The organism is Bacillus sp. JJ1533 (assembly GCF_036965045.1).
Classification (GTDB): Bacteria; Bacillota; Bacilli; order Bacillales; family Bacillaceae_L; genus Ferdinandcohnia.
Genome location: NZ_JBALOV010000023.1, coordinates 57,948 through 115,618, shown reverse-complemented (window position 1 = coordinate 115,618; position 57,671 = coordinate 57,948). Strand labels below are relative to the sequence as shown.

Annotated in this window: 49 protein-coding genes, 2 riboswitches and 2 other annotated features (1 of these 53 only partly in view); of the genes, 14 read left to right on the top strand and 35 right to left on the bottom strand. The window is 39.5% G+C overall.

Annotated features, from left to right (window positions below; translation table 11 throughout):
• Positions 1–105 precede the first annotated feature (105 nt).
• Positions 106–1,551, bottom strand: a complete 1,446-nt coding sequence (gene nagE / locus V7138_RS11850) for an N-acetylglucosamine-specific PTS transporter subunit IIBC (RefSeq protein ID WP_335397455.1) — start codon at positions 1,549–1,551, stop codon at positions 106–108.
• Between the two features lie 287 nt (positions 1,552–1,838).
• Between nagE and V7138_RS11845 the strand changes: the two genes are divergently transcribed.
• Entirely contained in the window at positions 1,839–1,988 is a 150-nt protein-coding gene (locus tag V7138_RS11845; RefSeq protein ID WP_335397453.1) for a hypothetical protein, read from the top strand.
• A gap of 73 nt (positions 1,989–2,061) precedes the next feature.
• On the opposite strand, the gene kynB is transcribed toward V7138_RS11845, so the two are convergent.
• On the bottom strand, positions 2,062–2,682 hold the full coding sequence (gene kynB, locus V7138_RS11840) for an arylformamidase (RefSeq protein ID WP_335397450.1): 621 nt from the start codon (positions 2,680–2,682) through the stop codon (positions 2,062–2,064).
• A gap of 170 nt (positions 2,683–2,852) precedes the next feature.
• Between kynB and V7138_RS11835 the strand changes: the two genes are divergently transcribed.
• Positions 2,853–3,368 carry a DUF3231 family protein gene (locus tag V7138_RS11835; protein ID WP_335397448.1) on the top strand — a complete coding sequence of 172 codons (516 nt, stop codon included), beginning with the start codon at positions 2,853–2,855 and terminating at the stop codon, positions 3,366–3,368.
• A 173-nt stretch (positions 3,369–3,541) separates the two neighbouring features.
• Positions 3,542–4,375: a CAP domain-containing protein gene (locus tag V7138_RS11830; RefSeq protein ID WP_335397445.1), complete on the top strand. Its 834-nt coding sequence runs from the start codon at positions 3,542–3,544 to the stop codon at positions 4,373–4,375.
• A gap of 40 nt (positions 4,376–4,415) precedes the next feature.
• On the opposite strand, the gene tyrS is transcribed toward V7138_RS11830, so the two are convergent.
• The 3 genes from tyrS to V7138_RS11815 all read right to left on the bottom strand — a co-directional run bounded on the left by tyrS (position 4,416) and on the right by V7138_RS11815 (position 7,801).
• Positions 4,416–5,660: a tyrosine--tRNA ligase gene (gene tyrS, locus V7138_RS11825; protein ID WP_335397442.1), complete on the bottom strand. Its 1,245-nt coding sequence runs from the start codon at positions 5,658–5,660 to the stop codon at positions 4,416–4,418.
• A gap of 148 nt (positions 5,661–5,808) precedes the next feature.
• Positions 5,809–6,030, bottom strand: a binding site (T-box leader).
• A gap of 108 nt (positions 6,031–6,138) precedes the next feature.
• Positions 6,139–6,561 (bottom strand): GreA/GreB family elongation factor, encoded by a 423-nt coding sequence (locus tag V7138_RS11820; protein WP_335397439.1) that lies wholly within the window; start codon positions 6,559–6,561, stop codon positions 6,139–6,141.
• Positions 6,562–6,949: 388 nt separating this feature from the next.
• Positions 6,950–7,801 carry a VOC family protein gene (locus tag V7138_RS11815; RefSeq protein WP_335397436.1) on the bottom strand — a complete coding sequence of 284 codons (852 nt, stop codon included), beginning with the start codon at positions 7,799–7,801 and terminating at the stop codon, positions 6,950–6,952.
• Between the two features lie 133 nt (positions 7,802–7,934).
• Between V7138_RS11815 and V7138_RS11810 the strand changes: the two genes are divergently transcribed.
• Together V7138_RS11810 and liaG are read left to right on the top strand one after the other, a co-directional pair.
• On the top strand, positions 7,935–8,252 hold the full coding sequence (locus V7138_RS11810; protein ID WP_335397434.1) for a winged helix-turn-helix transcriptional regulator: 318 nt from the start codon (positions 7,935–7,937) through the stop codon (positions 8,250–8,252).
• A 160-nt stretch (positions 8,253–8,412) separates the two neighbouring features.
• Positions 8,413–9,264 (top strand): LiaG family protein, encoded by an 852-nt coding sequence (liaG, locus tag V7138_RS11805; protein WP_335397432.1) that lies wholly within the window; start codon positions 8,413–8,415, stop codon positions 9,262–9,264.
• 51 nt (positions 9,265–9,315) lie between these two features.
• Here the strand turns inward: liaG and V7138_RS11800 are convergent, their stop codons facing one another.
• Positions 9,316–10,203 (bottom strand): polysaccharide deacetylase family protein, encoded by an 888-nt coding sequence (locus tag V7138_RS11800; protein WP_335397429.1) that lies wholly within the window; start codon positions 10,201–10,203, stop codon positions 9,316–9,318.
• A 152-nt stretch (positions 10,204–10,355) separates the two neighbouring features.
• Here V7138_RS11800 and V7138_RS11795 point away from each other — a divergent pair, with 152 nt between their 5' ends.
• Complete coding sequence (locus V7138_RS11795) at positions 10,356–11,105, top strand: metallophosphoesterase family protein (RefSeq protein WP_438824349.1); 750 nt, start codon at positions 10,356–10,358, stop codon at positions 11,103–11,105.
• 149 nt (positions 11,106–11,254) lie between these two features.
• Entirely contained in the window at positions 11,255–11,422 is a 168-nt protein-coding gene (locus V7138_RS11790) for a hypothetical protein (protein ID WP_335397427.1), read from the top strand.
• Positions 11,423–11,462: 40 nt separating this feature from the next.
• Here the strand turns inward: V7138_RS11790 and V7138_RS11785 are convergent, their stop codons facing one another.
• From V7138_RS11785 to V7138_RS11725, 13 genes are all read right to left on the bottom strand, one after another.
• Positions 11,463–12,296 (bottom strand): energy-coupling factor transporter transmembrane component T family protein, encoded by an 834-nt coding sequence (locus tag V7138_RS11785; RefSeq protein WP_335397424.1) that lies wholly within the window; start codon positions 12,294–12,296, stop codon positions 11,463–11,465.
• Positions 12,287–13,999 carry an ABC transporter ATP-binding protein gene (locus V7138_RS11780; protein WP_335397421.1) on the bottom strand — a complete coding sequence of 571 codons (1,713 nt, stop codon included), beginning with the start codon at positions 13,997–13,999 and terminating at the stop codon, positions 12,287–12,289. Before V7138_RS11780 ends, V7138_RS11785 begins: the two co-directional genes overlap by 10 nt.
• A 40-nt stretch (positions 14,000–14,039) precedes the next feature.
• Positions 14,040–14,591 (bottom strand): ECF-type riboflavin transporter substrate-binding protein, encoded by a 552-nt coding sequence (locus V7138_RS11775; protein WP_335397419.1) that lies wholly within the window; start codon positions 14,589–14,591, stop codon positions 14,040–14,042.
• A gap of 36 nt (positions 14,592–14,627) precedes the next feature.
• Positions 14,628–15,488, bottom strand: coding sequence for an SAM hydrolase/SAM-dependent halogenase family protein (locus V7138_RS11770; protein WP_335397416.1), 861 nt, complete (start codon positions 15,486–15,488; stop codon positions 14,628–14,630).
• Between the two features lie 80 nt (positions 15,489–15,568).
• Positions 15,569–15,840, bottom strand: a binding site (T-box leader).
• Positions 15,841–15,920: 80 nt separating this feature from the next.
• Entirely contained in the window at positions 15,921–17,111 is a 1,191-nt protein-coding gene (locus V7138_RS11765; protein ID WP_335397413.1) for a trans-sulfuration enzyme family protein, read from the bottom strand.
• 158 nt (positions 17,112–17,269) lie between these two features.
• On the bottom strand, positions 17,270–18,724 hold the full coding sequence (gene cls, locus V7138_RS11760) for a cardiolipin synthase (protein ID WP_438824348.1): 1,455 nt from the start codon (positions 18,722–18,724) through the stop codon (positions 17,270–17,272).
• A gap of 226 nt (positions 18,725–18,950) precedes the next feature.
• Positions 18,951–19,808 (bottom strand): MBL fold metallo-hydrolase, encoded by an 858-nt coding sequence (locus V7138_RS11755; protein WP_335397408.1) that lies wholly within the window; start codon positions 19,806–19,808, stop codon positions 18,951–18,953.
• Between the two features lie 150 nt (positions 19,809–19,958).
• Positions 19,959–20,450: a DUF1189 family protein gene (locus V7138_RS11750; protein WP_335397405.1), complete on the bottom strand. Its 492-nt coding sequence runs from the start codon at positions 20,448–20,450 to the stop codon at positions 19,959–19,961.
• A 77-nt stretch (positions 20,451–20,527) separates the two neighbouring features.
• A complete protein-coding gene (locus V7138_RS11745; protein WP_438824354.1) occupies positions 20,528–20,983 on the bottom strand; it encodes a flavin reductase family protein in 456 nt (151 codons plus the stop codon).
• A 163-nt stretch (positions 20,984–21,146) separates the two neighbouring features.
• Positions 21,147–21,998: a 2OG-Fe(II) oxygenase gene (locus V7138_RS11740; protein WP_335397399.1), complete on the bottom strand. Its 852-nt coding sequence runs from the start codon at positions 21,996–21,998 to the stop codon at positions 21,147–21,149.
• A 225-nt stretch (positions 21,999–22,223) separates the two neighbouring features.
• Positions 22,224–22,460: an indolepyruvate ferredoxin oxidoreductase subunit alpha gene (locus V7138_RS11735; RefSeq protein ID WP_335397396.1), complete on the bottom strand. Its 237-nt coding sequence runs from the start codon at positions 22,458–22,460 to the stop codon at positions 22,224–22,226.
• 334 nt (positions 22,461–22,794) lie between these two features.
• Positions 22,795–23,562 carry a MerR family transcriptional regulator gene (locus V7138_RS11730; RefSeq protein WP_335397393.1) on the bottom strand — a complete coding sequence of 256 codons (768 nt, stop codon included), beginning with the start codon at positions 23,560–23,562 and terminating at the stop codon, positions 22,795–22,797.
• Positions 23,563–23,684: 122 nt separating this feature from the next.
• Positions 23,685–26,768: an efflux RND transporter permease subunit gene (locus V7138_RS11725; RefSeq protein ID WP_335397390.1), complete on the bottom strand. Its 3,084-nt coding sequence runs from the start codon at positions 26,766–26,768 to the stop codon at positions 23,685–23,687.
• A 98-nt stretch (positions 26,769–26,866) separates the two neighbouring features.
• Here V7138_RS11725 and V7138_RS11720 point away from each other — a divergent pair, with 98 nt between their 5' ends.
• The 7 genes from V7138_RS11720 to V7138_RS11695 all read left to right on the top strand — a co-directional run bounded on the left by V7138_RS11720 (position 26,867) and on the right by V7138_RS11695 (position 33,652).
• Entirely contained in the window at positions 26,867–27,697 is an 831-nt protein-coding gene (locus V7138_RS11720) for a TetR/AcrR family transcriptional regulator (protein WP_335397387.1), read from the top strand.
• Between the two features lie 226 nt (positions 27,698–27,923).
• Positions 27,924–28,029: riboswitch (SAM riboswitch) on the top strand.
• Positions 28,030–28,180: 151 nt separating this feature from the next.
• Complete coding sequence (locus V7138_RS11715) at positions 28,181–29,212, top strand: methionine ABC transporter ATP-binding protein (RefSeq protein ID WP_335397384.1); 1,032 nt, start codon at positions 28,181–28,183, stop codon at positions 29,210–29,212.
• Positions 29,202–29,852, top strand: a complete 651-nt coding sequence (locus V7138_RS11710; RefSeq protein ID WP_335397381.1) for a methionine ABC transporter permease — start codon at positions 29,202–29,204, stop codon at positions 29,850–29,852. Before V7138_RS11715 ends, V7138_RS11710 begins: the two co-directional genes overlap by 11 nt.
• Positions 29,853–29,873: 21 nt before the next feature.
• Entirely contained in the window at positions 29,874–30,713 is an 840-nt protein-coding gene (locus V7138_RS11705; RefSeq protein WP_335397378.1) for a MetQ/NlpA family ABC transporter substrate-binding protein, read from the top strand.
• Positions 30,714–30,773: 60 nt separating this feature from the next.
• Entirely contained in the window at positions 30,774–31,979 is a 1,206-nt protein-coding gene (locus tag V7138_RS11700) for a M20 family metallopeptidase (protein ID WP_335397375.1), read from the top strand.
• A complete protein-coding gene (locus tag V7138_RS25300; protein ID WP_438824353.1) occupies positions 31,927–32,166 on the top strand; it encodes a DUF3994 domain-containing protein in 240 nt (79 codons plus the stop codon). Before V7138_RS11700 ends, V7138_RS25300 begins: the two co-directional genes overlap by 53 nt.
• A 70-nt stretch (positions 32,167–32,236) precedes the next feature.
• Positions 32,237–32,314, top strand: a riboswitch (ZMP/ZTP riboswitch).
• Positions 32,315–32,452: 138 nt separating this feature from the next.
• Entirely contained in the window at positions 32,453–33,652 is a 1,200-nt protein-coding gene (locus tag V7138_RS11695) for a phosphoglycerate dehydrogenase (RefSeq protein ID WP_335397372.1), read from the top strand.
• A 581-nt stretch (positions 33,653–34,233) separates the two neighbouring features.
• Here the strand turns inward: V7138_RS11695 and V7138_RS11690 are convergent.
• From V7138_RS11690 to V7138_RS11615, 16 genes are all read right to left on the bottom strand, one after another.
• A complete protein-coding gene (locus tag V7138_RS11690; protein WP_335397369.1) occupies positions 34,234–34,737 on the bottom strand; it encodes a carbonic anhydrase in 504 nt (167 codons plus the stop codon).
• Positions 34,738–34,750: 13 nt separating this feature from the next.
• On the bottom strand, positions 34,751–35,116 hold the full coding sequence (locus tag V7138_RS11685) for a DUF2294 domain-containing protein (RefSeq protein WP_335397366.1): 366 nt from the start codon (positions 35,114–35,116) through the stop codon (positions 34,751–34,753).
• A 36-nt stretch (positions 35,117–35,152) separates the two neighbouring features.
• Positions 35,153–37,759 carry a DUF2309 domain-containing protein gene (locus tag V7138_RS11680; protein ID WP_335397363.1) on the bottom strand — a complete coding sequence of 869 codons (2,607 nt, stop codon included), beginning with the start codon at positions 37,757–37,759 and terminating at the stop codon, positions 35,153–35,155.
• Positions 37,740–39,281 (bottom strand): NADH dehydrogenase subunit 5, encoded by a 1,542-nt coding sequence (locus tag V7138_RS11675; protein WP_335397360.1) that lies wholly within the window; start codon positions 39,279–39,281, stop codon positions 37,740–37,742. Before V7138_RS11675 ends, V7138_RS11680 begins: the two co-directional genes overlap by 20 nt.
• A gap of 420 nt (positions 39,282–39,701) precedes the next feature.
• Positions 39,702–40,934 carry an MFS transporter gene (locus V7138_RS11670; protein WP_335397357.1) on the bottom strand — a complete coding sequence of 411 codons (1,233 nt, stop codon included), beginning with the start codon at positions 40,932–40,934 and terminating at the stop codon, positions 39,702–39,704.
• Positions 40,931–41,983, bottom strand: coding sequence for an ROK family transcriptional regulator (locus V7138_RS11665; protein ID WP_335397354.1), 1,053 nt, complete (start codon positions 41,981–41,983; stop codon positions 40,931–40,933). Before V7138_RS11665 ends, V7138_RS11670 begins: the two co-directional genes overlap by 4 nt.
• A gap of 154 nt (positions 41,984–42,137) precedes the next feature.
• Positions 42,138–42,869, bottom strand: coding sequence for an exonuclease domain-containing protein (locus V7138_RS11660; protein WP_335397351.1), 732 nt, complete (start codon positions 42,867–42,869; stop codon positions 42,138–42,140).
• The gene (locus V7138_RS11655) at positions 42,859–43,851 is read right to left on the bottom strand and encodes a DUF294 nucleotidyltransferase-like domain-containing protein (protein WP_335397348.1); all 993 of its coding nucleotides are present in this window, start codon (positions 43,849–43,851) and stop codon (positions 42,859–42,861) included. The genes V7138_RS11660 and V7138_RS11655 overlap by 11 nt, the downstream gene beginning before the upstream one ends.
• An 89-nt stretch (positions 43,852–43,940) precedes the next feature.
• The gene (locus V7138_RS11650; RefSeq protein WP_335397345.1) at positions 43,941–45,242 is read right to left on the bottom strand and encodes an ammonium transporter; all 1,302 of its coding nucleotides are present in this window, start codon (positions 45,240–45,242) and stop codon (positions 43,941–43,943) included.
• A 61-nt stretch (positions 45,243–45,303) separates the two neighbouring features.
• Entirely contained in the window at positions 45,304–47,154 is a 1,851-nt protein-coding gene (asnB, locus tag V7138_RS11645; protein ID WP_335397342.1) for an asparagine synthase (glutamine-hydrolyzing), read from the bottom strand.
• A 321-nt stretch (positions 47,155–47,475) separates the two neighbouring features.
• Positions 47,476–48,801 (bottom strand): type I glutamate--ammonia ligase, encoded by a 1,326-nt coding sequence (glnA, locus tag V7138_RS11640; RefSeq protein ID WP_335397339.1) that lies wholly within the window; start codon positions 48,799–48,801, stop codon positions 47,476–47,478.
• 24 nt (positions 48,802–48,825) lie between these two features.
• Positions 48,826–49,701: a diaminopimelate epimerase gene (gene dapF / locus V7138_RS11635; protein ID WP_335397336.1), complete on the bottom strand. Its 876-nt coding sequence runs from the start codon at positions 49,699–49,701 to the stop codon at positions 48,826–48,828.
• Positions 49,702–49,715: 14 nt separating this feature from the next.
• Complete coding sequence (locus V7138_RS11630; RefSeq protein WP_335397333.1) at positions 49,716–50,957, bottom strand: LL-diaminopimelate aminotransferase; 1,242 nt, start codon at positions 50,955–50,957, stop codon at positions 49,716–49,718.
• Between the two features lie 18 nt (positions 50,958–50,975).
• Positions 50,976–52,454, bottom strand: a complete 1,479-nt coding sequence (locus tag V7138_RS11625; RefSeq protein ID WP_335397329.1) for a glutamate synthase subunit beta — start codon at positions 52,452–52,454, stop codon at positions 50,976–50,978.
• A 16-nt stretch (positions 52,455–52,470) separates the two neighbouring features.
• Positions 52,471–56,964: a glutamate synthase large subunit gene (gltB, locus tag V7138_RS11620; RefSeq protein ID WP_335397326.1), complete on the bottom strand. Its 4,494-nt coding sequence runs from the start codon at positions 56,962–56,964 to the stop codon at positions 52,471–52,473.
• A 328-nt stretch (positions 56,965–57,292) separates the two neighbouring features.
• On the bottom strand, positions 57,293–57,671 hold the end of the coding sequence (locus V7138_RS11615) for an AraC family transcriptional regulator (RefSeq protein WP_335397324.1). 416 nt of this gene lie beyond the right edge of the window; only the last 379 of its 795 coding nucleotides appear in the window; its start codon lies off the right edge, out of view; its stop codon occupies positions 57,293–57,295.

Genomic DNA, 57,671 nt, shown 5'->3' with positions numbered 1-57,671 from the left:
AGTATTGGTTATTTTTCCTTACTTTTCCCATCTTGTCATAAAATTATTGTGTTTTCTTTGTAAATAAAAGAAGGACCATCCTTATTGGATAGCCCTATAACATTTTTACTTTTCTTTACGAATTTTATGGACCTCGTCTGCAACGAATTGTACATTTGTTCCTACAATAACTTGGATACTGTTTTTACCCACAATATTGATTCCTGGAACACCTGTAGCTTTTATTTTTTGCTGATCCACTTTATCCATATCTTTTACTTCTAAACGTAGGCGAGTGACACAATTATCAACTGATGTAACGTTCTCGTCTCCACCTAAGCCTTCATAAATTTGAGCTGCCATGCTTGCGAATCTTGTTTTTCCGTCTGCTTGAATAGCTTGACCTTCTTCTACATCATCTTCCCTACCAGGAGTCTTAATATTGAACTTCGTAATTAAGAAACGGAAGATTAAATAGTATAGAACAAAGAATACAAGACCCTGTAGCAATAGCATATATGGCATATTTGCTAAAGGTAATCGTGAACTTAATACAAAGTCAACTAAACCTGCACTGAATCCAAAACCTGCAGTCCAGTGGAAAGTTGATGCAATAAATAATGAAATACCAGTTAATGCCGCGTGAACTACATATAATGCTGGTGCAACAAACATGAATGCAAATTCAAGAGGTTCAGTAACACCTGTAAAGAACGATGCAAAACCTGCTGCCAACATTAAAGAAGCAACTTGTTTTTTACGAGCTGTTTTCGCTGTGTGATACATTGCAAGCGCAGCTGCTGGTAGACCAAACATCATAACTGGGAAATATCCTGCTTGATACATACCTGTAATTCCTTTTTCTCCATTTCCTGACCAGAAGTTACCGATATCGTTAATTCCCGCAACGTCAAACCAAAATACGGAGTTTAAAGCATGGTGTAATCCTGTTGGAATTAATAATCTGTTAAAGAATCCGTAAAGTCCTGCACCAATAGATCCTAATTCACTGATACCCTTACCGAATGAAACTAATCCTGTATAAACCACTGGCCATACAAAGAAAAGAATTGCAGATGCTACGATCATCGCTACAGATGTCATAATTGGTACCAATCGTTTTCCACTAAAGAATGCTAGTGCATCCGGTAATTGTACTTCACTGAAACGATTGTACATCGCTGCAGCAACTAATCCTGAGAGGATACCAATAAATTGGTTGCCAATCTTACCGAAAGCCGCATTTACCTCACCTGGATCAACCCCTTGCAGCATTGCAACAGTGTTTGTACCAAGTAAAGTTGTAATAACCAGGTAAGCAACTAGACCACTTAGTGCTGCTGAACCGTCTTTATCCTTTGACATCCCTAAAGCAACACCGACTGCAAATAGAATTGACATGTTGTCAATAATAGAAGATCCTGCTTTAATTAAAAATGCTGCTACTGCATTGTCTGCTCCCCAACCAGTAGGGTCAATCCAGTATCCGATACCCATCAAAATAGCCGCTGCTGGTAATACCGCAACAGGTAACATCAATGAGCGACCAATTTTTTGAAGATACTTCATCATGATGATATTCCTCCTATGTTTTGTGTCATCCTCTATTTTTTGGTACACCTACAAAAATAAAAATGATTTCAAAACAGGTAACGCTTACATGGTAGTGTAACAAAAAATAGGTAGAATTATTACTGCAACTCATTTTAACACCTAGGGGTTTAGTTGTCTATACCACTTCCATGGAACTTTTTACAAAAAATCAACACTTTTATCTATTACAATATAACTAAAGGCGTATAGATGAAGGGCCATCCTTATATTACACTATGGATAAGCCATTGAATAGGAGGTATTCCATGAAACAAGGTGATAAGGTTGTTTATAAAAATGATTTGTACGAAGTTCTGTATGATTATGAAAATGGAATGTATGAGATCAAGCAAATGGAATTACTCTTTAAGGTAGAACTCGTAAATAAAAATGATCTCACACCTGTTGCTTGTTAATAACGTATTTCCTCCTTTCCTAGAGGATAAAAAAATCCATTGTTCTTAAGGCAATGGATTTTTCTTCGTTCCCCTATATTCTTTTCAAAACTGCTCGTACAGGACTTCCATCCGCTCCCTCAATTGCAAGCGGGAGAGCAATTAATTCATAATCACCAGGTTCCACATCATCTAAGACAATCCCCTCAAGAATATATATGCCATGCTTATGTAAATGATGATGGGCCTGTAAATCTTTACTATCCAACTGATCGACAGATGGGGTATCCACGCCAATTAATTGAATTCCTTTTCCAGCTAAAAAGGAAGCGACTTCTGGTTTTAAGCTGGAAATTGAGGTTGGAAATTGGTTTCGATTATTCCATGAATTTGTACGTATTAATAATCGTTTTATCCCATCTAAGTCAATTCCTTTTAAATCCTCAACCCCAATTTCCTTTTTTCCTGATACTTCAACCACTCGAGCCTTTCCCACATAGAGGTCAAGCTCGAGTTCATGCACCTTTCCCCCATTATTGTCAAAATGGTATGGCGCATCAATATGCGTTCCAATATGAGTACTGGTTTTGATTTTTCCTACATTTACTGTTGATCCTTCTTCAATTGACCATGACAACGCGTATTCAAATGGAGTATCACCCGGCCATTCCTTTGTTGCGAGTCCTAAAGGCTGAGAAATATCAATGATTTTCATGTTATTCACCTCTGCAATAATGTTGTCCTCCTTTTTAGTATACGGTTTTTGACCTGCGTTTTTGTTATATTATTCATCACATAAAACAATATCTCTGAGGAGATTCTAGAAATGTCTTCTTAATAAAAGAAGGTGATGTTATGAAAAAGCAACCATTGAGGAGGTTTATGATGGGAATATTAAGTGGAAATCCAAAGGAAGAGCCAATGCATTATGGTGAAGTTTTTGGTGTATGGTCTCACTTGTTAACAGCAAAAGGAATGGTTTCTGCTTACCAAACCTTACTTAATCATACCGGTGACGATGATTTAAAGAAAATCATAGAAGACATCATTGAAAATGGGCTTAAACTGGAAATTGAAGAAGTTGAAACAGTTTTAAAAGAAAATGGGATAGGGTTACCTCCTGCACCTCCAGAGCGACCTAACGCATGTCTTGAAAATATCCCTCCAGGGGCTCGTTTTTTAGATCCTGAAATTGCAGCAAAGGTGTCAGCTGATATAGCTGCAGGTTTAGTCGCATGCAGTACCATCATCGGACAATGTATTCGAGAGGATATTGCTACAATGTATGGACAGTTTCATATGAAGAAAGCACAATTTGGAGCAAGAATGCTACGCCTTAACAAAGAAAAAGGATGGCTTGTTCCTCCTCCACTTCATATCAATAAAGCTGAAGGATGCTAGAAAAAACCTCTCAAGGCAGATTCATTAGGAATCTGCCTTTTTTATGGTGAATTTTAACATTTTAATTATTATCTGCGCTTTGCTTACCCCCTCACTTTAATTACCACCAATACTTTATATAAGGAAGAAGCAAAATATAAAAGTAAATCGAATACGCAAAGGAGGAACTTAGATTGCAAAGATTTACAAAAACGGGTTTAGCGATTCTGGGGTCTGCGATGCTTTTATTATCTGCATGTAACAACAACAACAACAATGCAGCAGATGATACGAACCGTTCAGCAAACGTGGAAAATGTGAATAACGGCTATCTCATCAAACAAGACCGTCCTTATCGCACAACAACGTCGAGCGATAAGTATCCACATACAACAAGCGTTCAAAATGCACAGGGCGAGCAAAAATATTATCGGTTCATCAATAAAAAAATTGTAGTCGGTACACCAAACGGTACAAACGTAGTACCTAATGGGAACTACCATTTCACAGGTGGACCAAATAATGCAGTACCAGCACCAAATAATGTTGCGCCTGCACCGAATTATCCAACAGGGCAAACAACACCAACTGAGCAAAATCGCCAACCTGCGGCTCAACAGCCTGCTCCAGCTCCGGCACCTACAGCAGGCGTTAGTAATTTTGAAAGACAGGTAATCGATCTTACAAATGCACAGCGTAAGAAAAACGGTTTACCTGCCCTTCAAGCGGACACTGCATTAAGCAAAGTTGCGAAAACAAAAGCCAACGACATGCAACAAAAAAATTATTTTTCCCATACGAGCCCAACTTACGGGTCTCCATTTGATATGATGAGGGATTTTGGGGTATCGTACAAAACTGCTGGTGAGAACATTGCGAAAGGGCAAACCTCTCCTGAAGCTGTGGTGAACGCTTGGATGAACAGTGAAGGACATCGAAAAAACATCCTGAATCCGAACTTCACTCATATAGGAGTTGGACACCAAGCAAGCGGAAACTACTGGTCACAAATGTTTATTGGAAAATAAAAGAATGGGGCAGACATACTAGGATGTCGCCCCATTTTTATTACTTCTTAATTTTAACAAATTTACGTTTTCCGACTTGTAGAATCATATCGTTTGTTATTTCTACTTCTAATTGAATATCCACAACTTTTTCACCATTCAGTTTAACGCCACCATTTTGGATCATTTTTCGTGCTTCTCCTTTGGATTTTTGTAATTCCAATTGAACAAGCAAGTCTATGATGGAAATGGAGTTTTCTCCTGACCAAGAGACCTCTGGGATGTCTTCTGGGATTACTCCTTTTTGAAAGACTGTTTTAAAATGATTTTCGGCCTGCTGTGCTGCTTCTTCACCATGATACATTCTCACAATGGTTCTTCCAAGGAGCATTTTTGCATCACGTGGATGTAGTGACCCATTTTCTAAGTTGGCTTTAATCTCACTTTTTTCTTCAATTGATAAATCTGTTACTAGATCAAAGTATTTCGCCATCATTTCATCTTGGATGGACATTGTTTTTCCATACATATCATTTGGTGCCTCATCCACACCAATGTAATTACCCTTTGACTTAGACATCTTTTCAACGCCATCAAGTCCTTCTAAAAGTGGTAGAAGTATAACGACCTGCTTTTCTTTCCCAAAATGTTCTTGTAAATGTCTTCCCATTAATACATTGAAGTGCTGGTCATTTCCACCTAATTCAATATCGCTTTCTAGCTCAACCGAATCATAACCCTGCATTAATGGATAGAAAAACTCATGAAGCGAAATTGGCTTTCCAGTAGCTAAACGCTCAGAAAAATCATTTCTTTCAAGCAAACGAGCAACTGTAATGCTTGCCGCCAAATTGATAACATCCTCGAAGTTTAAGGCAGATAGCCATTTGGAGTTGTAATGAAGCTCCACCTTTTCCATGTCTAACACTTTTCCAAACTGCTCAAAGTATGTTTTCGCATTATGCTTAACTTCTTCGTCTGTCAGTTGTTTTCGGGCAACAGATTTACCGGTAGGATCCCCGATTTTTCCTGTGAAGTCACCAATAAGAAGCTGGATGACATGTCCATTTTCTTGGAATTGTTTCAATTTGTTTAACACCACTGTATGACCCAAATGAACATCAGGTGCTGACGGATCTAGACCTAGTTTTACTTTTAGCGGTTGGTTTGTCACAATTGATTTTGCGATTTTTTGTTTGAGTTCATGTGCAGGAACGATTTCTTGTACCCCATTTGAATAAATGGCAAATTGTCTTTCTAGTTCTATTTTTTGTTCATTGGTTAACTGTTCAATAAAGTTCTCCATTCTGGTTTTCCTCCTAGTTTGTGAATTATTTAGTATGTCTTTTACTTACTTTTAGGCTGCTCAACGACAATTCCACCCAGCCCTTACCTAGTTTTGTCCCCGAGACAGGACTCCTCCCTAAAAAAACAGTAAAAAACCACGCCCCTAAAAAAGGGACGTGGTTGCACGCGGTACCACCCTTGTTTGAAGATATATGTATCTTCCGCTTCATTCGAATAACGGTTCGTCCGTTCTTTGCTAATTGCCGTTGGGGTTCACAAAGAAAGCTCAAGGAGGTAATTCGCATTTTACCTTTGTTCCGGTTTTCACCAACCACCGGCTCTCTGCTTCAGGGAGATAAGCTGCTACTAATTCCTGTCATCACTTATTATTTCAATGTATAGAGGATATTTTATCGGATTGTTACATAATTAACAAGTAAAAATCCGCTTCCTTTTTCTACATAAAAAACAGCCAAGTGATGTAAGCGCTTTAATAACTATTGCTGCAAAATTAAATTCCCGGCAAACGTTATGCTCTGAACTGTGACTGGAAGCCCACCTGCTGGTGTGTTCAGAATTACATTGTCACCCACTTTACGCAACAATAATTGCCTTCCGACAGGCGAAAGAAATGATATACACCCTGCATCCGGGTCTGTTTGTTTTGGTAAACAAATAGAATAATCCTCTGTATCATTTTCTCCATCAAACAAGACGGTTACCTTTGTTCCGATAAAAACCATCGGAATTGCTTCAGTACCTTCATTTTTCAGGTAACTTTCAACTTTACGAATATATGAATTAAAAAAATCCTGGTCCCTTTCCTTAAGTGGTGTGGAGGATAAATAGAGACTTTTTAATTCTTGAAAATTTGTGTCGATAAATTGGAGTTGCTCGGCAAAATACTCCTTATGGCTCATAGTAGATATCCTCCTTACTAGGATCAAACACCTTGCAAAATTTCATCTTTACCTTCATATTTTATTTCCCCTTCCTCATTTTGAGTATAAAAATGTAGACCTTCCTCAAGCAGAGAAAGGCCTACCATACATTTCCAATTATATCATATTTTTATCAACAAAATCTAGCTATCTCCTAATCTGTTTATTCGACAAAACTTGCGGGTTATGGGATATCATTTATCGTTTTTCCGACCGGTGATATACCGTTTATTCCGTTTCCGAAATATCTTTTATCAATTGGCGGCGCGGCGATATACGTATTTCTAGTTTGCGGAAAATCATTTATCGTTTTGCGCAAATACCACAAAAAAGCAGCTACCCTAAGATAGCTGCTTATCTAATTCACTTATGCAACAACAAGTCTAATTTTATTGTCAGAAGGATCCTTTGTAACAATAAATCCGTCCTCTTCTTGAACATATGCACCGATTTGCTTTAGGTTTTCGACAGTTGTTTGTAAGGCAGTTTCGTTTGGTAGTACGAGTGTGAACCACTTAATTCCTGCACTATTTTCTGATGGTGCAGGTGCACCTACGCCATTCCATGTGTTAAGTCCGATATGGTGGTGGTAGCCGCCTGTAGAAATGAATAATGCCATTCCTCCATAACGAGTGACAACATCAAACCCAAGTCCTTTTGTATAGAATTCTTCCGTCTTTGCCAACTCAGATACATGCATGTGAATATGCCCCATTACTGTTCCTTCAGGAAGTCCGGTCCATTTTTCACCATTCGCAGCAGCGAGTACGCCTTGGCCATCAAGTGGTTCAGTCACCATTTTTACTTCGCCATTATTCCATTCCCATTCTGTGTCTGGACGATCTGAATAAATTTCAATTCCATTTCCATCTGGATCATCTAAATAGAGTGCTTCACTTACGGCGTGATCAGAAGCGCCAATAGGAACATTATTTTGGACCAAATGAAAAAGTACTTTTCCTAAATCCGCTCGTGTTGGTAAAAGTAATGCAAAATGGTAAAGCCCTGTTCGGCGTGGCTCTTTTGGTGTAATGTTTTCTGGCTGTTCAATGGATAAGAGTGGTGTTTTACCATCCGCAGTTAAAAGTGCCTTTTTTTCAGACTGCTCTAATACTTTAAACCCGATTGTATTTTGATAAAACGTTAACGAACGCTGTAAATCGGTTACCTTTAAGTCTACAAGACCTACAAATGTATACGGTGGGCGTTGATATTTCATTTTTTATGTGCCTCCTAATTTTTATTAGTTACTTACTTTATGTAAGTAATTATATTTTTGTAATTAAATTATGTCAAGTATGTTTATTATTTCTTACAATGCGCTATAATATATTCATAGGGGTGAAGGAAATATGGATACAAATGTAATTTGTCCTAAATTCGAAAAAGCTATGAATTTAATTGGCCAAAGGTGGACTGGACTTCTCATATACCAACTACTTAATGGTCCGCAGCGTTTTTGTACGCTAGAATCTTCTATTGGAATTAGTGGAAGAGTTCTTTCGGAAAGACTTAAGGACTTAGAGAATCAAGGTATTGTAAAACGACATGTATACCCAGAAACCCCTGTACGTATTGAGTATTCATTAACCGAAAAAGGGGTAGCCCTTAAACCTTTAATGGACGAAATCCAAAAATGGTCGCAGGACTGGGTTGAATTAAATAAATAATTTTATAAACATCATAGTAAAGCAGATTGTCGCTTATGCAATCTGCTTTTTTCTTTCATAAGCCTCAAGTCTTATTTAGAAATATATCGGTGGTGCGTTACGCCATATCCTCTCTTCTTTTATGATAAGGATAGAATAAATGATAAAGGCAGGTAAAAAAATGAAGAAAATACTCATTATATTTTTCGTTCTTATTGGGGCTTATTTATTGATTACAAATCTGTACCGTATTCCCGGACTTCCTTTTGGAAATTCTGGAGACTCTGTCAAGGTTACGGACAAAATTGATGAGATTGAAATTAATATTTCATCCATTAGCACAACTGTCATTCCTGAAAACCGCGATGACGTAGAAGTCGAACTGAAAGGAAAAGGCAAGGCACATGTTTCCAAAAGTGGCGACACAATAGAAGTCCGTTATGAACGCGGATTTTTCAACCTTGGGTGGTTTCCTTTCTTTAATCAATCAAAACTAACGGTGTATATCCCAGAAGATTATGACCAGGATCTTTCATTAATAGTCGGTTCTGGCCATTTAGAGCTTGACGGTACTTCAATGAAGCTTAACGAGCTATCTGCAGATGTCCATTCTGGAAATATGAGATTGCAAAACCTTTCAGCTGAAACATTTACACATAATGTTGCATCCGGAAATTCAAGAATTGACAAGCTTACTACAAAAAGCGGAGAAATTGAAGTTCACTCTGGTAATGTGACAGTGGATGAATATACAGGGAAACTTGAAGCAGAAGTCAACTCTGGTCGTTTAAAAGCAACGATTGCAGACCTTACAGACTCAATTGATGCGAGCGTAAGTTCAGGTCTGCTTGATATTGACCTTCCAGATAATGCTGACTTTACATTAAAAGGTGAATCAAATAGCGGTTACATTTCCAATAGTTTCTCTCTTGATGATTCCACAAAAGGTAAAAAGAAAATGGAAGGCAAACACGGGGCTGGAACACATGAAGTGAACATTGAAGTAAATAGCGGAAAAGCAAGTATTAGATAAATGAACAAGAATCGTAGGTTTCACTCACATGAAGTCCTACGATTCTTTTATTTACTGATAAGCAGAAACTCCTAGCATCGTTTCTAAATCCACAATCTCATAGCCTTGCTCCTGAAGTTCTTCGATGATGCTTGGCAATGCCTCATATGTATCGTATTCATCTGAGTCCGTGTGCATGAGGATAATATCGCCGTTTCGTACGTTTTCGACCACATTTGAATAGATCACATCTGTGCTTTTTTGCGCCCAATCGAGTGAATCAATTGACCAAAGAATAATGGAATACTTTTGTTCTTTCGCGACGTTAGCAACTAGTTCATTTGTTGATCCATAAGGTGTCCTTATAAAAGCCGGCTCTTTGCCAATGATTGATTCAATCACGTGACCTGCCTGTTCCATTTCATTCCGAATTTCGGTTTCTCCCAACTGATCCAATTGAACATGGTGGTAACTATGACTTAACACGAGATGTCCTTTTTCATCGGCTTCCTTTACTACGTCAGGATGTTTCTCTGCTTCGCTTCCCAAAAAGAAGAAGTTCCCCTTTACTCCATATTGATCCAAAACTCCAATCACGGCTGAAGTCACCGTACTATCAGGTCCATCATCAAAGGTTAAGGCAACCTGTTTTTTATTTGGACCATTGATAAATACATGTTCTTGAGATTTCGAGAATTCAATAATTTCCTCCCGCCATTTTTGCATGGACATGACAGTCTTTTTTTCTAGAAATGGAGATTCTCCCTTTATGTCAAGAAGGTATTCCCTTTTCCATGAAGTATCTGCAGGAAATCTTGCTTCAGGAATCGTACTCTCCTTCGGCTCCATCTTGTGGTTGCCATGAGCCACTCCCCCGACTTCCTTTGTTTCCTTTGAGGCACAGGAAGATAACAAGCTTACCGAACATATAATAAGAAAAATAATCACCTTTTGGAACATGAAATCGCTCCCCCTTTACTTCATTCTAAACTCTGAAAATAGGTATGGAAAGAATAAATAATAATTTAGACGTGATTTACGAATTTTACTGACAAAATTTTCAATCTATTTTATTATTAATACTATAATATAAATACGTAGGAGGCCTTATCATGAGTATTGCGCTCATTTCCGATATTCACGGAAATATGACAGCACTTGAAGCCGTACTAGAACATATCAAAGATCGTGGTATTGAGACCATTCTTTGCCTCGGAGACCTTGTAGGAAAAGGGCCAAACTCAGCTGCGGCCGTTGACCGAATTCAAGAGGTGTGTGAGGTTGTCCTTTTGGGGAATTGGGATGATTTTATTCAAAATGAACATCCTGATGAGGGGATCAAGTGGCATCAAAATCAGCTTGGGAAAGAACGACTTTCATACTTAGGAACACTTCCTTTTCATTATGATTTTTATATGAGTGGCAAATACATCCGGTTATACCACGCCTCTGCGAAAAGTGTCCATCACCGCGTTGTCCCAATGATTCATTCTGATGATGAAAAAAGAGCCATGTTCGACCATTCTGAATGGATTACTCCCTTAGAGGAAAAGACACCAGATGTGATCGGATTTGGAGATATTCACGCTGCCTTGATTGAACCAATGGGTACAGAAAAAACCCTTTTAAATGTTGGAAGTGTTGGCAACCCTCTTGATACCACACTGGCAACCTTTGCGATTTTACATGGTGAATATCAATCAAAAGAAGTCGCACCGTTTTCAATTGAAATTGTTCGTCTTCCATATGACGTCGAAAAAGAATTAAAAGGTGCCGCAGAAATGGGTTTACCGTACTTCGATCAGTATGCCATGGAGCTTCGCGAAGCATATTACCGAGGAGCATCAAAAAGGGAAAAATAACTAGTTCGTGAAACTTGCACAAGACAATTAAATACATGTAAAATAATAAAATAAACAAATATTTACATGAATAATTTTCAGTTTTAAAGGATATAATGTTTTTAATTTTTAAACCTCTATATATACAAAACTCTGAGAGGAGAATTGCCATGACTGCCAATAACGAAGCAAAAAAAGAGATCACGGTTAATTCAACCGTCCAGTTAAAAGGGATAGTTAAAGCTATATTTAATGATTCCATCCATGTACAAATCGGAGGAAAAATTATTACACTTCCCGCTTCAAATCTTTTAAAACAAAACAAACCATTAACCTAATAACAGGAAAAGGAATACCAAAGTTGAATGGTATTCCTTTTTATTTTAAAAACGGGTTATAAAATCGATTACCATCATGGAATGTCACAACCATTGAGATAATTAAAATCACAATAAATAAAACCACCGTCACATAATCAGCTATTTGAAAGGCACGCAAACTATACCAGGTACGCTTTTTGTTTTTTCCAAAACCTCGTAACTCCATCGCATTACTGATCGTTTCTATCTTGTCCAGGCTCGATAGGATCAAAGGGATAATAATAGAAGCCACATTTTTTATTCGTTTATAGAGCCTCTCATTCTTGGACATATCAATCCCTCTTGCTTGCTGAGAGCGTGCGATGTTCCAAAAATCCCTTTGAATCTCGGGTATATACCGTAAAGCTAGCGCAACCGCATAGGATATACGATAACTAATACCAATACGATTTAAGGATGCAGCAAATTCACTTGGATTTGTTGTCACGATAAATAATAGTGCCGCTGGAATAACTGTAAAATACTTAAGTGTAATATTAAACTGGTAAAACAGCTGTTCAAGTGTAAGATTATATCTTCCGACAAACTCAACTAACACATGACTTGTCCCATAAATTTTTACTCCCTCTTGAGGAGAAAAAGCGTAGATGGCAAGGTTATTAATCAACAAGAACAATAAAATGAACAGAAGAACAAACGAAATCTCTTTAAGCTTAATTTTAGAAACTAAAAAAATACAAATGCTAAATCCGAATAAAAAAAGGAGGATTCGTGTATCATACGTCAACATCGCAGCAGTAGACCATAAAATAAAGCAAATGAGCTTCGTTGCACCAGTCAGTTGATGCACTGGTGACTTTCGTTCGATATAGGTGAGCATCTCTACTGCCATGTTCTGCGTACCTCCTTATCATACACAATAAATCGTTCAACAAATTCAAGTGGTTCTTCAATACCCGCTCGTTTTGCTAAGTCAAATAAGGACGTTTTCTTCAGGTTTGCTTGTTTAATAATTTCAGAATCTGTAAGGACACTTGCAGCAGATTGGTCCGCAATCTTCTCTCCATTAGCGATCACAATAGCACGTGGTGTATATTCGAGCATAAGGTGCATATCATGTGTAATCATAATAACGGTAATCCCCTGCTTGTTTAACTCTACAAGAAACTCCATAATTTCCGTGTAATGGCGAAGGTCTTGACCTGCAGTTGGCTCATCTAGAATAATAATTTCTGGCTCTAATACTAGAATCGAAGCGATGGTCACACGTTTCTTTTGTCCAAAACTCAAAGCAGAAATCGGCCATTTTCTAAACGGATAGAGACCACATACCTTAAGTGTTTCTTCCACTCGCTTTCTAATCTCATCTCCAGGCACACCACGTATTACAAGACCAAGTGCTACTTCATCATAAATTAAATGTTTTGAAATCATATGGTTAGGGTTTTGCATAACCATCCCAATCCGTAGAGACCTTTCCTTGATTGTATCATCCGTTATATCTTCACCCGAAAAGATAATTTTCCCCGAGCTTGGTTTTTCAAATCCGCAAATAAGCTTCGAAAGGGTCGACTTTCCAGCACCATTTTTACCAACGATACTTACCATCTCTCCCTTTTCAATGGAAAAAGATACATTCCGAATCGTATCTCGTCCTTGATGATAGCTAAATGAAAGATGCTCCAGCTCTAAGATAGGTGAAGCCTTTTCCCTTTTTTGGGGTTTTGACACTTTTTCAAACCACTCTTTTAATCCAACTTTACTTGCCTCGACATCAAAGGAGGGAAAGTAAGCTGGATTCATGTCCTCAGTTATGTGATAGCCAGCATATTTTACCGCCTTGACATACAATGGTTCACGTATATGACGTTCCTCTAATATAGGTTTGGATAAAAGCTCATCTGGTTTCATATCACCGACAATTCTTCCTTCATCCACGACAATAATCCGGTCTACATGACGGTAAAGAACATCCTCTAAACGATGTTCTATAATAACTACTGTTGTGTTCGTTTCTTTTTGAATCCGATCAATTAGGTCAATGGCATACTGCCCCGTCGCGGGGTCAAGATTTGCTAGTGGTTCGTCAAACAGAAGGATATCCACTTTATCAACCATAACCCCTGCTAGAGAAACCCTTTGTTTTTGTCCGCCAGATAACTGGTGAAGGGAGGAATATAAATAATCCTCCATATCTACCATTTTCGATACTTCCCCAACCGTTTCAAACATACTCTTCTGTGGCTGGCAATCATTTTCTAAAGCAAAGGCGATGTCTTCCCCTACAGAAAGACCTATGAACTGCCCATCCGGATCCTGTAAAACAGTACCGACCATTTTAGATATTGTAAAAATATCCAAATCCTTTGCTTCTTTACCCATTATCGTAAGGCTTCCTTGCGTAGTCCCCTTATAAGAAAAGGGAACAAGCCCGTTCATGCAATTTCCAATCGTGCTCTTCCCTGATCCTGACGGCCCTACAATTAATACCTTTTCGCCCTCATATATTTTAAGATTAATATCCCGAAGAGTAGGCTCTGCTTGGCTACGATATGTAAAGCTATAATTTTTAAATTCAATAACAGGTTTCTTCATCTTACTACTCTCCCAGCAAACCATAAACTACTTTTCTATTTTATAAATCCTTCGTCAAGCTTCCACTTTGACTTCTTGTTTTTGCATAAGCTACTAATAAAATAGTGCCAATGATTCCGACTGTGACCATGTTAGCGATACCGGCTCCAATTCCTTGGACATATACTTTATTAGCCGGCTCTGCATAAATCCATACATCTAATGTTGGAGCAACAACAAACCAGCCAATAGCTTGGGCAATTACTTGAACAATGTTAAATGTAACAATCTTCTTCATATTGATAATTCCTGATTCAAGATCAATTTTGTTTTTAGCAAGACCAAATAAAAATCCAACAAGCATAGAAACAACAACCCAGCTCCACCAAATAGAACCATACGAAATTGCATCATTTAATGCATGGCCAATTAATCCAATCAATGCCCCTGCAATGGGACCGAACACTAAAGCCATTAATGCTAAGAATGCATATGATGTTTGAACGGTAGTATTTGGGATTGGTGTTGGAATTGCTGCAAACTTCGCCAAAATCACAAAAACAGCAGCCCCAATTCCGATAGCAACAATCGTTTTAATTGATAAACTTTTCATAACTCTCTTCCCCCTAATAATTTTCTAAAATAAAAGTTAATTATAAATGATTTTCGGAACCTTGCGAATATAGATTTTCCAATTAGTTCCTGTCTCGATATGATAGGCCTTGGCAAATGAACCTTGGTTGATAGCTACCCCAATTTTATCAAGAGAATTAATAAACAGTAACGGTTCGCCCAGATGGCTATCTGCGAAAGAGCGTCCATATGTCATAATATTTTTATAGACTTGGCGAGTTTCATTTTCAATGGTCACTTCAAAATGATCTCCATACTCCACATTTAGTTGCTTGAACGTCTCTCGCTCAATATTCGTCCATAGATTACCAAAACGAATATCAAGAATATCAATTGTCCCTAAGACACCATCCGTTTGAACAACTGCCTCTGTTGTTTGTAACTCAACCAGAGAATCAATAGGAACAAGAGGGCCAACCTCTTCATATGAGATTACTCCTGACGCAAGTCTTGCCCCTGTAAAAGCATAGACATCTCTACCATGAAATGTATAGGATTCACCTGAGAAAGGTAAGCGATTTATGCTCTCGTCAATGATCCTCACCTCTTTAATCCCGAGTATTTTTTGAATATGTGTGACCGTACCATTGTCAGGCGTTACAATATATTGATTTGTGCCTGTCTTCACCACGATACTACGCCGATCAGAACCGACACCCGGGTCAACAACAGATACAAATACAGTGCCTTCTGGCCAGTAGGTAATCGTCTGATATAATCGATAAGAGCCTTCCCAAATATTATATTGCGGAATGTCGTGGGTTAGGTCAAAAATTCTCAGTGTTGGATCTACCGAAATTGCTACACCATACATTGCACTTACAGCACCATCACTTAAACCAAAGTCCGTTTGTAATACTAGATGATTTTTCGTCACTGTAAATTCCTCCATTTTTTTGTTATTTAACGGGCATACCCGTTTTTTGGAAATAAAAAAACCACGTCATTATCAAATACGATAAGGACGTGGTTTATCTCACGTGGTACCACCTTAGTTCACTGTTTACTCACGCAAACAGTCTCAGCAAGTACGCAGGTCTAATCTTAGCCTGGATACTGTGGTATTGATAACGAGTACCAAATCTCGTCGGAACCTACTCATAACAATCGTTACTTTCAGCACGAAACTCAGAGGCCATTGTTCAGATTTGTATTTTTGCTTCTTTTCAGCTACCGAAGCTTTCTGTGTAAAATAGCTAAATCCTACTTTTTCTCTTCATCGTCTTTACTTAAGGTTAGTATTCTAATTGTTGAGAGTAATTATATCTGAACATTTTTTTAAAATCAAGTAAAAATGTTTTGAATTTTTTTAGATTTCTTTCAATGCTTGTCTTATATCTGCCTTTAAGTCCTCAATATGTTCTAATCCAACAGAATAGCGGACAAAATTAGCTGGGATACCCGCTGTTTTCATTTGTTCTTCATTCATGGCCCCTTCCCACATCGCCGCTGTATGAACAACTAATGAATCAACTCCACCTAAGCTAACTGCGTTCGTTGAAAGCTGTAATGCCGAAACAAATCTCTGCGTTGCTGCATAATCGCCCTTAACTGCAAACGCAATGACAGCCCCGTAGCCCTTCATTTGTTTTTGGGCGAGCTCATGCTGGGGATGACTTGGCAGACCCGGATAATACACTTTTTCAATTTGAGGTTGCTCCTCCAAGAATTCAGCTAAGGCTAATGCATTCGAATTGATCCGATCCATCCGCAATGGCAGTGTCCTTAAGCCCCTTAGCAGTAGCCAGGCATCCATCGGTGACAGGACAGAACCTATCGATGTATGGGTATCCCAAATTTTTTCTGCCAACTCAAAGCTTGTACATATAACACCAGCTGTGATATCGTGATGTCCCCCTAGATACTTTGTTGCACTATGTAAGACGACATCGACACCAACATCATGTGGTCGTTGATTAAGTGGTGAAGCAAATGTGTTATCAGCTACTACAATAATCTCTTGCTTCTTTGCTAACCTTACTACGGCTTCGAGGTCTGTTACAACCAAGGTTGGATTAGCAGGGGTTTCAAGCATAATCAGCTTTGTGTTAGGGCGGATTGCCTCTTCAAAAGCCGAAATATCAGATTGCTCTACGACTGTTACCTCAACACCAAACCTCGGAAGCATTTCATCCATAATTTTCGCGGTGCTCATATAGTGTCTTGTTTGTGCAATAACATGGTCCCCCGCTGAAACCAATGCTAAAATCGTAGACGATATAGCTCCCATTCCAGACCCCGTTACAAGTGCTGTTTCAGTTCCTTCTAGATCTGCCATTATTTTATTCACTCGTTCATGAAGGGGATTTCCATAACGGGTATAGTAGCTCGGATGAAGCGGTGTTCCTGCCATTTCTGCAAAATCAGCCGAATCCTCTGCCCTAAATGTTGATGAATAGTAAATAGCTGGTGAAACGCTCTTCTCTTTCTCTGCCCATTCATGGTCGCCATGTAATACAAGTGTTTCACTATTATACATTTGTGTTTTTTTAGTAGTCATCTTCTAGTCTTATTCTCCTCTGTTTTTATATAATTCTATATTTTTGGTATTTTTATTTCAATGATTATACCCTTTTAAAAATTGGTTTGCAGCTTAACGGGGAACGTAAAAAAAAGAATTGGCCCTGTGGAACCAATTCTTTAGGTAATATTTTTGTCTTATAAAATCGGGGATAAAAGCCTTGAGATCGATTCTTTGAACTTAATGTTAGCCCCTCTTTTTTCATATTCTTCTTTTGTGAGCAGTTTAGATAGCTTAATGTCTTCTTTAAAAATGGCAGTTAGCTCTTGAGAAATATTCCCGTCATATAAAAAAGCATTTACCTCAAAATTGAGCCGGAAGCTCCTGACGTCGATATTGGCTGTACCCACTGACGAAATCTCTTCGTCGACCACAAGTGTTTTAGAATGGATAAAACCATTACTGTAAATATAAACACGAGCTCCAACTGGCAGCAATTCTCCAATATGTGACAGGGTTGCCCAATACACAAAAGGATGGTCTGGTTTATCCGGAATCATAATATTCACTTTCACCCCTGAAAGGCATGCAACGCGTAACGCATCCAGTAAGCTTTTATCCGGTATAAAATAGGGTGTCTGCATATAAATCGATTTTTTAGCTGAGTAGATCATTTTGATATACGCATTTTTAATCTGCTCAAAGTCTGTATCAGGACCACTTGTCACAATTTGAATCCCGACATTGCCAAGTCTGACATTTTCAATCGGAAAAAGTTCAGGGTCATACATAATATCAAAATCTCGAGATGCTTGGTTCCAGTCTAAAATGAAGCGAACCTGCATCGTGTCAACTGCCGTTCCCCTTATGCGCAAATGAGTATCTCGCCAGTACCCAAACCTAGAATTCAGTCCAAGGTACTCATCCCCTACATTAAAGCCACCGACATATCCTACTTTTCCATCGATAATAACCAACTTCCGATGGTTTCGGAAATTCATCCGCAAATTGATAAAGCGTAGTTTTGAAGGGAAAAATACTTCAACTAGCCCGCCTGCTTCACGAAACTCTTTAAAAAACTTTTTTGTCAATGACCTAGAACCTAGCTCATCATAAAGGACGCGAACGGTTACACCCTCTTTAACTTTCCTTGTTAAATGCGCCATTAGTTTTCGGCCCAAATTGTCATTTTTAATAATATAATATTGCAAATGAATCGATTCTTGTGCTGCCTCAATATCCTCGAATAAACGTCGATATTTCTCTTGCCCATCTGTAAAAACTTCTACCGCATTATTTTTTGTAAACAAGGCATTCGCATTGACAAGGTTCATATAAATGAGGTCTTGATTATCTTGTGTAATGGGATTATTAAATAGAAATTTTTGTGTACGTAACAGTTCTTTTTGTTTTTCTAAAACCTCTTCTATCCCGCTCTTTTTTAAATCATCCCATTGAAATAGGTGGTCGCGTGTTAAATTTCTGCCTAGAATTAAATACAAAATAAATCCTGCTACCGGTATAAAGAAAAGGACTAATAACCACGCCCAGGTTGAACTAGCATCTCTTCTTTCCCGAAAGATGACAACCACGGCAAATACAATGTTTAAGACCATAACTAACCCTAATAATAACGATGTAATATTTACCATATTTCCCTCTCTCACCCGATTCATTCTCCATTCCAATATACTATATTTCAGAATGTTTATAAAATAATAAGCTACATTTGATGTATGGTCTTATACTCCTATGGTGTTATCGGTTCTTTACATTTTATTTTGATTTGACAGACTTTATATCAACTCTATGGTCTTTAACAAGAGCAAATTTTTTAAGAGCAAGAAACCTGGCTTTTTCAATAGCCAGGTTCCGTCCTTAATGAATATTTTTATCGACATACCGGCCATAATCCGGAATTGCAATTTGATCAAAGTCTTTAACTAATCTACCTAAAGATTCTTCCAACAACTCACCAGTCATCGGTAGCCCATGCCCCGTAACAGCAACACTTGGATGGAGCCCTGCCAATGTTTCTACAGACTTCTTTGCAGCCTCCCAATCTGTTGTTAAATACCTTGGCGGGCCACTAATTTCCTGTTCTTGGGTTATTACTTTATACAGAGATTCCTGTTTCACTGTTACAAACGCGTCTCCAGCAATGAGGGCACGGTCTTTTTCACGGAAAAAGGATACATGTCCTGGCGCATGTCCTGGGGTATGAATCCAACGGAATTCTGGCAATTGCGGAACTGTTCCGTCCGCAGGTAGTTTTTCCACATGACTTCCTAACTGAATTGGCTCATTCGGAAAAAGTGGTGACATCTTCGCAACCATTCCTCCTTCTACCGAAGAGTCCGGCTCAGGGTAACTTTGTTGCCCTGTTAAAAATGGCATTTCTAGCTCATGAGCGTAAACAGGTACATCCCAGTGCTTAACTAATTTAATAATTGCGCCAACATGATCAAAATGACCATGCGTTAACAAAATAGCCTTCGGACGACTATCCGTGCCAAAGCGTTCTTCACAAACGGAAATCATTTCCTCCGCAGATCCCGGCATGCCCGCATCCACAAGTACAAAATCCGATGTGCCAGGCTCTCCGACCAATACAAAATTCACGATTTGGATAGTATGACTATAAAGATCTGGCAGCACCTGTATCCCAATCCCACTACCAATAGAAGTTGCAGGAATAATTTTATAATCACTTCCATATTGCATATCCTTCTCCATAAAAATCCCCCTTACACATTTTACATACTGATAGTGTTTCACAGGATCTGTAATTTATTTATGAAGAAGCCTTATCCTCTACAAGATGACGTTTTCCCTTTTTAAAAAAAGTTTCAATCTAAATAAAAAGAACCGGTGGGCACCGGTTCTTTATGTATGCTTTTTTACTCGTTTTGGATAATGAAAAATCATCCTTAGGATTGTGTAAAATAGCAAAATAGTTACAATTGCATTTATAATCCAATGGGTCCCAATCAGTAAATTTGCAACCGCAAAGATAATAATGGGTTTTGTTAACGCAAATGCGCACATTTTCCAAAGAAATTGAAATTTCAACTGGCGGTGTGTGAGTTTACTGACCCCTACTCCTAACCCCGCTAATACAGAAATCCCAGCTATACCTAAAAACAGCATCAAAAACGGATAAAACAAAAGGATTTGGATGACATAAATATTTTGAGGGATATCACTTTCCTTATAGGAATCATCCAAAAGTAAATTAATTTCGATTGGAAGTGCGACGATAAACAATAATAACAGCAAAAAGAGAATTGTATTTCTCATTTCAAGCTTATTCAGTCGCTTCATTGCTGCCTTATTAGGTAATCGTAAACTATCCATTAATGTCTCAATGAGTTTCACTTAAAGCCACTCGCTTCGTTTAAAAATGGTAAAAATTTAAAGATACCTTTCTCCAACAAGAAAGGTATCCGTCGAGATTACTTATAAAATTCGTCAGGAATATTGCCAAATTTACGGTTGTGATAAAGTAGTGGTGGCTTGCTGTAGTTTTCAATTTCAACTACTTCACCAATTAAAATCGTATGGTCCCCCGCTTCAACCGTTTTAAAGGTTTTGCAGTGTAAAACGCCTGCAGCCCCCTTCAGGATCGGCAGATTGTTAGTAGACATCTCCCATTCACAATTCGCAAAACGATCTGTTCCCTTGCTTGCAAAAAGGGCGCAAATATCCCCTTGATCACCGGCTAAAACATGTACTGCAAATTTATCTGTTTTTGTAAAAATATCGTAGGTGGATACCCTTTTATCAATCGACCACAAAATCAATGTCGGATCCAATGAAACAGAGGCAAATGAGTTTACCGTTAATCCAAGTGGAACTCCATTTTCATCTGTTGTTGTAACAACGGTTACACCCGTTGGATAATTCCCCATGACATCTTTAAATGTCTGAACCTTCGTCTGATTATCCAATATTCACACACCTTTCTACATGATGGTATACATATTTTTGCTATTAAAAAATGCTTCATTTTTAGCTTACATAAAATCTTAGTATAACTATATCATGATTGCATTGACAATTCTATTCGAATGCCTAACGTTTAGACTTATAGATATTTCCTTGGCGAATCCATTTCGTTGCGACCCATTTTTCTCCCTCGGATACAGGTACACTTGAATGGAGAGACATCCGATCTACCTCACCCTTGCTGTTCCCGTACTGAAAATACACGGCAGATCCTTTCTTCGGAACAATTGAAACACCAGCTTTCGGAAAGACCGTTTCTCCCCCAGCTGGTACATCATTTAAATAGATGAGGAACGTACCGACCCGCTGGCCCCCTTTTTCGGGGTCTATCTTACTTGGTGGAAAATAATCAAAATGGCTTTTATATTCCTCACCAATGCCATAATTCAAGACCTGCAGCCCCTCTCCATTTTCCACGGGAAACTCAGTCAATTCCGAGATCCTTTTTTCTATTTTTTGAATAAACTCATTTTCTTGTAAATAAAAAGACATTCCCTTACTCGTTCGACCGGTTGCCGCTTTTTCTTCACCTGTCTTCGGGTCAATCACGGTTGAAGGCTTGAGGCGGCTTCTTGATAATTCAATTAACTGTTTACATTCCTCTTCGCTTAAGAAATGATCTAGATGTAAAATAAACGGCTTCTCTACTTTTGATAAGACCTTGATTTCTCGGTCGCTTGTGCGTAAGATACTTCCCTTTTTTGCGATTTCGGGCTGTTCATATTCATATGGGGCTTGTACACCAGGTGTGTTTATCGGTTTATTTCCGACAATTCGAAACAGAGTAGTATAAGAGAGTCTAGGGTCATAGCCTTTTCGAATCATTGCATCCACAATCGCTTCAGGGTTCACGCCACTGTTTAACGTTTTAATAATCCAATCCATGAGTGAGGCTGGAATTTGCTTTACTTTCTCCATTTCTTCCTCTCCTTTTGGGATGAGGGACCTGTCCCGCTGTCCCGAGCCCACGTTTTTACAAAAAGTAATCCCTTACATTTATTTTAATATATACAAGTAAATTTGTGGTAGTAATTACTTTTTTTCCAAAGATGGCACATAAAGGATTGCCATGTTTTCAACAAAAATAAAAGTAACCACAAGTGTAGTTACTAATTAGAATTGGTACTTTTTATGTATGATGGTTTAGACTCCAAAAAAATCTCGGGCTAGCTCTACGAATCCAATTTCGTCATCTGGTACTTCATCTTCGTGAAAAATTGCGTCAACTGGGCAAACAGACACACATGCCCCACAGTCAATACAAATATCAGGGTTGATATAATACTGATCATCACCAGGCTCAATACAATCAACAGGACACACCTCTACACATTCTGCTGCCTTCTCCGCCCCACATGGAGACGTGATTACATATGCCACTCAAATCCCCCCTATCTGAAGACCCTCTAGTAGACTAGATGTCTTCCATATTTACTACACCCTATGTTGCTTGTCAGGGAAGTATTCCGGATATTGGGATTTCATTTTCTTTACTTCTCTGTAGCATTGATGTTAATCCTTTGAAGAGCCGGGCGAAGGACCGAACGGAGTGGATGCACTTTCCGGAATGGTCTTCATCAAGCGAATGAAGGCACGAATGACTCCAATACTCAATAGAAAAGTACTTCACCCCACTTCCCCTTATTAAATACCCCTGTAAAACCAAACAAAGGGCAAGATCAATTACGATCTCGCCCCATCATTACCCAAACATTTATTCACTCTTTTGCCCCGTATACACGTGAATGGCATCTCTTAGGAACTCTGCGGTTCCTGGCTGTTCTTTGTCGTAATACGCTGTGAATCTTTCGTCATCGACATACATTTGTGCTAAGCCTGCATGTGCCTCTTTTGAGTAGCTCGGCCAGAAAAACATGAGCCACTGCTTGTGTAAATCTGCTGCCTTTTGTGCTAGTTCCCCTGAAGCGTCGCCTGTCTTCATCGCTTCCTTTAGGGTTTCCATTAACTCTTCACTAAGACGGGTCACTGCATCATGATCTTCTTTAGACATGTTCTTAAATTTCTCGTTTGATTGTTGAACGGTTTCTTCGCCATATTTTTCACAGATTTCTATTCCGTATTTTCGCTCGTTTTCTTCAATGGCTTTCTTTTTAAAGCCTTCAAATTTTTCTTGATCAGACATTGTTATTCTCCCTTCTTTTTGCGCAATTGTCTTTTCGACATTGGCAATTAATTGATCTATTTGTTTTCGTTTATCAAGGAGCTGCTTTCGATGTTCTTCTAGTGCCTTGAATTCATCGAAAGCAGGGTTTGTTATGATTTGTTTAATATCAGTTAGATTGACCCCAAGCTCACGGTAAAAAAGGATTTGCTGGAGACGGTTAACTTCATCTTGTCCATAGATTCGATACCCCGATGAATTGATTCTTGCCGGCTTAAGAATCTCAATCTCATCATAATACCTCAGTGTTCTTGTGCTGACTCCCGCTAGCTTTGCTAGCCTTTGAACCGTGTATTCCATCTCATCACCCCCTGATATTTTCACTTTACACCTTGACGTAACGTCAAGGTCAACACCTCTTTTAACTATTTTTACATAAAAAAACCCTACAAGATATGTTTAACCTTGTAGGGTGTAATCAATTAGTTTTCTTGTATGTTTTTACGATCTTTCTTAAAGATTTTTGACAGGATTTCATAGACAATCGGAACGACTAGCAGTGTTAATAATGTCGAACTTGCTAGACCGCCGATAACGGTAATACCAAGCCCTTTCGAAATTAAGCCACCGCCGCCTTCGCCGAATAATAACGGAATCAATGCACCCATTGTCGCGATTGCTGTCATTAAAATTGGACGCAGACGGGTTGAACCAGCTTCAAGGATTGCTTCACGCATTGTCATTCCCTCACGCTCCATATGAATAATACGGTCGACTAGAACGATTGCGTTTGTTACAACAATACCAATTAACATCAATAGACCCATCATTACGGATACGGAAATGGTTTCATCAGCAATCAATAAACCAACGAATGAACCAATGACCGCAAATGGAAGGGAGAATAGAATCGCAAATGGCGCAACCCCCTCACCGAATGTCACAACAAGAATGAAGTATACAATTGCTATCGCAGCAAGCATTGCAAGACCTAGCTGGGTAAATGTTTCAACCATGTCCGCTTGAACGCCAGCCACCCCTAACGTTACACCTTTAGGAAGGTCAAGCTTATCAATGTCTTTTCCAACCTTGGATGTGACTTTTGAAATGTCATCACCAATTATGTTTCCTGAAACGGATGCATAGTACTCACCTTTACTACGAGCAAGTGTATTTAATGTTGTTCCTTCCTTAACCTCTACCAACTCAGAAAGCGGTAATGCGGTGCCTGTTGCTGTCGGAACCTGTGTTGCAAGAAGGTCATCGATTGATTTAGGTGTCGCTACTTTTTCCTGCTGAACAACAACCTCTATCGTATTTCCGTCTTTTTCAACTGTAGTTAAAACCTCTTGTGAACGATCTGGATTTAACATCATGACAATCTGACCTGTTGTAAGTCCATACTGCAGTAGATTATCTTGCTCGACGTGGAATGTGTACTCAACATACGCATCCTCCGCACTTGAAGAAACATCCTCCAAGCCGTCTGCATCATTCATGACATCTTCAACCATATCAACTGCATCATAAAGCTTATTTAAATCTTCACTATATAATGTATAACTTACTTCACTTGAATTCATAGACATTGACGAGAAGTTTTGGCTCTTCCACTCACCGGATTGGCCAATATTAAACACATACTCCTCAATTTCCTCACGGACTTCAGGGAAATTATCCATCTCTGGGTCAAAAATGAGGTACATAAGTGCACCGTCACCTCCGCCTCCCATCATCGCGGCCATCGGATCTCCACTTTCCGTAACTGAAAGTTGAAGAATATCAATGTCTTCTCGCTTTAATAACTCGTCTTCAACAGCTGCCACATTCTCAAGTGTTTCATCCTTTAACTCACCAGTACCTGGTGTGTAGGTTAAATACATAACCTTCTCTTCTTCACTACCCATAAAACTAAAACCAATTAAAGGTGTTAATGCTACGCTGCCCCCTAATAATAAGATTGATAGGACAGATACAATGATTTTATGATTGAGTGACCAATTTAAAATACCTTTGTACCAATTTGCAAGCTTACCTGCCTCTTTATGTTTCGCTTCTGTTTTTTCAATATAAAGCTGTTTTTTAAAGAGTGTATGAGATAATGCCGGTACAATTGTGATCGCGACTAATAGGGAAGCACCTAAAGCGAAAGTCATTGTTAATGCGAACGGCATGAACAACTCGCCAACCATTCCTCCTACGAAAATAAGTGGTGCGAAGACTGCAACCGTAACTAATGTAGATGAAAGGATTGGTTTGAACATTTCAAGCGTTGCTTCACGAATTAATGCTCGACCATTTAATTTTTCTTCTTTTAAATGAAGTCTTCGATATATGTTTTCTACTACTACGATGGAGTCATCGATTACCCGGCCAATCGCAACGGTTACGGCTCCTAGTGTCATTAAGTTCAGCGTAATATCCAACCACTTCAATAACAATAATGCCATAAAAATGGAGACTGGAATTGATACTATCGAAATAATCGTTGATCTAAAATTCCGTAGGAAAAGTAAAATAATCAACACTGCAATTAAACCACCAAAGAGTGCTTTTTCAACCATTGTCGAAACGGATTGTTCAATCGGCTCACCTTGGTCTAGCGATACATCGATGACAAGGCCCTCGATGCGCTCTTGTTCATCCTTAATAAGATCCTTTACCTCATTTACAACATCCACTGTGTTAGCCTGTTGCTCTTTGACAATTTGAATCGCAATGGCATCTTTTCCGTTCGTACGTGAAACGGATTGAACGCGTCCAACCTCTTCAATTGTTGCGATCTCACCAAGCTTTATAAAAGGTACAGGGTTATTTTCGGAAGGTGTAACAGGAATTAACATTTCCTTCAATTCATCTGCTGTCATGAATTTTCCATCAATCGAAACTGCCTGTTCGCCTTCTTCAAATTCAAAAAGACCTAATGATACAGCCAAATCACTAGCTTGAATCATTTGCTTAACTGTGTCTTCCGTTAAGTCAAGTTTAGCCATTTTTTCTTTATTATAGGTAAGTTGTACTTCCTCAATATGCTGGCCTGTGATTGTTGCGGAGCCAACTCCATCCAACTTTTCAATTTTCGGAAGTAAAACATCTTCAACTGTTGATGTTAATTCCACAATGTCTTCAGTTGTACTACTTACGCTAAGAGCGACAACCGGCATCATGTTCATGCTAATTGCTGTAATGACTGGCTTTTGCGCATTTTCCGGTAAAGTTACTGCGTCTAACGCAGACTGAAGTTCACGCTTAGCCTCATCCATATCCTCCCCATAGTCATATTCAACCTGAATATTCGCCATGTTTGAATAGGAATTTGAATAGACGGACTTAACTCCATCCAGTCCTTCGACCGCTTTTTCAATTGGCATCGAGACATCTTCCATTACCTGTTCAGGAGTTGCTCCAGGATACACATCCATTACCATAAGGAATGGAATTGATATATCTGGAATCGTTTCTGTCTTCATTTGTGTACCCGAATAAATACCAGATACCGTGATAATGATTGTTAACAACCAAACCGCGAGTTTGTTTTTTAATACAAAATTGGCTATACCTCTCACACTTACACCTACCCTAGATTGACTTGTTTAACCCATTTATTTATAATAATGACCATTCAGTCATTTGTCAATGATAGACAATAGGAGAGAAACAGCATATGGTGAAAAAACAGTTAATTATGGAAAAAGCACTTGAACTTTTCGCAAAGCAAGGATTCGAAGCAACTTCTGTTCAACAAATAACCGACCAATGCGGCATTTCAAAGGGAGCCTTTTATCTTTCCTTTAAGTCTAAGGATGAATTAATTATTGCTTTAATTGACCAATTCATGGAACAAATTTATGCCGACATTGACCATGTAGTCAGAAATAAGAAGGATGAAAAAAATCTTCTATATGATTTTTACTATGTAAGCTTTCAATCCTTTGGACAACATACGGACTTCGCCAATATTCTAATGAAGGAGTATACGCAGTCTCTTAACGAAAAGCTTATCATTAAGTTGCGCAACTTCGATAAACTTATTAATTCTACAATTCTCTCGATGATTGACCGCATCTACGGAGAAAAAGTAGATCAAACGAAATATGATTTACTCTATTGCATTAAAGGTTTTATGCGCATGTATTCGGAGCTTTTTTTGTATCAGGATTTTCCATTAGATGTGGAAGTCCTTTGTAAATCCCTTGTGGAGAAAACGGATCTTTTGGCTCAAGGAATGAACATTCCGTTTCTGCAAAAAGAGCATATGGACCTGTCCATTTTTCAATTAAACGGAGATATAACGGAGGAAGAATTGAGTTCTTTGATTGACGAGAAAGTAAAAGAAATGGAGGATTCGATTGAAAGAGAGTCATTACTTCTTTTACAGGAACAGGTGCAAAAACAAACGTTTAACCAGGCAATCATCAAAGGACTCCTCGAAAATATCCGTAACCATCCCCATTGCAAGTGGATTGCATACTTATTAGGAAAATATTTTACATGATGAAGTGGACGAAGTATTGGTTCAAGTATCACCCTCACTATAAGGCTCAAAGGAGAGGCAAAACCAATAGACAGCAGGGTGTACGGTCCGAATAAATAACTTTATTAAAAATAATGCTAATATTATAACGGCATATTTTTTTCTGATAATAAAAATAACAAAAAGATATCAAATATATTGACAACTCTATTATACCGATGTATAGTTTGTTTTATATTAAAAATACTTCTTATCAAGAGAGGTGNNAGGTGGAGGGACTGGCCCTACGAAACCTCGGCAGCGGACAATTATGTACCGTGCCAATTCCAGCAAGTAAACTTGAGAGATAAGAAGAGGATATCGGAACTGACCTTCTGCCCTCTTCTGTCTGAAGAGGGCTTTTTATATTTTTGTAAAATAATATTTTCTTAACATAAGAATAATTATCTTGTTCTTCAGAAATGTTGAGAAGATTTTTTAAGGACAGATGAAAGGGGATTAAACATGATAGAGTTTCAAGATTTAATCAAGGTATATGATAGCGGCGGCAAGAAAGTGCATGCCTTAAATAACGTCAATTTAAAAATTAACAAGGGTGAAATCTACGGGGTGGTCGGATTCAGTGGCGCTGGCAAAAGCTCATTAATCCGCTGTGTCAATTTCCTTGAACGTCCAACTTCTGGGAAGGTCATTGTGGACGGCCATGACTTAACGGCTCTCTCAGAAAAGCAAATCCGTGAAGTAAAGAAAAATATCGGGATGGTGTTTCAGCACTTTAACCTATTAAACTCAAAAACGGTATACGCCAATATTGCAATGCCACTTATTTTAAGCAAAACACCAAAAGAGCAAATTAAAACGCGTGTGGCAGAGCTGCTTGAATTTGTTGGTTTAGGTGATAAGGCGGATGTCTATCCAGACCAACTTTCCGGAGGGCAAAAGCAACGGGTTGGTATCGCTAGAGCGTTGGCTACGCAGCCTTCAATCCTTCTTTGCGATGAAGCGACGTCTGCTCTTGATCCGCAGACAACTAGCTCTATCTTGCAACTATTGAAAAAGATCAATAAGGAATACAATATTACCATTTTAATGATAACCCATGAAATGTCCGTGATTCGTGAGATTTGTGATCGTGTAGCTGTCATGGAAGCAGGACAAGTGATAGAAGAGGGAACCGTCTTTGATGTCTTTTCCGCACCAAAGACACAAACCGCACAAAACTTTGTCAGCACGGTAATGCATGATCAAATTCCTGAATCTATTTTGAACATGATTAATAGCAATCAAGGATCTCAGAACATTTTCCGAATCAGCTTTATCGGCCAGTCAACAGGCAAGCCATTTTTATCACAGCTCGCTAAAAAATTGGATATCGATATCAATGTACTGTTCGGCAGCATCACAGAACTTCAAGGCACCCCATTTGGTAACTTGATCGTGGAAATTCAGGGACCTGATGCAGAAGTAAAACGCGCCCTAACGTATATGCAATCAAAACAAATCAGCTTCAAGGAAGTGACATCCCATGCTAGTTAACACAGACCAAATCATCGAAGCAGTTATTGAAACGATTCAAATGGTTGCCTTTTCCTTTGTCTTTTCAATTATTCTCGGTCTGCCACTGGGTATTCTCCTTTTTGTTACCCGCAAAGGTCAGATACTTGAGAATTTGCCGGTTTTTACCGTCGTTAATGCAATCATAAATGTTTTCCGTTCCATCCCATTCATTATTTTATTAGTAGCGATTATCCCGGTAACCCGCTTGATTGTCGGAACATCGATTGGTACAGCTGCGGCGATTGTTCCGCTCGTTTTTTACGCTGGACCATATATTGCTAGATTAGTAGAAAGCTCATTACTTGAAGTGGACGAGGGTGTTCTGGAAGCAGCCAATGCGATGGGAGCTACTCCCTTCCAAACGATTTTCCGATTCTTACTTCCAGAAGCGCTTAGTTCGTTAGTCGTTAACTTTACAATTGCGACAATCGGGCTGATCGGTGCTTCTGCCATGGCGGGCACCGTCGGTGGAGGAGGAATTGGTGACCTGGCTATTACTTACGGTTACCAACGCTTTGATACAACTACAATGATCATTACCGTTGTCATTCTGATTGTGATGGTACAAGGCCTGCAATCGTTCGGCAACACTTTATCCAAAAAAATACGAAGAAGATAATCATCTAGGAGGAAACTTATCATGAAAAAATTAGTCTTAACCATTCTTTTAGTGGCATTAGTCGCATTTACAGCTGCATGTTCTAGCAACAGTGCAAGCGGCAAAGAATCAGAAACAAAACACGTTAAAATTGGTATCACCGGCACAGACACACGTACATGGGACTATGTAGCTGAAAAAGCGGCAAAAGAAGGTATTGAAATTGAACTTGTTTCATTTAGTGACTATGTTCTGCCAAACACAGCGCTTGCTGATGGCGAATTAGATGCTAACTCTTTCCAGACTGTTGCCTACTTTGACCAATTTATTGAAGAGCATAATCTAGACCTAGTTCCGATTGCGACAACGTATCTTGCGCCAATGGCGATTTACTCAGACAACCTGAAAGATGTAAAAGAAATCAAAGACGGTGCGAAAATTGCTTTACCAAATGATGTGTCTAACCAAGGAAGAGCCCTTTTATTACTTCAAGAAGCTGGTCTGCTTAAACTAGTTGATAATTATGATGGCCTTGGTTCAATTGAAGAAGCCGTAGTTGAAAATCCAAAAAATATTGAACTAATCCCTACTGCTCCTGCTCAAATTCCAAGAGCCCTACCTGATGTAGATGCAGGTGTTATCAATAACGGATTTGCAAGAGATGCTGGATTAAACCCAATTAACGGTTCTATTTTCCACGAAAGCGAAACAGCGATTGACTATCTAAACATTATTGCAGTTAACAAGGAAGATAAAGACGACAAAACATTAAATCGTATTGCTGAACTATTCCAAGAGGAAGATACAGCTGATTTTATTAACGAAGAACATGGCGGAACACTAATTCCAACCTTTGTTCCACTAGAAAATATTGGCTGGTAATCACCAAACCTTGAGGGAAACTTAGTTTCCCTCTTTTACATAATAAAGGAGGAAATGGACATGACTCAAGTTATCACGCAATTAACGGAAGCAATTAAAGCAAATATTGATGCAAATAAAGAACGCTACATTGAAACAAGCCACAAGATCCATGCGAATCCAGAGATCGGCAATGAGGAATTTTTCGCTTCTGAACAATTAACAAAGATTCTTGAAGATGAAGGTTTCTCTGTTGAAAAAGACGTAGCCGGCCACAAGACTGCTTTTATTGCCCGGTTTAAATCAGAAAAGCCTGGTCCAACCATCGCCTTTTTAGCTGAATATGACGCTCTCCCTGGTTTAGGCCACGCTTGCGGTCATAATATCATTGGAACATTGAGTGTTGCTGCAGCGGTTGGATTAAGCAAGGTGATTGCGGAGACTGGCGGCGAGGCAGTTGTGTTTGGAACCCCTGCTGAAGAAGGTGGACCAAATGGCAGTGCAAAAGGAAGCTTCGTTAAACACGGATTGGTTGAAGGTATCGATGCAGCGATGATGATCCATCCACAAGGAAAAACAAGCCTTACTTCTCCTTCCCTGGCTGTAGACCCGCTTGACTTCGAATTCATTGGAAAATCAGCTCACGCAGCTGCCGCTCCACATAAAGGAATCAATGCCCTAGATGCTGTCATTCAGTTATTCAACGGTATCAATGCTCTTCGCCAGCATGTCACAGACGATGTCCGCATTCACGGTATCATCACACATGGCGGTGATGCGCCAAACATCGTTCCTGATTATGCGAAAGCCCGATTCTTTATCCGTGCTGCTACAAGAACGGGGCTTAATGAAGTTACCAAGCGAGTAAAAGCAATTGCTGAAGGCGCGGCTCTAGCTACAGGTGCAAAGCTCAATGTGATTGCCTTTCAAAACGAAGTCGATAACTTGTTGTTAAACGATGCATTCAACGCGGTGTTTAAAGAAGTCATTGAAGATTTGGGAGAAAATGTTGCGGACGAAAGAGAAGGAATTGGTTCAACAGATGCTGGTAACATCAGTCAAGTTGTGCCAACCATTCACCCATATATTAAAATTGGATCGGATGAGCTTGTTCCTCATACTGTGCCATTTAGAGAAGCTGCAGCATCTGAACAAGGTGACCAGGCTCTAATCAAAGGCGCTAAAGCACTTGGCCTTACCGCCTTACGCCTGATCACAGAGCCACAACTACTCGATATCATCAAGGACGAGTTCAAACAAAGAAAAGCTGCAGAACAAGCAAAGTAAGACAATCTTCTCAAGAATTTTTCTTGAATATAAAATCCACTTCACAAACGATGAAGTTTATAAGAATGGTAATGTAACAGAATCATCAAGACCTACAATGAAAATGGATTTACAATCCTTTAAGTACGGAAATATTCAATTACTCGATTTAGAAACTCAACAAACATTTCTTTATGAAAAGGAATAATTTCACCATATTAAATTAATTAAAACTTGAAATATATCAAAAAACTTGGTATCATACTAACAAATCAAAAAAGGCTATATGTGACTGGCGTACGCGGCAAACCGCGAGGGAGCATATAGTGTCGGAGCCGTTCGCCTGGGCAGAGGTAAGGGAAAGTCCCTTGCCTCTTTCTGTTTATATATGGGTTAAGGTGCCTTTTTTCAACCCCTAACAGATCCAGACCTCATAAAATTGTATTTTAATGTTTTCCATACTTAAAATTTTGTTCAGGAAAGAGGTAAACGAAATGAGCACACTTATTGAAAATCAGGTAAAAACGATTAAAACATTAAATAATATCGCCGAAAGCGGCCTAAAGGTGTTTAAGAATGATCAATTTACAATTGATGATCAAAGCGAGAACCCTGATGCAATTGTCGTTCGCAGCTTCGATATGCATGACTACGAGCTTGGTGATAACCTAAAATCCATTGCACGCGCAGGTGTTGGTGTTAATAACATTCCAATCCAAAAATGCACTGAAAAAGGTATTGTAGTTTTTAATACACCAGGGGCCAACGCAAACGCTGTAAAAGAAATGGTTTTAACTGCTTTAATGGCTACATCCCGAAATCTTTTTGCCGGTATTTCTTGGACAAAAACTTTGGAAGACAAAGGTGATCAAATACCTGCTCTTGTTGAAAAAGGAAAAAAGCAATTTGTCGGAAAAGAAATTAAAGGAAAAACCTTAGGTGTTATTGGTTTAGGTGCAATTGGTGCGCTTGTTGCAAACGATGCTCTTGACTTAGATATGGATGTCATCGGATTTGATCCATTCATCTCTGTTGATACAGCTTGGAACTTATCACGTAATGTCGGGCGCGCAATGTCACTTGAACAGCTATTTGCGGAGTCTGATTATATTACCGTGCACGTTCCATTAACCAAGGATACAAAAGGAATGTTTAATAAAAAAGCATTTGATATCATGAAGCCAGGCGTTCACATTATCAACTTCTCACGCGGAGAGCTTGTGAATGAAATTGATATGGCTGTTGCACTTGAGGATGGCATCGTTGGAAAATACATGACAGATTTCCCTAATGAAAATGTTTTAAAAATGAAGAATACGATTTGCACACCACATCTTGGTGCTTCAACAAATGAATCCGAGGAAAATTGTGCGATTATGGCAGCTCGTCAAACAAAGGAATTTTTGCAAACCGGGAATATCAAAAACTCAGTAAACTTCCCGAATGCTTCACTTCCTTATACAGGAAAAACACGTGTTACAGCCTTCCATAAAAATGTACCAAACATGGTTGGCCAAATTACATCAGCTATCTCACTCTATGAGTTAAACATCGCAGACATGGTCAACAGAAGCCGTGGAGAATATGCATATACAATGATTGATATCGATAATGAGGTAACCTGCGATATTGTTCCTAGTTTACTAGAAAAAATCAAGCAAATTAACGGAATTATATCAGCACGCGTGATTTAAGGCAAAATTAGAAGCAAGGGGCCGTCCCCTTGCTTTTTTGTTTCCTTTTTGGTTGTGTTTTCTAGTTTGCCTATTGCTGGATTACATCATCTAATTTTATCCATTTGCGCACCTCTTTATTGTCTTTACTGATATATAGTCTCCTATTTTTTTCCGGTAGAGTGCCTCTTTTTCAACTTTGCTGGTTTACAGACTCCTAATTTTATCCAATTGAGCGCCTCTTTTTCGACTTTACTGGTTTACAGCCTCCTAATCTTATCCAGTTGACTGCCTCTTTTTGACTTTGTTGGTTTTCAGCTCCTAATCTTATCCAATTGAGCGCACCTTTTTCGACTTTGCTGGTTTTCAGTCTCCTAATCTTATCCAATAGACTGCCTCTTTTTTGACTTTGCAGGTTTACAGTCTCCTAATTTTATCCAATTTAGCGCTTATTTTTCGACTTTACTGGTTTACAGTCTCCTAATCTTATCCAATAGACTGCCTCTTTTTTGACTTTGCAGGTTTACAGTCTCCTATTTTTTTCCGATTTACAGCCTCTTTCTCACATACTTGGAGCAAGATTTGTCCCCTATTCTGTTTCATCACCCAATATTAAAAAACATCTCCTCAACCATTTCTTCGGTTTCCCTATTAACAAACAATCCACGAACGTTCACATCAGGTGGCATGAGAGGATGATTCCGGATCGTTTCGGCATTTTTTTGTACAAAGTCTTTGGCTGTATTGTTTCCTTCAAGCCAATCGCGCAAGCTCATACCAAGGAATTCCGGTTTACATGTTCTAAAAAGATACTCTAGTGTTTCAAGTTTATCCTGAGGGACAGAGGGACAGGTACATCGGTCCAGCTGGGACGACGTACCTGTCCCCTTGTCCCCAACGACAAATATTTCTTCGACTTTTTCCTCGTATACAGTTATAATGATTTCCCTCATGACTTCGCCAAAGGGATGTAAAACTTCGCGTCCATTGCTATTCATCAAGATGATATCCTCTGGGTTGAGGTTTTTCACATATTTGGTTAAATAGTCTGCTTGGTAGTTTGCTTCAGTTAAAAATAGCAATTTCCTTTTCTCTTCTGAATACAATGCACTCACCCCGTTAATTTAATTGACTTTCCAAGTCAGCCAAAAGTTTAAAAACTATGACCCGTTCCCCTGTATTTGTACTAAGATCCGTATAAAAACTTATGACATCCTGGCCTGTGATTGTGTGAATGATACTTTTTAATTCTTCAACACCCGACTCTACCAAGCTATTTCGATTTTGTTTTACAGCTAAGAGTCCACGCTTTTCCTCACAAAGCGAATACTCAGCAGGGGTTAAAATACCACGCAGGACGACAATAATCATATCCCGCAAAATATCTGATTTAACCGACACTGAGCCACGTCCAAGATAACTTTTTTCCCAATGTGTTAATTCTTTGCTAATTTCAGCTTCGATTGCCCCTTTTGATTTCTCCATCGTCTTTCTTTCCTTCTTTCAATGTAAAATTAATGGTTATGACCAACTCTCCCAGTGACCTTCTGGATCAATAGATGCAAGACGTATCCAACCGTTTTGAACCTTTTGACGGAAAAGCGGATCAAGCTCAAGCAGCCTTTCCACGTTTTTCTTTGGAGCTTGGATGACCACCAATAATCTTAATGGTTTATGGTAGATCTCATTATCTGACTTCATCACTGACTGCCATGGAAGACCCGTTAATAAGTCGCTCGCATTTCCCTGCATGACCCCAATTCCCGCTGTGACGGTTTGTGTCGTTTTACTCCCACTTCCATAATAATGGGGAGCAACAGTGGATGCATAGTACTGCAGGTTGATCCACTGACTAACGGTTGCTGGACCCGCTATAATGTTGGCAAGCAACTCACCATTCTTATCTTTTTCCCAAGAATAGTTATGGAGAAAAACTTCTCCACCTAAGTTACACTTTTTCGTAAGCTCGCGTTCCCCGATAATAAATGCTGCATTTCGTGCAAGTCCCCACTCAGGACGCACCTCACTCCAATCATCTGCAAAACGTGCTGCTTCTTTACTTGGATTATTATACGTTGAAGTGATAGTTGGCAAATGCTGCATCCGCTCTTCATTCGCCTCATAACTCACCTTTGGAAGGAGTTTTTCAACATGCCCAAATGACTTTTTCGCAGCCACTGAAAGCTCAGGAACATAAACCCAATGTAGCTCGTCAAGAGATGTAATATGTTCGCAAGCCACAAATACGGTATCATCCGGAATATGTATTCCTTTCTCGGCGAGATTTTTCCTTACTGTTGGAAGATTACATAATGCAGCAAGCACCCTCGCGTTGAATTCACCGGATGCTCCTCCACATGCCCCACAGTCAAGTGCCGAAGCGTATGGATTATTTATACTGCGGCTCCCATGACCACAAATCGCCACTAAAGGAGCAAAATAATCAGTAAGCCCCATCATTCTTAAAGCCTGCTCTACATAATAGACTTTCTCTTCTTCAGAAAACCCAACCGGTAGCTCTGACTCGACAGAATGCACATGGTCTAGCGTAAGTTTAGTAGCAGGCTGACGAAGCCAGTTTTTGCGAACCTTGCGAAAAGCTGAATTTGTACTCCTTGGAATAAAGCTAAAAACCACCGTTTGCAATCCGAGCCATGGTCCGCTAATTTCCGGCAATACAAGACTAGAAAATAAATTATGTTTCATTCTCTGGAAAGTCGAACCAAGGGAATGAGCCGCATGTACACGTTGCCCATATTGTTTTAATTCTGACTCCGGTAAAGATTCCATAACCTTAAGCAACGGTTTGTTCATAACAGGCAACGATTGATGACTATGGTTGCTGCAAATCTTTTTTGTTTCTATCGGTAATCCAAAAAATCCAGCTGTACCAAATGTCTGAAAAGGACCAAGTTCTTCAAGTTTACGACGGAAAGGCTCAGAGCGCACATCAATACAAAAGACGAATTGGGCTTGTATTTGCTCTTCATTTTTATCGGATTGACTCGAATTTACTGACACCATGTTCATTAATTGATGCTCATAGGTTTTTTCCCATGCTTCCATCAAGAGACGCTGACGAGTCGTTTTATCAAAGTTAAAACCTAGTATGATACGTGATTTCAGTTCCTGTAGAGGCAGGCTGTTCCATTCACGTTCTGATAGATTGCTATACCGAACACATGTGGAAATTAAGGATTCTTGATCTTCATTGTTTTGCTCTGTTAATGGCAAATAGGATTGGACGAAGACCCATTCCATAGAAAGTCGGACAGCTAAATAATCGATGAGCAGGTTCGTATCCTTAGCTGATTGCTGTGAACGCCAAAGCATCATTCCTGCCCAACCAGGCATTGCAAGTAAATGGGCTTCTAGATACTCTTGTACATCTAGATAAGGTATGTCCAGTCTCGTTAATACTTCCTTTAACGCAGAATCTGCATCACTAGGCAACTCATCTAATTGCCTGCGAACATTGGGATTCAGCGCTGGATCCAGCTTAACAAGCTTTCGCCATGCATGATAAAAACCATCTTCACGATATGGCATAGACCAAGCACCCTGTGACTCGTCTAAAAATAATTTACACCACTTAATGGTATGAGAGTTTAGCTCCATAGCTACTGTCTTATTACCTAACTGCTCTAAGCGCTGACTCAAAGTTCGGACAGAATGACCTTTTTTCATTTTAAATTTGAATGTACCAACTTTATTTAAGAGTCTCTTTAATTCCGATTTCTCCAAATAATTTGTAGAGGCTTCATTTAAGAGAATGGCTCTGCAGTATTGCTCAGCAGCCTCCCTTGATAAGTCAAAAGATTGTGTATCTAACCATTTTTTAAGCACTGCTTCTAAAAATTCAAGGTTTATTTCTCCTCGATTCAGAGCATCCTGTAACATGTTTTCACTTGGATAAATATCTACATCACAAATATTTTTTAGACGGCGGGCAACTTCTTCAAATGATCGTTGTTCTAAGCCTGCCCAAGGACTGCGAGCTGCAAACGTATGAATAGGGCCGAGCGGTGCAATCACTTTACTTGCCGCTTCCACTACATCATTCAAATCAAGATGAAAAGCATCGAATTCTTTTTCCAAGTAAAGATTTTTAGCTAATGTGGTATTCATCATGCATTCCCCCCTTAAAATGTAACTTTGTTAAATAGGTAGGATGGCTATCAATTGATTCACGCCGAGGTTCGCTCCATTTTACAAGCCTAAGATAAATAAATGCATATACTTTTGAAGATGGGTGACGAACCGACCATGCACCTATCACACTTCCAGTTACCAAGATCACTAGAAAGAGAATGGCCGCTAGTATCGGCGGCTGCCCTCCGGTTTGAAACATTTTATCCAATAAATCAACAAAAACAGAATGGATAAGGACAAATACCATCCCTGCTACTAGAAACATAGAAAACCCTACGAAACGCCCTATATGACCAAACCCAAAAGCTATAAGGTGCTTCCAAGCGTAGAATACGGACCACCCAATAATAACAGCACTAATTAACTGATATGACTCCCCATAAGAGGTCAACCAATAACAAATTCCAGCGAATATTCCCAAAGCGCCTCCAGGAATTGTCCAGAATAAAGACGGCTGTTGAGACGAACGAGAGACGTCCTCATTATGATGAACTGCACTACCTGCCTGCAAGAAAAGGGTAGCTTTAAATATTCCATGTAAGACAGCATGAATAATAGCTGCCCAGTAAGCGCCTAACGCACACTGAATCAGCATAAAAGCCATCTGGGCAATCGTAGAGCCAACAAGCTGTCGTTTATAATCCACTTGAACTAACATCATCCCAGTTCCGATTAATACGGAAAAACTAGCAAAGATAAGGAGGACAATCTGTGCTGGATTGCCACTAAAAAGTGGGGCAAAACGTGAGAAAATCATCCCCCCTGCATTCACAATCCCCGCATGCATAACAGCGGAAATTGGCGTTGGGGCAACCACAGAATCTATTAGCCAACGCTGGAATGGCCATTGCGCTGCTGGAATCACGACCGCAACAATGAGGAGCAAGTTGATTCCGGTTCTCTCCCACGAATCAAACTGATTCATGCTATCTTCAGTAAAAATGAGAGATAATTGCCAATATCCTGTGGCCTGTGCGACCCAAAGAATCGCAATTAACAAGAAAAGCCAACTAATGGCAAATTGCTTTCCGGACATCTTTGCAGCATTTCTAGTCACCTGCCAGTCTCTTCTTAATCCGATAAGTAGCGTCAACCCAAGAAGTGTAATGCCCCAGAAAATTACTAACAATCGAAGATCATCACTTAGCCAAGCAAGTGAGTCAGCGACTGTGGTGAGTGTCAATAATGCAAAATATTTTCGATACGAACGATCACCTAGTAAGTAACGAACTGAAAAGCGTTGGACAATCAATCCAATTGTAAGTACAAATGCCGCCAAAAGCCATGACAGAGAGTCAAAGCGCCAGGGTCCAACAATTATGCTACCACGATTAAAGATAAGCGCGATTATGGCCAAAATTGGAGGTAAGGAGATGATGCCAATGTGAATCCGAACATAAGCCAAAGGAACCTTTTTATGTAAAAAAACGAAGGCACTTAGTAACGAAAGTGCTAGTAATATGAAAAATCCCGATTGTAGTATAAAAAAATTTAGCATCTCGCTTCTCCCCCTTGCGACTTTTTATGAAAAACAAAAAAACCGACAATTTCAATGTTCAATGGCACCAAGACCATTAAACGCTGAAAATTGTCGGTTTACTTATAAACGAACCTATTGGTTTTTTTACAGTCTACCGTCTTTATCTTATTCTGAACCGTTCAACTTGCTATTTTATTAGATTCACTTTTTCATATAATCAATAAAAAATGTATTAACTCTATGCTAAAGCAATCTATTTATTAGATATTGAACAAGCATTAATTTGTGTAATACATTTTACTATTTCGTCAATATTTCTGTCAAGCAGTTTTAATTTCAACTTTCAGAATCACCTTTAAACTGGGCCTAAGAAGGCCCAGTCAAATTGCTTTCCAGCAAGTTTATGTTTGGAACTATAATAACTTGTGCAATATTGGATTACATTATTTTTGAAGTCGTATCTCCACTCTTTAGTACAAACCTCTGATTGAGTATGGCATTTAATTTTTCAGAGCTTAGTAGCATTGCCGCTACAAAAAGAACGATACAGATTGGTAAGATACCTATCGTTGAGTGTGATGCAATATAGCCTAGGAGTGGTGGCATGACTGTAGTGCCTGTATAAGCTATTGCCATTTGATACCCCATGATAGTTTGAGAATGTTTTTTCCCAAAACGTGTTGGTGTTTCATGCAACATACACGGAAATATCGGTGCTAATCCTAGTCCAATAATAATAAAACCGACTAGTGAGAAAATGGATGGTAATGGTAAAAATAAAAGTACAGCACCTGTTAAAGCGATGATTTGCCCCGCTCGAATCAACGTACGGTTAGTCATTCTAAAGGTAACAAAGCCTGTTATCAATCGACCAATGGTAATTCCAGCATAATATAAGGAGATCCACTTCGCAGAAGTTGCTGCAGTTACCCCTTTTACGTTTACCAAGAAACTGCTTCCCCAAAGCCCAACTGTTGATTCAACCGCACAATAAAACAAGAAAGAGGCGAGCGCCAATTTAACACCTTTAATTTGCAAAGGTTTTACATCATTCGTCATTACATCACTTGAAACAGCTTCGACTGATTCCAGCTCTTCATTTGTAGTCTTATTGTTATTTTTATTCACTTTCTTCCATAAAGGCAAAGTAATTAGAAGGATAATCACTAACGCAAACTGAATGCCAGAAATAGTAAAATATCCATTTCTCCACAAATTTCCGGCCACGATAAACTTTGCCATAATGATTGGACCTAAAGTAGCTCCGACTCCCCAAAAACAATGTAACCAACTCATATGATGTGCCTTATAATGAGTAGCTACATAATCGTTTAATCCTGAATCAACTGCTCCTGCGCCTAATCCCAACGGAATTGCGCATACAACAAGCCAACCAACCGATGGAGCAAACTGAAATCCTAACAAAGCACAAGCGGTCATTAAGACACTGACAAATGTGACTTTTCCAGTCCCAAACCGCCTTAGGACCTTTCCACTCACTAAACTGGAGATGATTGTACCACCAGCAATAGTCATAAAAAGGACTCCTGCTGTCTCAAGTGGTGCCCCTAAATCCGGCTGCATGACAGGCCACGCTGCCCCTAATAATGAATCGGGCAGACCTAGGCTGATAAAAGCCAAATAGATAATGATTAAAAGGAGTGTTGTCATCGTTGTCCCTCACCTTTACTAATGGTTTGTTTTACAGATTCGCTCATCATCAGGTCAATTCCAAGACCTTGTAACCCGTATAAATAATCCCGTTTCCAATCGCTTATCGTAAGCTCTGGAAGATGCTCTGAAGGGATATACTTTGTACTAACGTTGGCAATTTTGTTTAGAGTTACTTTTTCGATTTCATCATTGCAAAAAATGATGGCATGAGGATTGATGATTGCTACAAATGATGCAATTAACCTGCTAATCGCATCAATTTGATTATCATAGATTAGTTGTTTCTTAGCCCCACTTTCAGCTTCCAATATCTGACCGAAATTTTGCTGATCATACAGAGGGACAAATGAAACCTCTCCTGTGAAAAAAGTACTTCCCCGTACGACATCTCCATTTATCAGAATTCCAGCACCTGCACCATTATGCCCAGAGTACAAATAGATAAGAGATTGCTGGTCCCTAATTCCTCGATTATTGTGATATCCGAGAACAGCCGCATTCATATCGTTCTCTACGATGACAGATATAGCAAAACGTTCCTCATAATATCTTTTCATATCAAAGTTTTGGAACTGATCGTATCCTGGTATATAAAAAATCCGACCATTCTCGACTGCCCCAGGAACACCGATTGCCAATGAGCTAATCTTCGGGTATTTTGTCTTAATCTTTTCAATACAAGTTGTCAAAAGGTTTAAACCATCATCTACTAATACACTTGGGGCTATACCTTGTTCCTTTACTTCTCCCATACAATTAAAAATTGTATATTGGGTCTCTGTCTTTTCTAAGAAAATGGCAAGGCCCAACTTATACTCTGGATTATATGTATATCTTTTCGCCCTTCTCCCACCACTCGAATCGTCTAGACCGACGGAAAGTATCTCACCTTCATTTTCCATCTGTGACAGAAACTTACTGATTGTAGGGAAACTAATTCCTAAACGGTCGCTAAGCTCTACTTTCGTTGCACTACCTTGATCTAGGAGACATTTGCGAATTCTAAAAAGAATCGCCTTCTTCATCGTTTTTGGACTGTTATCCATTGTCGATTTCCTCTTTCTACCAAGCTTTTTAAAGCTGTTTAATAAGTATACAACAAAACTTATTAAACAGCTTAAATAAGTCAAATAATAATGACAATATATCAAAAATAATCGGGGGAAGCAACCCAAGGATGATTATAGAACCCCATGGGTTTTATAGCCTAGCCAAGCGTTCATACACATCTTTTAAAGTATAGCAGCCCTCATTCCGAAGTTTCTTAATATAAAACTGCCACAGCTCTGCTGTCATGATTGCATCCCCTAAAGCATGATGTCGATTTCGAATTTCTAGTCCCGATAAGGTGCAATAATCATCTAGACTAACAATATTTTTATCTGGAACAACTATGTTAAATACTAATGATGTATCAACAATTCGATGTTTATATGGTTTTTTGAATGCTTTCCAATGGGCGTGCTGCAGAAACTTCTTTTCATGACTTGCATGGTGCGCCACAAGGGTATCACTTTGAACAAATCGATAAAAACTCATAAGTACCTCAGACAAGGCTGGAGCAATTTGTAAATCTGATTCTTCCAACCCAGTTAAGCTTTTAATATCAGGAGAAAGGCTTCCGTTATTGTGAACAAGTGAATAAAATGTTTCCCTATCATTCTTCTGGCCGTTTTTTACTTTTACTGCACCAATGGAAAGAATTTGATCGCCTCGTTCAGGAAAAAAGCCCGTCGTTTCAAAATCAAAAATAACAACATCTAGTTCATGGAGGGGAATATATAAGCTTTTTTCTGTCTCCAGTTCCTTTTCCAAATTTCTTAAAAATGCAAGATTCTTTGGATCCGATTTGCCGATCAAGGGGGTATATATAGTTGAGGTAATTTTGCCATGAAACTGTCTGATGAATTGAAACAAAGGGTTATCTTTCATTCTTTATCGCCCCTTGTACAATAATCCCTGTAAACCTTTGAAGCTTCTCTACATCATTCAATATGTGCTTCAACTCAAGTTTTTCTAGCTTATTTAGTCTTTTGATATTAAGGTAGTGTCCAGCTTCATAGCTATTTGAATCATCATGTAGTAAACGGTAGTGCATGAGTTTCTTAAAATTAGAATGATGGGAATCCATTGTATTCTTGTATGTTTCATGTAGACAAAGTGCTTCCATTCGAGCTAATGTGGATGTTAATTCAATTTTTTCTATGATTGCGAGTAAGCGAATTGAATTGACATAAGGAAAAATAGCCGTGGATTTAAGATCAATATATCCAGTAAACGGACCAGACGGAATAGTCAAAAATTGATTAAACAAACCAATTCCCTTTACAGTGTGTCTTGTATTTTCAAATAATCGTGCCAAAACAGTAGGCTGCTCGAGAATTGTTTGATACATGATATGTTTTAATGATTGCACGCTTTTTGTGTCTCCAACAACCACTCTTGCATCATAAAAAATTAATAAGTACCTTAAAGACTTCCACGTATCTTCATTCATCCATTTTTTCAATTGACTTTCCCAGTCTCTTTTCGATCGACACCACATTGGGTTGGAGCTCATTACGTCCCCTTCGCATTGAGGATAACCGATATAATCCAAAGCTGAAACAAGCATCTTTCCAAAAACAGAAAAATATAATACCGCAACTTCACTTTCCTCTTCATATATGATGCCATGGTCCTGATCACTAATTACGGCCTGTTCACATCTTCCCGCACTTCCCATCACAAACCAGGAAAATTCACAAGGAGGGGGTCCATTTTCTTTAGCCATTTCTTTTATTGTAATTTCAAAAACAGTTTTTAGGACATAATCATGTGAAGAATGTAACTGATTTTTGCTTTTTTGATGTGTAAACACATTGGCATGATGCCACTTTTTTATAGATAGATATGGTTCAAGGAACCCTTGCATGTTTGTACACATCCTTTACTGTCTTTGAAATTTTAATAAGAATAAGGTGGGGGGGTGGCCCCGCCTTATTGAAAAAGCACTAAAATCATTTACTCTTTTAATGGCTGGGAGGATAATACATTCGTTAAGACGACTGTTTTGGTTTCCATATTTGGAAATGCTTCAGGATACCCATAACTTCCATGTTCACTTAAATCCAGTCCAATTAATTCTTGCTCTTCGGTTACCCTGAGCCCATTCAATACTTTTTTCATGACAAGTATTAGACCATAGGAAACACCAAATGCATAGGCTGCTGAAACTGCAATTCCCATTGCTTGAACTCCAAGTTGCTCGAAACCTCCACCATAAAATAGTCCCGCTTGCCCTACTGTTGCCAATTCCGGAGTGGCGAAAAAGCCCGTTGATAAGGTACCCCATACACCAGCAATTCCATGAACGGAAAGAGCGAAAATCGGATCGTCAATTTTTCGTTTTTCAAAAAATCTAGCACTAAAGAAAACCATAATCCCCGCTACAAATCCAATGACTACCGATGCCCACGTTTCTACGAACGCACATGATGCTGTAATAGCGACAAGTCCAGCTAATGTTCCATTTAACATTGTCGGGATATCAGATTTACCTAATACTACCCATGAGATAAGTAATGCACTAATCGCTCCAGCTGCTGCAGCTAATGCAGTATTCAAAGCAACAAAGGCAAAGAATCCATCCTCTACTCCTAACGTACTGCCTGCATTAAATCCAAACCATCCGATAAATAGAATTAAGACTCCCAAAGCCGTGTAAACCTGATTATGTCCACTTAAATTATTGGCAGTGCCATCCGAGTTATATTTGCCAATTCTCGGTTTTAATAGAATAGTAGCAGCTAGCGCTGCCATTGCGCCTGTTAAATGAACGACCGTAGATCCTGCAAAGTCTTGTTTTCCATGCTCTGCTAACCAACCGCCGCCCCAAATCCAATGAGCGATTACCGGATAGACAAGTGCTGAAAAAAGGACCGCAAATACAAGATAAACAGAAAGCTTTGCTCTTTCCGCAAAACCACCAAAAGCAATCGCTAAAGAGATTCCTGCAAAAGCAAGCTGGAATACAAAGAAAGCAGTTGTTGAATAAGGGCTTCCTTCTACCTCAATACCCGAATAAAAGAAGTCTGACATGCCAACAAGCAAGTTTGCATTTTCACCAAAAATAAAGCCGTAGCCTACTGCCCAAAAAACAAGTGAGGCAATTCCAAATGAGAAGATGGTTTTTCCAGCAATATGACCTGCATTTTTCATTCGAGTCGATCCTGTTTCTAGTAATATGAATCCACCTTGCATGAAAATGACTAAAATTGCGCCTAACATAATCCATACACTGTTCAAGTAAAACAAATTATCCATTCTGATTTCCTCCCTTTTTATCTTTTTTATATGTAGCAGGGGACTAGCCCCTGGAACACTTTTAGTTGTCTACAATGTTAATCTGATAGTGTTCAAGCCAGGTGTTGATTTGAGAGAGATGGGCGATAAGCTGTGGACCGGTCATAAGCTGGCCAAACCAAGGGACTTTGATAGAAGAGCCATCTGAATCGATGATGTCTTTTACTTTTTGCTTTGAAATGAGTTCTAATATGGGTGAAGATTTATCGTCAATGATGCTTTTTAACTTAGTCTTGACTCGTTTCATATATGCGGGATCATGAGTTTTCGGATACGGGCTCTTTTTGCGGTATAGAACATCATTTGGAAGAATGCCTTCTAGCGCTTTTCGTAAAATTCCCTTTTCGCGGCCATTTAACATTTTCATGTCCCAAGGGATGTTCCAGGCATATTCAACAATGCGATGGTCAGCAAATGGAACGCGTACTTCTAAGCTAGCCCCCATACTCATCCGATCTTTTCGTTCCAATAGCGTTGACATAAACCAAGTCATATTCAGATAGAACATTTCACGTCGGCGCGCTTCAACCGGCTCCTCTCCCTCTAATTGAGGAACTTCAGCAATCGTCTCGTGATATCGTTCCCTTACATATTCTTTTAAATCGAGTTTCTTTTGCCAATGTGGAAGCAATAGCTGCTGCCTTTCCTCTTGTGACCTCATCCAAGGAAATCCATTTGCATGTAAAATATCGTCTCGATAGAACCATGGATAGCCGCCAAAGATTTCATCTGCACATTCTCCGGATAAAGCAACGGTATAATTTTGTTTAATTTGTTCACTAAACCAAAGTAGTGATGAATCAACATCCGCCATTCCAGGCAAATCTCGCATCAATACAGCCTTATCCAAGTAATCTACTAATTTCTCATTATCAATAACAACTGCATGATGATTCGTTTTTAAATATTGCTCCATTTTTTCAATCCACGGTGCATCCTCATCTGGCTGAAAGGAATTTGCTTTAAAATACTGGGAATTTTGTTCATAATCAATCGAGTACGTGTGTAGTTGCCCCCGTCCTTCCTGATTAAAATAATCTGCTGCAATGGCACTAATCGCACTCGAGTCAATTCCACCAGATAAGAAAGTACAAACAGGAACATCAGCAACCAGCTGGCGTTGGACGGCATCCTTTACTAGAAAAGCAATCTGTTCGACTGTTTCATCAAGAGAATGACGATGTTCCCTGCTTTCTACATTCCAATAACGCCATTGTTTAGAACCATTTTTATTAATTATCAAAGCATGGGCTGGGCGAAGTTCATGAATACCTCGAAATACACCATGACCTGGCGTTCGAGATGGACCTAAGCCGAATATTTCCTTTAGACCCTCCTGATCAACCTCAGCCTTTATCCTTGGGTGTGCCAGGATAGCCTTGATTTCGGATCCAAATAGAAGTGATCCATTTTCTTGATGGTAAAAAAGAGGTTTCACACCAAGACGATCCCTTGCAATATATAGCTGTTCTTTACCTTGATCCCAAACAGCGAAGGCGAAAATACCATTTAAATGCTCGACACATTTTTCTTCCCATTCGATATAGGCTGTGAGCAGTACTTCCGTATCGGAGTATGATTGAAAAGAGTACCCTCTTTTCAATAACTCCTTCCGAATATCTTCGGTATTATATAGCTCTCCATTATAAACAATCCTAAAAATACGCCCGTTTTTTTCCTTTACCATTGGCTGAGTACCACCAACAGGGTCCACAACGGTGAGACGTGAATGTCCAAGTGAAATTTGATGTGAACTCCAAACATTTAAAGCATCTGGACCTCGCCTAGATAAGGTGTCTGCCATTTTTTCGATGACAGATATTTGTTGTGTTAAATCACGATGCCAATCTACCCAACCTACTATTCCGCACACTTAACATCACTCTTCCTTTAGAGTTGTTCAAAAAGTCCGGTGAAAATGACACATCGGTAGATGAACTTCGACTAAATACCGACACTTCCTGTGTCGAACGTCGAAGTCACCACATCCTGTGAAAGCGCGTTAGCTTGCTTTTGAAGTTCCTCACGTATTTACTGCATACGCTCCGGTACGCGGGAGCTGCGCCTTGAACTTTCAACGCACAGGATGTGCTAGTGCCGGCAGACATAAGGACGTGGCGTTTTTAGCCGGAGCGGTCCTTTTCATCCTCCTTTTTGAACACGTATTTTATGATTTCTCTCAGATACGATTGCCTTAATACTGAGTCATATATTGGTCACGTTCCCAAGGGTGAACTTGTGTTCTAAACATATCCCACTCGATTTCTTTTGCTTCGACGAAATGTTCGAACAAGTGACTTCCTAGCGCATTCGTGACCACTTCATTTGTCTTTAGTAATTCAAGCGCATGTGCCAATGTGGCTGGCAGATCGGTAATGCCAAATTCTTCACGTTGCTCTTTCGACATCACATAAATATTTCGGTCAACCGGTTCTGGAGCTATTACATTATTTTTGACGCCATCTAGTCCTGCAGCTAGTAAGACTGCCATTGCTAGATATGGGTTTGCAGAAGGGTCCACACTACGAACCTCGACACGCGTGCTTAAGCCGCGTGAAGCTGGAATTCGGATTAGTGGGCTTCTGTTTCTTGCAGACCACGCTACATAACATGGTGCCTCATATCCTGGGACTAACCTTTTGTAGGAGTTAACTGTTGGATTCGTAATCGCTGTGAAACTTGGTGCATGCTTTAATATTCCTGCCAAGAAGCTTCTTGCTGTGTCACTCATTTCCAATTGCCCGTTTGGATCATAAAAAGCATTTTCTCCACCTTTGAATAAACTTAGATTACAGTGCATCCCCGAACCATTTATCCCGAATAATGGTTTTGGCATAAAGGTCGCTAACAAACCATGTTTACGAGCAATTGTTTTTACAACTAGCTTAAAGGTTTGAATATCATCACAAGCTTTTAAAGCTGATTGGTATTTAAAATCGATTTCATGTTGGCCAGGTGCTACCTCGTGATGAGAAGCCTCAATTTCAAAGCCCATTTCTTCTAATTCCAATACAATGTCACGTCTGCAGTTTTCCCCTAAGTCTGTTGGCGCAAGGTCGAAATAGCCGCCGTGATCATTCAATTCGAGCGTTGGTTCACCCTTCTCGTCAAGTTTGAATAAGAAAAATTCAGGTTCAGGACCAACATTGAAATTAGTGAACCCAAGCTCCTCCATTTCCTTTAAAATCCTTTTCAGATTATTACGGGGATCTCCTTCAAACGGAGTTCCATCTGGATGATAAATATCACAGATGAATCGAGCTACCTTCCCTTTTTCTGCTGTCCAAGGGAAAATAACGAATGTATCTAAGTCAGGATATAAATACATATCAGATTCTTCAATTCGTACAAATCCCTCAATGGATGAACCATCAAACATCATTTTATTGTCTAATGCTTTCTCTAACTGGCTCACTGGAATTTCAACATTTTTAATCGTTCCAAATAAATCCGTAAATTGTAAGCGAATGTACCGTACATTGTGTTCTTTAACCAGTTCCATTACTTTCTCTCTATTCATCTCTTTGCACTCCCTTTTATATTTCTAATTAAGAACAGAACGTTCCATTTCGAACTCTCCATGACATATATAAGCAGCTTCTCCTCTTTTCCAAACATGACCCTGTTCATCCCACCTTATGGTCAAATCTCCTCCAGGAAGATGAACCGTTATTGGCTCAAACTTAGCAAGCAGTTGATTCATTGTCGCGGCAACTACTGCGGCACAGGCACCTGTACCACAAGCCATGGTAATTCCTGATCCTCTTTCCCACACCCGGTAATCAATCTCCTGAGAACCTTTAATTTGTACGATTCCGACGTTTACCCGATCTGGGAAAAGACTGGCATGTTCTATCACAGGTCCTATTTTTTCTAAAAGAACGGCGTGAACCTCATCAACAAAAATGATTGCATGTGGATTGCCCATCGAGACGCAGGTCAGATAATACTCCTCTTCACCAAAAGTATGGGGTTCGTTAATTGCTGCACTAAAAGGATCACCTACCATAGGAATCATTCCTTTTAATAGCTTTGGTTCACCCATATCCACCTTCACGTATTGAACAGATTGTTTATTATCCAGCTCCACCTCAACGCTGACTACACCGCCCAACGTTTCAATTGTGAAGCGAGGATGGGTTGCATACATATGATCGAACAAAAACTTAGCAACACAGCGGAGGCCATTCCCGCAATTCTTTGCCTCAGAACCATCTTCATTAAAAATCCTCATCTTAAAATCAGCAATCTGTGAAGCACAAATGAGGATGATACCATCAGAACCAATGCCAAAGTTTACGTCGGAAACCTTTCTTGAAAGCTCAGAATATTTCTGTTCCTCTAGGACATTATTCGGGTCGTCCAATTGGTTAAAAATCACATAATTATTGCCCAACCCATGCATTTTAGTAAAATTCATCTGCTTTCCCCCCCTTAAAAGATGAATTTGGAGCTACTAAGCCTTGCTTTTATTTCATCAAATACTCGCTGTTCAGCCTCTAATCCATCAGCCTGAAAGGTAACCGAGAATCGTACATATGGGCCGGCATCATCCCATGGAACAGTCGAAATCAAATGCTCATTAATTAAATAGTGACTAAACTCTTCAGCCGACTGAAATAGTGGGCCGTTTTCGACTCCTTGTGGAATCTTTGTATATAAGAAAAAGGAGCCTTTTGGTTTGTTTGCACGAAATCCACACTCTTGTAAAATGGCTGATAAACGTTCATGGCGCCGTGAATATTTCGCTGCCGTTTGTTTCGTGATTTCAGGGTGCGATAAAGCATAGGCTGCGGCTTTTTGAATCGGAATAAATTGACCCGAATCATAATTATCCTTAACGGCTGCAAACCCAGAGACGAGTTTTGCGTTCCCAGCAACGAAACCAATGCGCCAGCCTGTCATATTGAACGATTTTGATAAAGAATGCAGCTCGATCCCAACCTCTTTTGCCCCAGGTACAGATAAGAAACTAAGCGGTTTTTCGCCATCAAATACAAGCGCAGCATAAGCTGCATCATGGATCACGATTAGTTCATGTTTCTTCGCAAAATGGACAACCTCTTCAAAGAACTCCTTAGTCGCGACTGCACCTGTGGGATTATTTGGATAGTTTAAATAGAGTAATTTAGACTTTTCCAAAACGCTATTAGATAATGAATCTAGTTTTGGAAGAAAGGCGTTTTCTTCCAAAAGCGGCAGATGTACGACTTTCCCACCCAGGTATTTCGTATGTGTGCCTAAAATTGGATAGTTTGGCGACGGCATAATTGTCATATCACCTTGATTGATAAATGCTGTTGGCAGCATAGCCAATGCTGATTTTGAACCAATGGCATGATTGATTTCCGTTTCAGGGTCAAGACCATCTACTCCAAATACTTCTTTCATATACTCAGCTGCAGCTTGCTTAAATTCTAGTATTCCATTATCCGAATAAAAGCGATTTTCTGCCTTTCCTGCTTCTTCTGCCAATTTTCTAACGACCCTATCATCTGCCATTGAATCTGGTTCACCGACCCCAAGATCGATCAAGGTCTTCCCTGGGTTTCTTTGTAACGCATCTCGTTTTGTTCTTTTGATTTTTTCAAATTTATAGATTTCATTCTTTAGGCCAAATTGTGACCCACCTATTCTTTCTGCAAATAGTTGCTGTAAATAATCAATATCCAACATACAGTTTCCCCCATATCTTTAAGCCAACTTCCTCATGATGTAATCATGACATTCAATTGCAGCTTCTTTTCCTTCCTGAATCGCCCAAACAATCAAACTTGCACCCATTCTAGCATCACCAGCAGTAAAAACACCCTCTTCATGTGTGTGATAGTTACCCTGGTTTACTGCAATCGTAGAACGGTTATTCACTGTTATCTTGCTATCATTGAACATGTCTGTTTCAGGGCCTTCAAAGCCGATAGCTAGTAAAACCAATTGTGCTGGCCAGACTTTTTCCGTTCCAGGAATCACTTCTCTTACTTTTTTTCCTTCTTCGCTTAAAATTGTTTTAACCTGTGCACTTTTGACTCCAGATACCCTTCCACCTTCATCGCTAGTAACTTCAATTGTTGTTGTAGCAAACTCTCTTGGGTCATGACCGAATACACTAGCAGCCTCTTCCTGACCCGTATCCACTTTGTGAATAATCGGATATTGCGGCCACGGGTTGTCTTCAGCACGCTCATTTGGACGAACTGGATAAATATCAAACTGAACAAGACTGTTACAATTCTGTCTTATCGCAGTGGAAACACAGTCTGTGGCTGTATCTCCCCCTCCAATGACGATGACATCTTTCCCTTCTGCGGAGATAAAATTTCCATCTTCAAAATGAGAATCAAGCAGGCTTTTGGTATTTTCATGTAAGTAATCCATTGCAAAGTGAATGCCGTCAAACTCTCTTCCCGGAACGCTTATATCCCGGGGGCGAGTTGAACCAATACAAAGCACTACCGCATCATTTTCTGAACGCAATTGCTCCATTGATAGTTGTTTTCCAATTTCCGTATTCGAAACAAAGTGGATGCCCTCTTCTTGCATCAATTTAATTCTGCGATCTACAATATATTGCTCGATTTTCATTTTAGGAATTCCGTATGTTAGCAAACCGCCAAATCGATCAGCACGTTCATAAACCGTTACCGTATGTCCCTGTTGATTTAACATGGTTGCGCATGAGAGTCCGGCAGGTCCGGAACCGATAATAGCCACTTTTTTACCCGTCCGATGTGCGGGTAATTGAGGCTTAACCCATCCTTCTTCAAATGCTCTATCAATAATGGCTCGTTCAATGTTTTTAATAGTGACTGAATCATTGGCAAGTGAGGCGACACACCCTCCCTCACATGGCGCCGGACAAGCACGGCCAGTAAATTCCGGGAAAGGATTCGTCATACTTAAACGCTCGTATGCCTCCTTCCAGTTTCCTTTATAAACAAGATCATTCCATTCTGGAATTAAGTTATAAAGTGGACATCCTGTCGTCATTCCCGCTAGCTGACTGCCATTTTGACAAAAGGGTACAGCGCAATCCATACAGCGTGAAGCCTGCGTGCGCAACACATTTTCAGAAGGCAGCTGAGCAATTTCTTTCCAGTCTTTTACCCTTTCTAACGGGTCACGATAGAGTACTGAACTCCTTTCATGGTCAATGAACCCTGATATGTTTCCCATCTATCTAACCCCCACTCTAAATTTCAACTATATTGTAAATGTCGTTTTGTTTGGATTCAGCAAGTATTCTTTTATATTCTTTTGGAATAACCCGCACGAAACGAGGTACGAAGAGGTCCCATTTTTTTAAGATTTCTGATGCAATCCCACTTTTTGTATACAGAAAGTGTTGTTTGATTTGTCCTTTAATAAAGTTCATTTCTTCTCGATCTTGCAAAGATTCAATGATAACCAGCTCTTGGTTACATAGTTTATCGAAAGTTCCGACTTCTCGAACTAGAACATATGCAATTCCACCTGACATTCCTGCAGCAAAGTTTTGGCCTACTTCTCCAAGGATGATTGCACTGCCTCCTGTCATATACTCACAACCATGGTCGCCGATTCCTTCGACAACTACATGGGCACCGCTATTTCGCACACAAAATCTTTCCCCGGCCTTCCCTCGGACATATGCTGCTCCACTTGTGGCTCCATAAAAAGCTGTATTTCCAATAAGGATGTTTTGTTCAGCTAAGAAGGTTGATTTGGTTGAAGGATAGATGGCGATTTTCCCACCTGATAAACCTTTTCCTACGTAATCATTGGCGTCTCCCTCTAAAGTCAGCGTCATCCCATTCGGTATAAACGCGCCAAAGCTCTGACCTGCCGAACCTTTAAAATGAAGTTTTATCGCATCCTCTTTTAGACCTACCTCTCCGTATCTCCTCGAAATTACACTCCCGAGGAGAGTTCCAACAGAACGATTCATATTGCGAATAGGGAGTACTGCACGAGTTGGCTGCCCATTTTTCAACCCTTGAAGATATAAAGGAAGTAGTTCTTTACTGTCCAATGTTTGATTAATTTCATGATCCTGCTCTTCTTTAGGTAGTTTATCCTCGGGATAATCATATAAAATTGGCGCTAAATCAAGCTTTTGAGCCTTCCAATGAGTTGATTTAGCCTGTTTCAATAAATCGGTTCGTCCAATCATTTCGTCCATCGTTCTAAACCCTAATTGAGCCATATATTCGCGAATTTCTTGAGCAAAGAAATGCATTAGATGAACCACATGGTCCGCTGTGCCAAGCATATTCTTCCGAAGGAGTGGATTTTGAGTGGCGATTCCAACTGGACATGTATCCAAATGACAAACTCTCATCATGATGCAACCAAGAGAAACTAGTGGTAATGTTGAAAATCCATATTCTTCAGCACCAAGAAGTGCCGCTATGACCACATCTCGGCCACTCATCATTTTTCCGTCTGTTTCCAATGTCACTTTATGTCTTAAGCCATTCAGCTTTAATGTTTGTTGCGTTTCTGCTAGCCCTAACTCCCAAGGCATTCCAGCGTGTTTGATACTCGAACGGGAAGCTGCTCCAGTCCCGCCATCATACCCACTAATTAAAATGACATCCGCTTTTGCCTTTGCTACACCTGCAGCAATCGTTCCAACACCCGATTCTGATACAAGTTTCACATTGATTCGCGCTCTAGGATTTGCATTCTTTACGTCATAAATCAGTTGGGCTAGGTCTTCAATCGAATAAATATCATGATGAGGCGGTGGTGATATCAGTTCAATTCCTGGGGTTGATCCCCTTGTTTTTGCGACATCAGGGGTTACTTTATGGCCTGCTAATTGTCCACCTTCACCAGGTTTAGCTCCTTGGGCCATTTTAATTTGGATTTCGTCACTATTCACGAGATAATGGCTTGTAACCCCAAATCTCCCTGATGCCACTTGCTTAATTTTGCTGCATTTTGAATCCCCATTTTCCATTGATATGAATCGCTCTGAATCCTCTCCACCTTCACCACTATTGCTTTTTCCACCAATTCGATTCATCGCAATTGCTATCGCTTCATGAGCCTCTTTGCTTATCGAGCCGAATGACATTGCCCCTGTTTTAAACCTTTTAAAGATCGACTCTATTTGTTCAACTTCCTCGATTGGCACTGGCTTTCTTTTACAATCAAACTCTAGTAATCCACGAAGAGTTGTCTGCTGACTGATTTCTTCATGTAATAGACTGCTATATTGCTTGTATATTTCGTACTTTCCTGTACGCACAGCATGTTGTAATAAATGAATGGTTTTCGGCTGGAAAAGATGTGTCTCTCCTCCATAACGCCATTGGAATTCTGACCCCGTTGTTACGACTGTATCTTGCGACTGGAATGCAGCCTCGTGGCGCAAACGAACTTCTGTTGCAATATCCTCTATTGTCAGTCCACTGAGTTTGGAAGATGTATTTGGAAAGTAACGATCAATCACTTCATGACTAATTCCTAAAGCCTCGAAGATTTGTGCACCTATATAACTTTGAACTGTTGAAATGCCCATTTTGGACATGATTTTCATGATTCCTTTTGTGACTGATTTCACATAATTTCTGGATGCATCCTCGATGGATAGACCTTCAACCAATAAAGGAAGAGATTCATAGACGAGATAGGGGTAAATCGCATTCGCTCCGTATCCAAGCAGAGTCGCAAAATGGTGGACTTCTCTTGGTTCACCTGAATCTACTAGTAAGCTAACCTTACTTCTGTTGCCGGTTTGAATTAAATGATGGTGAACGGCGGATACAGCAAGTAATGAAGGGATAGCCGCATACTGTTTATTGACATTTCGGTCACTGAGGACGAGAATATTGGTCCCAGATTCAACTTCTTTATCCACCCTCTTAATCACTTCATCTATTGCTGTTCTCAAATTTCCTTGAACCGGGAATAAGGTTGAAATAATGGCTGTTGACCAGTCTTTTGTTTGTAAACTGCTAATTTTCCTCATCTCTGATTCTAATAAAATCGGTGTTCTCAAACTTATTTTTTTATATTCCTTTTGTGTAGGTTGAAGTAAATTACCGCTTGAGCCTAACATGACTGCTAATGAAGTCACATATTCTTCTCGAATTGCATCTATCGGGGGGTTTGTAACCTGAGCAAATTTCTGCTTAAAATAATTAAATAAAAGTTGAGGTGTACTGGATAATACGGCTAAAGGAGCATCATAGCCCATTGAACCAATGGGCTCATGACCATCCATGATCATCGGTTTTAAAACCTTCTCCCTTTCTTCATTTGTGTAGCCAAAGATTGCCTGTCTGCGAAGAGTTTCCTCTTCTGATCTTTCCTCTGTGTGAGCCATGTCTTGGGCAATCCTTTCCAGAGGAACGATCGTTTCTCCTACAAGTTGCTGATAAGGTCTTTGTGATATGACCATTTGTTTGACTTCTTCATCAGCAATTAAACGTTTATGTTCAAGATCTATTAAAAGCATTTGTCCTGGTTTCAACCGATCTTTGCAAATGATTTTTTCTTCTGGGATGTCAACAACCCCCACTTCTGATGAAACGCAGACAAGGTCATCCTCCGTTACAATGATTCGTGCGGGTCTTAACCCGTTTCGATCGAGACATGCTCCAATTTGTTTTCCATCTGTAAACGCCATTGCTGCCGGTCCATCCCACGGCTCCATCAAACTGCTATGAAACTGATAGAATGCCTTTTTTTGTTCATCCATTACTTTATTTTTTTCCCATGGTTCTGGAATCATCATCATCATCGCTTGTGGCAATGACCATCCTGACAGAACAAGAAATTCTAATGCATTATCAAACATCGCTGAATCACTACCGTCACTGTCAACAACAGGGAGCAAGCTTTCAACATCTTCCAGTACGTCTGATTTAAATGAAGCTTCTCTAGCTTTCATCCAATTTACATTTGCGTTTATTGTATTGATTTCACCATTATGCATCACAAAACGATTTGGCTGAGCCCTTTGCCAGCTTGGAAAGGTATTGGTACTAAAGCGATTGTGGACCATCGCCATAGCTGACTCATATAATTCACTGTTTAAATCCAAATAATATTCACTTAATTGCTCAGGTAGTAATAAGCCTTTATAGATAATCGTTCTCGACGAAAAACTGACAACATAATGCGGCTCAACCTTTGCAAACGCAGTACTTTTAAGCGCCTTTTCTATTTTTCTACGAACCTGATACAATTTTCTTTCAAACTTTATATCCCCAGGTTCATGAAAGGGAGATTTCACAAATAATTGACGTATCACGGGTTGTGTTTCTTTTGCCTGTTGATGTAGATTTTTATCATTTGTTGGGACATTCCTCCAACCGAACAACTCTAGTCCTTCCGTTTTCACACTATTTTCAATGATTTCTACACAGCGTTCCCTAGGACCCTTTTGCTGCGGAAGGAAGAACATTCCAACACCATAATACCCCGCATCCATTAAGGCTTTTCCCGCTCTCGCCCACTCCGTTCGGAATAACTCATGCGGGATTTGTGTTAGGAGCCCTGCTCCGTCCCCTAGCATATTATCAGCACCACGCCCACCCCGATGATCAAGGCGTTCAAGTGCAACTAATGCTTGAGATACAATCGCGTGTGTCCGTTTCCCATTTATATTTGCGAGCATCGCAATTCCACAGGCATCATGTTCGAATTGAGGATCATACATCCCTTGTTTATCTAGTGTCCATGTCCGATGCATATCATATCCTCCTCTATGTCTTTGTCTATTTTCTTAGTTTTAATGTTAATATTTTGAGTAGTTAATGTATTTGGAATATTTAACTGAAGATTTGCACTTTTTCGATAAAACGATAGACATACATTAATAATTACAAGGTAAACAACGTTCGTATTTACCGCCTTTTTCTTATTTTTCATACTATCATTGCCTTGTTTTTTTATATTTAGATGTTTTGTTGAATCATTTGGATTAATTTGTCGTGGAGAGTAAAAATTTCACACAATAAATAAGGTTGCTAGGGATTTTATCAAATCCTTAGCAACCTATCCTTGTTATGTTAAATTTTTCATCGTATTTCAGAGGGGTTTTTACCAGTGTATTGTTTAAATTGCCTGCTAAAAAAGTGCAAATCGTTATAGCCAAGGGCATAGGCCGTTTCCGTTACTGACATCCCGGTAAAATGGAGTAAATGCTCTGCACGTTTTATCCGAGAATACACAATATAAGATTTCACCGTATGCCCGATAATCTCTTTAAACTTTTGAGAAAAATACCGCTGAGAAAGATTGGCACGTTCAGATAAACTTTCAATCGAATGCGGTTCTCCAGGGTGTTGTTGAATATAATTAGCTATTTCACGAATCGTTTCTAATAAACTATTACTTGTACTACTCAGCACTTCTTTCTTTTCCCGTTCTTCTCTTAACAAATGGATCATTAATTGC

What these genes read in the sequence shown, in the direction of transcription:
- nagE (WP_335397455.1), bottom strand. Translation starts at nt 1,551, where the DNA reads ATGATGAAGTATCTTCAAAAAATTGGTCGCTCATTGATGTTACCTGTT.
- V7138_RS11845 (WP_335397453.1), top strand. Translation starts at nt 1,839, where the DNA reads ATGAAACAAGGTGATAAGGTTGTTTATAAAAATGATTTGTACGAAGTT.
- kynB (WP_335397450.1), bottom strand. Translation starts at nt 2,682, where the DNA reads ATGAAAATCATTGATATTTCTCAGCCTTTAGGACTCGCAACAAAGGAA.
- V7138_RS11835 (WP_335397448.1), top strand. Translation starts at nt 2,853, where the DNA reads ATGGGAATATTAAGTGGAAATCCAAAGGAAGAGCCAATGCATTATGGT.
- tyrS (WP_335397442.1), bottom strand. Translation starts at nt 5,660, where the DNA reads ATGGAGAACTTTATTGAACAGTTAACCAATGAACAAAAAATAGAACTA.
- V7138_RS11820 (WP_335397439.1), bottom strand. Translation starts at nt 6,561, where the DNA reads ATGAGCCATAAGGAGTATTTTGCCGAGCAACTCCAATTTATCGACACA.
- V7138_RS11815 (WP_335397436.1), bottom strand. Translation starts at nt 7,801, where the DNA reads ATGAAATATCAACGCCCACCGTATACATTTGTAGGTCTTGTAGACTTA.
- V7138_RS11810 (WP_335397434.1), top strand. Translation starts at nt 7,935, where the DNA reads ATGGATACAAATGTAATTTGTCCTAAATTCGAAAAAGCTATGAATTTA.
- liaG (WP_335397432.1), top strand. Translation starts at nt 8,413, where the DNA reads ATGAAGAAAATACTCATTATATTTTTCGTTCTTATTGGGGCTTATTTA.
- V7138_RS11800 (WP_335397429.1), bottom strand. Translation starts at nt 10,203, where the DNA reads ATGTTCCAAAAGGTGATTATTTTTCTTATTATATGTTCGGTAAGCTTG.
- V7138_RS11795 (WP_438824349.1), top strand. Translation starts at nt 10,356, where the DNA reads ATGAGTATTGCGCTCATTTCCGATATTCACGGAAATATGACAGCACTT.
- V7138_RS11790 (WP_335397427.1), top strand. Translation starts at nt 11,255, where the DNA reads ATGACTGCCAATAACGAAGCAAAAAAAGAGATCACGGTTAATTCAACC.
- V7138_RS11785 (WP_335397424.1), bottom strand. Translation starts at nt 12,296, where the DNA reads ATGGCAGTAGAGATGCTCACCTATATCGAACGAAAGTCACCAGTGCAT.
- V7138_RS11780 (WP_335397421.1), bottom strand. Translation starts at nt 13,999, where the DNA reads ATGAAGAAACCTGTTATTGAATTTAAAAATTATAGCTTTACATATCGT.
- V7138_RS11775 (WP_335397419.1), bottom strand. Translation starts at nt 14,591, where the DNA reads ATGAAAAGTTTATCAATTAAAACGATTGTTGCTATCGGAATTGGGGCT.
- V7138_RS11765 (WP_335397413.1), bottom strand. Translation starts at nt 17,111, where the DNA reads ATGACTACTAAAAAAACACAAATGTATAATAGTGAAACACTTGTATTA.
- cls (WP_438824348.1), bottom strand. Translation starts at nt 18,724, where the DNA reads ATGGTAAATATTACATCGTTATTATTAGGGTTAGTTATGGTCTTAAAC.
- V7138_RS11755 (WP_335397408.1), bottom strand. Translation starts at nt 19,808, where the DNA reads ATGGAGAAGGATATGCAATATGGAAGTGATTATAAAATTATTCCTGCA.
- V7138_RS11745 (WP_438824354.1), bottom strand. Translation starts at nt 20,983, where the DNA reads ATGGGGAATTATCCAACGGGTGTAACCGTTGTTACAACAACAGATGAA.
- V7138_RS11740 (WP_335397399.1), bottom strand. Translation starts at nt 21,998, where the DNA reads ATGGAGAAAGTAAAGCAAATTCCAGCCTCACTCATGGATTGGATTATT.
- V7138_RS11730 (WP_335397393.1), bottom strand. Translation starts at nt 23,562, where the DNA reads ATGGAATACACGGTTCAAAGGCTAGCAAAGCTAGCGGGAGTCAGCACA.
- V7138_RS11720 (WP_335397387.1), top strand. Translation starts at nt 26,867, where the DNA reads ATGGTGAAAAAACAGTTAATTATGGAAAAAGCACTTGAACTTTTCGCA.
- V7138_RS11715 (WP_335397384.1), top strand. Translation starts at nt 28,181, where the DNA reads ATGATAGAGTTTCAAGATTTAATCAAGGTATATGATAGCGGCGGCAAG.
- V7138_RS11710 (WP_335397381.1), top strand. Translation starts at nt 29,202, where the DNA reads ATGCTAGTTAACACAGACCAAATCATCGAAGCAGTTATTGAAACGATT.
- V7138_RS11705 (WP_335397378.1), top strand. Translation starts at nt 29,874, where the DNA reads ATGAAAAAATTAGTCTTAACCATTCTTTTAGTGGCATTAGTCGCATTT.
- V7138_RS11700 (WP_335397375.1), top strand. Translation starts at nt 30,774, where the DNA reads ATGACTCAAGTTATCACGCAATTAACGGAAGCAATTAAAGCAAATATT.
- V7138_RS11695 (WP_335397372.1), top strand. Translation starts at nt 32,453, where the DNA reads ATGAGCACACTTATTGAAAATCAGGTAAAAACGATTAAAACATTAAAT.
- V7138_RS11685 (WP_335397366.1), bottom strand. Translation starts at nt 35,116, where the DNA reads ATGGAGAAATCAAAAGGGGCAATCGAAGCTGAAATTAGCAAAGAATTA.
- V7138_RS11680 (WP_335397363.1), bottom strand. Translation starts at nt 37,759, where the DNA reads ATGAATACCACATTAGCTAAAAATCTTTACTTGGAAAAAGAATTCGAT.
- V7138_RS11675 (WP_335397360.1), bottom strand. Translation starts at nt 39,281, where the DNA reads ATGCTAAATTTTTTTATACTACAATCGGGATTTTTCATATTACTAGCA.
- V7138_RS11670 (WP_335397357.1), bottom strand. Translation starts at nt 40,934, where the DNA reads ATGACAACACTCCTTTTAATCATTATCTATTTGGCTTTTATCAGCCTA.
- V7138_RS11665 (WP_335397354.1), bottom strand. Translation starts at nt 41,983, where the DNA reads ATGGATAACAGTCCAAAAACGATGAAGAAGGCGATTCTTTTTAGAATT.
- V7138_RS11660 (WP_335397351.1), bottom strand. Translation starts at nt 42,869, where the DNA reads ATGAAAGATAACCCTTTGTTTCAATTCATCAGACAGTTTCATGGCAAA.
- V7138_RS11655 (WP_335397348.1), bottom strand. Translation starts at nt 43,851, where the DNA reads ATGCAAGGGTTCCTTGAACCATATCTATCTATAAAAAAGTGGCATCAT.
- V7138_RS11650 (WP_335397345.1), bottom strand. Translation starts at nt 45,242, where the DNA reads ATGGATAATTTGTTTTACTTGAACAGTGTATGGATTATGTTAGGCGCA.
- glnA (WP_335397339.1), bottom strand. Translation starts at nt 48,801, where the DNA reads ATGAATAGAGAGAAAGTAATGGAACTGGTTAAAGAACACAATGTACGG.
- dapF (WP_335397336.1), bottom strand. Translation starts at nt 49,701, where the DNA reads ATGAATTTTACTAAAATGCATGGGTTGGGCAATAATTATGTGATTTTT.
- V7138_RS11630 (WP_335397333.1), bottom strand. Translation starts at nt 50,957, where the DNA reads ATGTTGGATATTGATTATTTACAGCAACTATTTGCAGAAAGAATAGGT.
- V7138_RS11625 (WP_335397329.1), bottom strand. Translation starts at nt 52,454, where the DNA reads ATGGGAAACATATCAGGGTTCATTGACCATGAAAGGAGTTCAGTACTC.
- gltB (WP_335397326.1), bottom strand. Translation starts at nt 56,964, where the DNA reads ATGCATCGGACATGGACACTAGATAAACAAGGGATGTATGATCCTCAA.